Source organism: Leptolyngbya sp. CCY15150, from assembly GCF_016888135.1.
In the GTDB taxonomy this organism is placed as follows: Bacteria; Cyanobacteriota; Cyanobacteriia; order RECH01; family RECH01; genus RECH01.
The window spans coordinates 115,344-173,014 of sequence record NZ_JACSWB010000278.1 but is presented as its reverse complement, the minus strand read 5'-3'; the positions used below and the strand labels follow the sequence as shown (position 1 = coordinate 173,014).

Sequence of the window (57,671 nt, the reverse complement as noted above, 5' to 3'; positions counted from 1 at the left end):
GACAGCCGTCCTACATAAAGAAAATGGGGATTGACCTCAGGCAGGGGCAGGGGTGTAGAAAATTGCCCATTATCCACCACATCATAGCCACGCCAGAGGCGATCGCTGGGTAATCCTAACTGTTCTACATAGGCCGCCGCTCGACTGCCCGCCACCAAGGCCGCATCACAGTGACGACGCAGCCAGGCTCCCTTCAAAGCTTCCACCAGAGGATTGCGAGGGCGATCGCGCCCCTGGGAGTCTGACAGCAGCACCGTCCTAGCCCCCTGCCGCCGCGCCCAAGTGAAAGCGGCCCGCATGGCAGGGTGGTGGTAGCCAGCAATCACCAGGGCGTCAGGTCTGAGGCGATCGAGCTGTTGAACTAAGGATTGGGCGATCGCCCTTGGGGACAGGGACTCTAGGGTACCCGTCGCCACGGTGATCAGATCGGCATCAGCATCCACCGTCCAATCCCGCAGGGCTTCCTGATCGGCCAGTTGGATAGCATAGACCGGGCCGGGGTAGTGGGCCCGCAGCGATCGCAGTCGGGCCAGGTGGTAGGGGCCAAACTGGGTGTGAATCAAGGCCAGGGAATGGGTCATGGGCGGGGCTGCAGACGACGGGTGGGCGAAGCGGCAGGAGAAGGGAGAGGAGGGCGATCGCCCGCGATACCGTAGCGCCACACCAGCCAAGAAGCACCGGACATAAAGAGGAAGCGAAACGCCATGGCCTCCAAGGTTTGCATAATTAAATACACCGACAGCGCCATCATCAAGGTGTAGACCGGAATCCATAAACCGCCGACCGTGACGGCTTTACGCCAAGCTACGCCATACATCCAGCCCAAGCCGAAGAGCACCAGCAGAAAATACCACCAAAACTCCAGCCACATATCGGCAATAATGCCGGGGGCTGCACCCACCGCACCTTGCCAACCCAAGGTTTCCAAAAGCTGCTCACCACCGGTTCCCAAATTTTTCTCTAGGTTAGGAATACCCAGGATACGGCTTGCGTCTTCATACTTATTGGGCCAGAGGGCACGGGGAATCGGACGAATAAAGAATACGGTGAAATATCGTCGTCCCCAAAAGTAGCGGTTCAGAGCATCCGCGTTCAAAATCGTACCGCCGCCGTAGATGAATTCATTACCCGAATAAGCTCCAATATATTGGGTAGGAGCTCGCTGGGACTGGGAGCTAAAAATATCTGAACCCAGGTAAATATTGCCCCGGTTCGACACCAAAAACAGCATCAGAAATCCCAAAATACAGCTTCCCACCAGCATTCGAGATAACCCTGGCCGCTTACCCCGAATTAGATACCAGCCCACCAACAGCGCCACCACCACCATGGCCGTCGGCCCACGCCGCGCCCCCAGCAATCCATGCATCAACAGCGGCGCAGCAAAGATCACCACCACACCCCAATCCAGCTTAGACAGAGGCCGCTGTAAGTGGCTAGCCATGAACCACAGCAGGGCAGGCAGCGTCAGCAAAATCGCTTCGCGCACATAGCCCGAGCGACTGTAGCCGCCCCCATAGGCACGACCGTAGGCGGCGACCAATCCTCCCGTATTGACAATACCCGCCGCAAATCCCAATAGCCCCAGAATGCCCAGGACGATCGCTGCCCGCGCTAGACGTTTTTGGGTACGGGGGGAGAAATTCCACGCTAAGTGCTGAAACGGATTCCAGCGATGGTTGCGGCTGCCCACTAACACTCCCAGACATAGGCTAGACACGCCCAGAAGATTCAGCGTCTGTATATAATCCAACTGGGGCACCGAGAGGTAGGTCTTGAGCGCCTCACCATCGCTGATCAACAGTTCAAAGGGCATATAGCTGTAGAGAAAAAACAGCATCAGCCCTAGATAAATCATGGGATGAAAGGTATCGCGACTGCGACGGTAGGCATAGAGCAACGATCCGAGGGCGATCGCTCCCGTTGCCATGACTAAGATAAGAAAAAAGCCAGTATCCATTGCTAGTTGCCGGAAAGATCTAGGGTTTGCAGCGCAGCAATCAGGCGATCGCCATACTGTTGCCAGGTAAACTCTTGGGCCCGTTGGCGAGCCCGGACAGACATTTGATCCCGCAGCAGGCGATCGCTCACCAGGTGTTCCATGCGATCGGCTAGGGCCTCCGCATCGCGAATGGGCACAATAAACCCTTCTACGCCATCCCGCACCACCGATCCGCAATGGGGCGTGGCAATCACCGGCAAACCACAGGCGATCGCTTCCAGTTGCACTAGGCCAAAACTGTCGCAGAGGGTGGGAAAGACAAGACAATCTGCCTGAAGAAATTCTTGCTGGATCTGACTGCGGGGCACCGGCCCGACATAGGTGGGGCCTTGAAAGGCAGGATGGGCGATCGCCTCCGGTTGATAGCTCCCCACCACCCGCACCTCGCAGGGCACACCTCGCTGCTGCAGCAATCGGGTGGCCGCTGCCAAATAGTGACAGCCTTTGAGCAAGCGCACCGAGCCCACAAACAGGATACGTCCTGGTCTGGGCGTCGGCGTTGCGGTCAACCAGTCCGCCGCCAAGCCGTAGGGCACCAGATGAATGCGATCGCTGCCCACCCCCAACCGTTCCATGGCCTGCTGTACATAGGGCGACGGCACTACAATCACATCCGATAGCTCCCACTTTTGGCGATCGCGTTCAGTGCCAGCCTGCATCTGATCCAGGGACTGGAGCGGCTCTAGCCCCGGAAAGGCCCGCCGTTCTTCCGCCAACAGGTAGGGAATCTCAGGACTGATGATCGCCTCATGCACCGTGCGCAGCCCCTGCTGGCGCGCGGCTTGGAAGGCGGCCAGATCCGCATTGATAAAGTTGCTGTAGAGCACATTGGCTCCATCAAACCGGCGGGCGATCGCTTTCTGAAATAGCGCCCCATGGGGCGATTCTGACACCCTACCCCAGCGAGAGCGCAGTCGATGCCACAGCAGCGATCGCCCACAGGTGGTCACCGAGGTGGGCGCGATCGTATCCGGAAGCGATCGCCCCAGCAGTCGTTGGATCGCGGCAGGTTGCAGAGCAAGAGGCAGGTGATGCAGCAGGCGCAGCCCCGGCCAGGTGCCATGGATATCGGTGTAAAAATGCTGCAAGAGGCCGGCCGATGCCAGCAAGGACGGAACGGCGTAATGCATCCTTGCCCCAGCCTGCAGCACCGTCACCTTCAGAGTTGAACTAGACGCGGAACTATGGGCCATACTGAAACTCCCGTGAACCGTCCCACACCTGCATGAACCGCTGCACCGTGGTGGCCCAGGTCACCTCCGCCACCCGCGCCACTACCTTGCTGCGCCAGGCATGATAGGTCTGGGGCTGATCCACATAGCGTTCTACCACATCCGCCACCGCCGCCGCCGCATCGCTGGGGTCAAACAGGTGCCCCAGCCCCGCAGGCACCGTCTCGGGAATGCCACCAATGCGCCGAGCTAAGACCGGAACGCCTAAGCGGATACATTCCAGATTGGAAATACCAAAGGCCTCCGCCGAGGAAAACAGACAGCCGAAGTGGAACGATCGCACCTGATCCACAAATAGGGGCAACTGCGTGGCTTTATCGATGAACCCTAGGGGCCGCAGACAGGGATGGTCGGGTAAATCTGCCGATCGCGGCCCAATCACCCGGACTTCCACGGCAATGCCCCGCGCCTGCAGGTCATCCGCCACCGCCAGCAAAAAGGGGAGCCCCTTGCGCTGCCAGTCTTTGCCAATGAAGCCCAAACGCACCGGCGACAGAGCCGTCGGCTGTTCCACCAACTCCGTCGCGCTGGGCAGGTGCGCCTCATGTAGATTCGCCCCGCCGGGAATCACATGCACCTTGGCGGGGTCGATACCGTAGTCTTCCACCACCGATCGCGCCCCCGATCGCCCCATACATATGATGGACTGAGCTTGGCGATAGTTCTCCGTTTCCTGCTGCAGGGCCTGCTGCTGCATCCGTTGAGATACCCGCTGACCGATGCCGTAGTCCTCAAAGTTCTGCCGCAGAGTCGCATCCAGGTAGTAGCTCACCCGCCAGTCTGGAGCCCAAGGGCGGGGCGGCAAGAGGGGAAAGTGGCTGATGAACTCCACCGGCCCAGGGGGAAGGGTCACCTGGGAAAACAGCGATCGCAGCGCCGTTGGGGAATATTGAAATCCGCCGTATTCCCCCGTGGTCAACCAATGCCCCGCATTCCACAGCAGCCGCTGCTGCTTCAGGCGATCGCAGTCCAACGGCAGACCATCGGTGAGAAACCCCGCCTGCTGTCCTGCCTGCAAAAAAAAGTAGGGAATATTGCTCCAGGTATTGATGTCATGGGGATCGCCCACCACCGTGAGCAGTCGGGGCAGCGTCGTCATACAACCTCCTGAGTCCATCCAAGTTCCCCATACCAGGTCGCCGCGCAGGTATCCATGGTGTAATGTTCCAGAGCCCGCTGGTAGGCGCGATCGCCCCAGGGTTGACGCAGAGCCGGATCCAGCCAGGTTCCCAGAACTACCGCGAGGGCCGGAGCATCACCCGGGGGCACCAAACACCCCGCCGTTCCCAACACCTCCCGACAGGCCGGCACATCGCTGGCGACCATGGGCAAACCGGCCGCCATGGCTTCAATTAAGGCAATGCCAAACCCCTCATCCGCCGTGGTGGAAAAGGCATAGAGATGCATCTTCCCCAGGAGATCCGGCACATCAGAGCGATCGCCCCAAAAGGTCACCACCTTGGCAAGTCCCAAATCCGCCGCTAGGGCTTCCAAGGGCGATCGCTGATCGCCGTCACCCACGAGCCACAGGGCAATCTCAGGATAATCGGCATGGAGCAGGGCGATCGCCCGCAGCAGCGTAGCCTGATCCTTAATGGCATTCAACCGCGCCACCATGCCAATCACCGTGGGGCGATCGCTGCGGGATTGACGGGTTTGTTGGGAACGACGGGCGATCGCCTGCACATCACAGCCATTGGGGATGGCGCGGGAACCGGCGGGTAGAGGCGTCACGCGGGTAAAGGACTCATGCACTGCCTGGGAACAGCTATAGATGGGAATGCCCAGCAGACGCGACCCTTGAACAATGCGCACCCAGAGCCGCTGTTGCCTCGGATCCTTCGGCAGCGGATTGCCCGCCCGCGCCACCACAGTCGTCACCCCAGCCAGGCGAGCGGCCAATCCCACCAGCAGATGTAAACCAAAGGTGTAGACCACCACCGCTTGGGGGCGCTGCCGTCGGAAATAGGTCGCCACCTGGTACACAAACCGCAGCCGTTGCCGAGGATGGTAGGCACAGTCCACCACCTGGGCCCCAGCGTCGAGAAACTGCGATCGCATTGTTTGACAATCGGGGTTGAGGTTCAACACCCGATGCTGGATCGAGGACGGAGCATGGCGCACCAGTTGTAAACACAGATGTTCATTACCGCCCAAAGCTAGGCCATTGAGCACGTGAACCAGAATCGGCGGCGCGGGAGGATCGGTCATAGGGCACCTGCTCAGGCAAAATGTTCAACACGGTGGCATAGTCGCGGGCCATGGTGGCGATCGCAAACAGGTGTTGGGCCACATCTTGGGCCTTTTTCGCCACCGATTGGGCCTGGTCAGGATGGTTGGCCACATAGCGAATCGTCTCTGCCAAGCGATCGGGATTGCCCGGCGGCACCAGCCAGCCCAGATCGCCATCCTGCAACACTTCGCAGCAGGCCCCCACCTGAGTTGCCACCACCGGCACCCCCATGACCATGGCTTCCACCAAGGCAATCCCAAAGCCTTCATCGGGCTTGGCGGCAAACACAAACAGATCCATCTGCCGCAGCACATCGGGAATATCTCGACGCATACCCAGCAGCGTCACGCAGTCTTCCAGGCCCAGCTCCGCCACCAGCGCCTCATACTCCGCCCGGCGACTCCCCTCACCAATCAACTGCACCTGAATGGGCATCCCCTGCTGCTTCAGCCGTTGGGCAGCCCGGATCAAGGTGGGCTGATCCTTGTGAATTTCTAGCCGAGCCACCATGCCAATGGTGAGCGGTTGATGGACAGAGCGAGGGGGGCGATCGCCCTCCGGTTCCCAGGCACAGGCGTTGTAGACCACCTGGGTTTCCGCCTCAGGCACGCCAAAGTGCTGCACTACTCCCGCCTGAATATAGCCACTACAGCACAGCAGCCGATCGGTGAGCGATCGCCCCCACTGCACCTGCTGGCGAAACTTCGAGAAGCTGGGCGACCCCACCGGCGGATAGTTGCCCACATGGGCCGCCACCCGCCGCACCCCCGCCAGACGCGCCCCCGCCGCCATAAACGTATGCCAGCCAAAGGGCATAGACAGCAACGCCTGGGCTCGATACTGGCGCGCTAGACGATAGATCCCCACCGCTAGCTGACCATAGCGACGATAGCCTTGGGCAGGTAACTGTAAGCTATGGAGCGGTACCCGGAGCGATCGCAACTCTGGTTCTAGATCCCGAGGTTCGTCATAGAGCGTAACCACCACCGGCTGAATGCCCCAGGCCAACCACTGGCGACAGAGATCCAGCACCAGCACCGGCGTTCCCTCGGCACAGAGAGAGGTGAGAGCAATCAACACCGTAGGCTTGGACATCGAAGTCATACTACATTCCCCACAGGCTTAGGATCGGCAGGGCGATCGGACAACTGGAGCCGCGCTAGGACGCGATCGCGATGGCGCTGACTGATAAACCACACATTCCCCCAGGCATCACAAGGATCAAGAATCCAAGCAAACCGATGAGCCGTGGCATCATAGAGCGCAGCGTCGTAACCTAGCTGGAAGAGATAGGACACTAGATCATCCGCCTGGATGCCATAGCGGTATAAGGCTCCGTTAATTTCCACAATCAGCACATCAACGCCCTGGTGAGCGAGCAGCCGAGAGGCCCCGCGCAGCACCGACAGCTCAAACCCCTCCACATCCAGCTTGGCGATCGCATACTGCTGCTGAACATCCACCACATCATCCAAGCGCCGACAAGCTACCGGCATGGACGAAGAGCGAGACTCGGCATCCGCCATCACGTGGTTCACCGTATCCAAATCCGTCGTGAACTGCAGGATTGCTTCCTGTTCACCCAAGGCTACGGGATGCCCCTGCACCCAGGTCAACTGGTTATCCGTCAAAGTTTGAGATAGGCGATCGAACGTCGCAGGACAAGGTTCAAAGGCATGAACCCGACCGCGTTCCCCCACCAGCGAAGCAGACAGCAGACTATAGAGCCCAATATTGGCTCCAATATCTAACACCGCATCCCCCGGCCGCAGATAGCGCTGGAAAAACCGAGTCGTGTCGTATTCCGCCTGGGGCGTGTAGTAGACAATATTGCGAGTCTCATGCCCCTGGGGATCTAGCCGCACGGGATAGCCAAACACCTGACGCTGAACCGAACGCTGGGGCAAGCGATAGGCCAACCACCAATAGAGCGATCGGGCGATCGCACCCAGACGCTGACCTCGGTTCGCTGGATGGATCCAAATCGATCGAAGAATTTTGAAATAACTCAGCATGATAATCTCAGCTTGAGAGCAGCAGCTATTCGTAGGTGGACTCCATGACATGAAGCTAAGTTACCGGGTTTCGACTCCGCTCAACCCTCTGCTCATAAGGGTTTGAGTTGTAGGATGGGCTGTACCGTAGGGTGCTGTTAGGCGAAGCCGTAACGCACCATCTTGCAAGATCGTGATGCGTTCCTAGTCCGAACAAAGAAGGTGAATCGTGGACGGCTGCGTGAGCAAATCGACGGGACGACCCCAGCGATCGCCCACTTGGGCATAGCCAAACGACTCGATTAACTCCACCATGGCCTGACGCGACACGCCCAGACTTTCCCAAGACCCGCAGTGGCATTCGATCAACAGCGCTGGCTTATAGGCTTGGATCGTCGCTTGGGCACCCTGGAGCACCGCCAGTTCATGGCCTTCCACATCAATTTTCATGGCGTTGGGAATGCGATCGTGGTGCAGCATCCATTCATCCAAGGGCACCGCCGAAACGCTGAGGGTGGGAATATCAGCCTGGGCATCGGTCACCCAGAAGTTATTCGCGCCGTTGTCGTAGGCGGAGAGGGTGAGGGTATGCACATGGTCGGAGAGGGCGATCGCTTCAATGTGGGCGGTCACCTGGTTTAAGCTCAACGTTTCCTTCAGCACCTCAATCGTGGAAGGAATTGGCTCAAACGCCTGCACCGTCATATCTCCACCCTTCGCCAGCCAGAGAGCGGTACTGTAGACGCCAATATTGGTGCCAATGTCGAAAAACACGCCTTGAGACGGCAGAGCATCAGCCAGAAACGAGAGCGATCGCTCATCAGCGTGGGGGCCCTGCCAAAACTGACGATGGGCAGCCTTGGGCAAACGCATGGATTGCCCTAGCGCCTGCACCGGCAGGTATTGTCCACCGCCTTGGCCCATAGCTAAGAGCTTATGCCAGCGCAGATGCCAGGCTTGGGGGTTAAACCAGCGGCGGGAAACGTGAGCAGTCCAAGGAGCAGTTGTCATAGGAGTTAAGGTGTTAGTTGACGTTGGGATATCTCTTGCCCTGGGAGGGCGTACAGGCAACCTAGGAGAGCGATCGCATGGCTAGATACACCGGCTCTTGCCCGTGGCCATGACGGGTGAGATGAAATCCATAGGGCTGGAGATAGCTAGCGATGGTCTCCGCCGTGGTATTGGGATGAATTTCTAGGACGATCGCCCGCACCCGCTGCAGCCAGCCGTTGTTCTGGGATAACAGCTCATCCTCGGTGCCCTCGATGTCGATTTTTAGAAGATCGAGGTGATCCCAACCTAGGGCGGTGAGGAGATCGGGCATGGTTTGCACCGTCACAGCCACCTGCTGATCCAGGCGATGCATGGGTGAGGTTTCCAGGGCAGAACAGGCGGGATTTTGACCAAACCGCAGATTCAGCGTGCCGCTGGTGATCCCGATCGCCCCCTCAATCACCTGAGCCGGCACCCGGTTGAGCATCAACGTCTGGTGCAGCAGGGGAAGATTGCGCGGATCCGGCTCCACGCAGACCATCTGCGCTTCGGGAAACTGGCAGTGTAAATAGAGCGCCCCCAAGCCGATATTGGCACCCAAATCCACCACGGTGCGGGGCACAAAGCCTAGGGCATCAGCAAGCTGATATTCTCGATCCAGCAAAATGCCCCTAGCCATACCCGCATAGGCAAACGACAGCGGAAAGGTGACCCGATGCTCTAGTAAACGGGCCGTCACCATTTCCACCGGCGGCGATTGTTGGCGGCGATCGCACCAGCGCCCCCAATAGTGAAAGCGCAGGTACCAACCCCGAGGTAAACCCAGACCCTGGAACTGGCGATCGCTCTCCAGCACCTGTTGTAAAACCGTCCAGCTCGACGCAAGTGTCATAGCAATGTCATCGCTCATAGGAATGATGGTGTGGTTCTCTTTTCAGACCCTAAGGGTGGGTATCAGGGAGAGGCTGAGCTAAATATTCAGCTAAGGTCTGGGGATAGGCCACGGTCTCGCCGGTCAGAGTGGCTAGGGTGTAGCCTGGCAGCAGGTTCATCAAAGCTTGCCCCGCAGCGATCGCATCCTCAAATGCAAAGGGATGGAAGCCTACCAGCACAATCGGTCGATGCTTCTCCAGCGTTTGCTGAGCACCCTGAAGCACCTGCAGCTCCGCCCCTTCCACATCAATCTTGAGGAAACCAGGCGTTAGGGCATAGCGAGCAACGAGAACATCCACAGTGGTGGTTAACACCGGATAGGCATGGGCGGGCAACTGGTGGGGATTGGGCAATTTGGCAGCATCCACCACCGAAAAGCCACTGCCAATGTCGTCGGCATCACTGCCCAAAATATTGAGGGTAATCATCTGATCTGGCTGATCGGTGCAGGCAGCCGCTTCCATCAAAACGCGATCGCCCATGCCATTACCCTGCACATGGCGCTCTAGCAAACGCAGGTTGCCCGGCCCCGGCTCTACAGCAACCACCCGCCCCTGGTCGCCCACTAGATGGGCAAGCTCCAAGGTCATCTGTCCCACATTGGCACCCACATCGATCACATCCATCCCCGGCTGCACCACCCGGCGAAACGCTTGAATCGTCTCCAGTTCCGCTACTTCACCCCGCAGCGCCACTAGGGGATCGAGCCGCCATGATCGCTCATTTTGCACCGCGATCGCCAGACCATCTTGGCCATAGCGCTGGGACAATAGCCACCGATAGAGCGATCGCGCCCCAGCCTGCACCGAGGGCGGTAATCCTGAAAATACTGGACGGAGGGCGGAGTGGGCCCAAATTAATGCATCTGGCATAGTTTTCTTCCATGGACGAACGTCAGAATCGGAGGATGCGGGACTTCTATCTACGAGGGCGTTGAGTCGCGTTTACCCATCCATGACGATGGGGGCGGCAGACATCGTGGATCCTGGACTAAACGGTGATACACCTGTAGATAGCCATCGACCATGCGGTCATGACTGAAGCGGCGATCGCACTCTGAGCGACAGTGAGCCCGATCGATCCGGTCGATCTGCTGCACCGCCTGCACCATGTCCTCCACGTCGTTGCAGAGGAATCCAGTCCTTCCATGGGCGATCACCTCCGGGGCAGAACCCCAGCGGGTCGCAATCACCGGCGTACCGCAGGAGAGCGCCTCCGCCATGACGATGCCAAAGGGTTCATGCCACTGGATGGGAAACAGAAGCGCCTTGGCATTGCCCAAAAACGAAACCTTCTGAGCATCATCCACCACCCCCACCCATTCAATGGTGTCGCTCAGATAGGGCTGCACCTGCGTTTCAAAATACTGCCGTCCACCCGGTTCATCCGAAATATTGCCAGCAATTTTGAGCGGCAGTCCGGTTTTCTGGGCCACCTGAATCGCCAAATGCACGCCCTTGTTGTGGGTGAGGCGTCCAAGAAAGGCCAGGTAGCCGGGGTGGGCCGGACGGGACGTGAAGGGAAAGCGATCGCCCTCCACGCCGTTGTAGACCGTCGTCCAGTTCCCCAAGTGGGAGACATGCCGCCGCTGATCGTCACTAATGCTGATTAGCGCTAGGGCCTGCGATCGCTGCTGTAATAGCCAGCGCAGGTCGGTCTCGCGAATATCATTGGCAAACCGGGCAATCACCGGCACCGACGTCTTCAGCGCCGCCCAGAGATAGTCCACCCGCCCAAAGTTGTACACCACATCAGCCTTGTGAATCGCCGCTAAGCTCAACCCCTGAAACCAAAGCTTGCGATAGGCTCGGGACGCATAGGCTTGGGTGGGCGGTTGGTGAGGAATGAGGCGATCGCCCTCGGTGGAGTCAGGATGGGCCAGGAGAGTGACATGGTGGCCGCGCTGCTGCAGTCCCCGGCAAACCATCGCCACAATCCGCTCCGTTCCCCCGTAGTGTTGAGGCGGCACGGGCAATCGAGCATCAGCAATCACCACGATATTCATATCTTCTTCTCGTTGCCAGACAATTTAACCGCGACATAGCTCAACACAAACATCCTGCAACATCAAACTCTGCTGAATGTTCATGGCATTCCTAATCCTCCAACCAATGCAGCAGCGAACGACCCAGCAACTGACTCAACTGCTCCACATCCGAGTAAAATAAGTTTTGTAGCTTGAGTTTCATAGCCGGATCTAAGGGCGATCGCACCGCCACCTTCTGATTAAAACGGGTGAGCGCTCGGTAGAGAGGATACAAGGTTTTTCCAGAGATACCTAACCGCTTGAGACTCGTCTTCAAAGGCTTAGGCGGCGATTCAACCAGGGCTTGCAGACCTCGACTCCGCCAGGTTGTATTGGGGTTCACCACCTGCAGAGGCGGACGATAGGCTGAATCAACGCCCAAAAACGTCAGCACCTGACCATAGACCCGATCTACATCAGCCCGCAAGTCATCATAAATAACCACATGCAGTTGCTCTGGCGGAAAGCGATCGACATACCGCTGCACCTGGGGATAAAATTTAGCAATTTCTGTATACAAGACCATCTTAGGATCGGGATAGGCCGGGGGCAGGCGCTTTCCCTGGGCGCGATCGCCCTCAGCAGCGATCGCCTCAGCAAAATCCAGAATAGGTTCACTATCAATAGAATTACTCAGCCTTTGGCAATAGAGAGAATACGCCACATCCACAGGATTCCGCAGCATGATGATAATCTTCATGGCTGGGTTAAGGTCGTAGATCTCCTGGGCAGCGGTCTGAGAATACAGATAGTAGGGCGTTCCCTCACCGCAGCACAAGGCATTCTCATCAAATAAAGCGAGATAGTCCTCCAGCCGCTCACAGGTTCGAGGCACGTTTAAGTCGCGACCAAAAAAGTACGGTTTAGCTGGCGTGGAAATAGCCACCTCAGGATGTTCAGATAAATAATGACACAGGGCCGTTGTGCCACATTTTGGTGCCCCTACAATCAAAAAATCTGGTGTTCTCATTGCACGTTCCATCGTCAAGAATAGTACCTCAAGACCGAGCCCTAGGCTGCCAGCGCTGCAAGAGGGTGGTTTGGGTAAGCACGATCACCTGCTGCAGGGTGGCCGGGGTCAATCCCCACCAATCCCTCAGGGTTAAGCCAATGCTGCGATTCAGGTGAACCAGTAGGTAACCGAGTTCCACCGTATTGGCGATCGCCAAGGCCATGAGAATTGTCAGCAGGGTTGGCGATCGCCCCAGCAGCATCCCCTGGCCCAACAGAATCGCCGCGAAACAGACCGAGGTGAGGATCGAACTGAGGGTAATTGGCCGGGGTTGATTCAGACCGTAGAGACTGTTGACAATGATGTGGCGCATCACCTTGGGCAGGTGGGCTACCACCAGAATCATGGCCGGAGCGATCGCTGCCGAAAATTCTGTCCCAAAAAGCAGGGGAATCAACAGGGGAATCAACAGGATCAAAAGCCCGCCCATCACCACGCTGAACAGCATGGCATAGCGCAAGCCTCGCCCCAGCAACTGCCGTTGATCGGTCACTGCCGTTTGGCGGGCCACCTTGGGCAGCAAAATGCTCTGAAAACTGGAGGTGAGCACGCTCAGTCCAGAAGTAGCGGCGGTGAAGGCAACGGCATAGAGACCAATGGTTGCGGTATCCAGCACCGTCACAATCACCAAGCGATCGCTTTCGTGGGATACCGTCGCCGCCAAACTAGCCACCTTAAACCGCGATGCCATCACCATCAGCGCCCTAGCTTCCTGCAGCGAAGGTCGGGTCGTCAACAGCGATCGCCCCTCCACCCACTGCACCACCGCCACCACTGCCGTCCCCAGCCAGTTGAACCATAGAACAGCTTCTACTGTGACCCCCTGGGATAGCCACAGCACGATCAGTCCCACCAGATAGATCAACGCTTGCAGCGATCGCAACACGTTAAACTGGGTAAACTTCTGTTCTGCATGACGAACAGCAATTAAAATTGAACTGCTAAAGTTCAGGGGTAAGAAAGCAATCAGGTAGAGCCGAGTGATCGCTAACCACTGCGATCGCTCCTCACCCAACATCAAGGGCAGGAGCAGCACCGCCACCACCGTCGTGATCAATGCCAAGCCCAGAGAGAGGTAGAGCCCCGTGACCGCCACTCGCCGCACATCCACATCCGGCTGACTGGCCCGTCGGGTGATCGCCGTATTCAGGCTCATGAGCCCCATATTGGCGACAATTTGCGGCCAAAATAAAATCGCCGCCAAGGCTCCCCGCCCCTCTGGCAACAGCAAGCGCGCGGTTAAAATACCCGCTGCTGTATGACAGACCAGGATAAAACTACTGGTGGCAAAGGTGCCGAGCCAAGCTTTGGCGGCATGGTTAGACATAGGCGCTGCTTAGGGAGACTCCGAAGCCGCATCATGGGCGCAGGCGATCGCCATGGAGGTTTGCAGCTCAGCATTAGCCGCTTGATCCGACAAGGGGCAGCCCAGATGCCCGCCAGCTCGCACAATAAAGTCATTAAAGTCTCGATCCTGGCGCACCGGCGGCACTAGCAATGCCCCCGTATCCTCCCACTCCAACAGCGTGCCGCCCCCAGACAACCCCGCCAAGCCTCCAGTAAAGCGCACCAACTGTTCATTATTGGGATTGCGCTCATCAACGGAATAGACCGTGCCAGCCGGCTGACCGTTGTAGGTCGATTCTAGATAAAAGATATAGGGTACATTGGCCTGAAAGCTAAATTCAGTCACGGGTGGCGGTAGTTGACGGCCATCCTCCACAGACACTGCCCGAGATGTCGATCCAGGGCTATCCACTTCGTAAAAAAGCGGTGTTTTGATCCCAGTATCCAGATTTAATACCCCAAACGTGGAGCGATAGGCCGCATCCGATCCTTCAAAGCGAAATTCAACAATCGTATCCACATCAAACTGAATGCCCGTGGGATCAAACACATCCCCATGGGCAGGGAACGCGATCGCCCCCATGGATAAGGCAGCGATCGCCGTTGTGCTGAGCCAGATATGATTCAAATTCATCGTTTACCATCCACAAAACTGCAAGCACGCTCTACCACACCCGAGCCGGCAAGGTCTCAGGCTCCACCCCAAGCTGGGAAAGAAAGGCGCGGGTCTCCGATAGCCGCTGTTCATAGTCCACACAGGCCGCGGTGATACAGGGGGCATTGCTGGGCGGCCCAAGGGCAAACCGGCGCGGCAATGCTTGGGCTTCCTCCACCGATGCTAGACAGTCCGCATAGGCATCATTCAAAGCATCGGATAAGGTACGGGCTTGCTCTAGCGTGGCCGCATCAAACCCATAGTCTTCAAAATCAGGGGCAATGCTGTTAAACACATTGGTGCCAGTAATATCAGACTGGTTGGGGGGATTGGCCTGGCCGGCACCCGCCAGACCGAGCACCAAGCCAACGGTTATCCCAATTATGGTTAAGGAACGTTGTTTCATAAGGCATAGTCTCCGTTTTGCCTAGAGTCTGCATCGAGTTCTATAGACGATCGCTAAAACGATGCACCAATTCCCAATACAAAGCGGGCTCCATCTCCAGCTCCGGTGATGTCCCGCAGGGCAGGGGTAATCACAATGCTGCGATTGGCAAAGGGAGCCACCGATAGACCAATGGCCAGGTCTTGCCCCGTCCATTCCGTCACTAAACTGACAGGTTCGGCCAGCCGTACCGCCATGCTGCCAAACACCCCGATGGTGTCGTTGCCTTCATCCACATCGGTTTCCGAGCGGAACATGCCGCTACCAATGCCGGCGGTGAAGGCAATGCGGCTAAAGGGATCCTCAATGTGATCGCTGAGGGTGACAATCTTGGTGAGCACCCCGTAGACCGAGGATTCGAAGTCATCCGCATCCCCCACCGTCAGAAAGCCATTCCAGCCGATCGCCCCGGCAAAGTCTTCCGAGAAACGGCGGTGAACCCGGAGATTAAACCCCCCATCCCCAAAATCTCGGTTACTCCCAAAGCTGGCTAAGGTGTAGGACAACTCCACCCCCACGGCTTCGCGGGCATCGCCAGCTCCAATGCCAAAAACCATCGCGCCGTCACTGACATCGCTGTAGCGGGTGCGAGACTGGAACGTGGCTCCCACGAAGGGCGTCCAGTTGTCTAGCCCATAGCCCGTAGGATTGACAATCGTCAGCCCCGGTGTCCAGCGATCGCCCCCTCGGCGACCTTCTAACTCCTCTAAACGCTGTTGCTCTTGCTGCACGTCCATCAAGTCGGGAACATAGAGCGTTGACGACGATGGAGTCGCTTGGGCCAAGGTTTGGGCAACCATCTGCGGGGCGATCGCCGCTTCGGGCTGAGACGTGGGGGCAGGAACATTGATCTGGGGCGCGATCGCCCAGGTTAATCCCAACTCCACCTCAGGAGGGGCGATCGCGACAGATACCTCCCCAAGATGGTCCGCCGATCGTTCAACGCCACCGTCATGGCCTCCCTGATCAGCCCAAGCAGGCGCGGATTCAGGCGTGCCTTGCCAAAACTCTAGACGGTCTGTGGGCGAGGGCGATCGCAGATTCTGCGCTGAGTCCAGCACCAAGGCCGTGTCAAGATTGACCTCCGTGATCGGCAAGCTAGGGGCGATCGCTCGATCCTCAATGGCTAACTCATCTGCCCCAGGATTCACAACATCAACGGCGATCGCTCGATCCTCGCTTGCTGGCTCCTCAACCGCCGCATAAGTGATCCAGTCACGATCCTCATCGAGCGCCGCTTCCTCTGCCACCTCAAAATTCACGGGGTCAACGCGATCGCCAATCGCTAGTTCCAGCAGGGCTCGATCCTCCATGACCATGGATCCATTTATCGGATCCTCCCCAAGCATCGGCCGAGCCATGGTCACCACCGAGCTATCTAGAGGAGCGATCGCCACCGAAGGTTTAATCGTCCCGTCGGATTGCGCCGACAGCGACAGCGGCTCACGGGCGATCATTTGCGGCGGCACAGCCTGCACCTTACCCTCCGAGGCCAGCTGGTGGTGATCATCAGCCCTATTCAGATCAGGATCGTCCTTCAGCGGCACCGGATCAGCAGAAGCGATCGCGGGCTGCAGGGCTTCCTTGGCTGCTAACGCCGCGATCGTATAAAGAACAGCGGTTGAGATACGCATAGAAACAAGATCGGTTGAGGGGACAGGTGTCATCATTGACACCACATTCATCACGAGAACGGATCGATCCGCTCGCTCTCTAAATCCAGTTGCAGACGATTGGGGTAAAGCACAATGGTGATGGGAGAGACAACTGCATATCTCTCATCTCAGCCTGAAGCTTGACGTAGGCGATTCCCTGACCGAAGCAGGGTGGGCTATGTCTTGATACACCCTGTAGCGTTTTCTATCAGGACACTCCCTTGAGGGTTCTTGTGCCCAGGCTAGGAGCGGCGGGTAGCAAGTCTCTCCATTAATCCAGCCTTAACCCATAGCCCATGCGCAATCAGGACGGTTGTAGTACACTGAAACTCAACTCCCAATTTCGTGGCTCATCCTGTCTCTATTCGCTAGCATGTAAGGGTGATTAACTTGTACTATCCCTTACGGTCACTGAAGGAAGGACACTGGTTTAAGCTCATTTGTGGCGCAAGCTTCCAACACCTTCCTGCCATCCAAAATTTAGTCCTGGCCTATGCGCTGGCCGGAGCCGACTGTATTGATGTCGCGGCGGATGCGGCAGTGGTGGCGGCGGCCCGAGAAGCGCTTGACCGAGCTGGCAATCTAGTAGACGCCCAGTGGCAACGCGGCGATCGCCCCTGGGTGCGTCCTCTGCTCATGGTCAGCCTCAACGATGGCGATGATCCCCATTTTCGCAAAGCCGTCTTCGACCCCAACACCTGCCCGTCCGACTGTCCTCGTCCCTGTGAATCGATTTGTCCGGCCCAGGCGATCGCCTTCACCCCAGCCCAATCCGGCGTGATCGCCGAGCGCTGCTATGGCTGTGGGCGCTGTGTCCCTATCTGTCCCTTCGATACCATCTCCACCCAGTTCTATCGCTTCTCCCCCACCGATCTCCTTCCCCTCGTTCTCAGCGGCGTCGATGCCATTGAAATCCATACCCAGGTGGGGCGACGGGATGCCTTTGAACGTCTATGGGAGGCGATCGCTCCGGTGATTCCCCATCTCTCCCTAGTGGCCGTGAGCTGTCCCGCCGGCGACGGCATTGAGAACTACCTGCGATCGCTCTATGCGGTGATGCAGCCCCAGCCGCCGGTGGTGATCTGGCAGGCCGATGGTCGGGCGATGAGTGGCGACATTGGCGATGGCACCACCCACGCCACCCTGCGTTTAGGACAAAAACTGCTGGCCGCCGAGCTACCGGGCTATGTGCAGCTTGCCGGCGGCACCAATGGCTACACCGTGGAAAAACTGCGATCGCTCCACCTCTTGCCGCCGTTTTCTCCCACACCTAGCGATCGCGCCACCTCGAAGGCGATCGCTGGCGTTGCCTACGGCAGCTATGCTCGCACCCTTCTATCTCCCGTGTTGGACACTCTCGACGCGATCGTGCAGGAACGGGCCAGTCCTTCCGGCATCCCAGGGTCTGAGGACAGGGAAGCGATCGCCCCCAGCCAGCCGGCAACCCCCGCCGATCTCGAACACTATCCTGCCTTACTGAACCAAGCCATGACCCTCATTGACACCCTGATGTCTCCCCTAAAAGGCCCCGGCGGCCCAGCCCAGCTAGGCAAGCGATCATCCTATGCCGCCAAGCTGTCAGCCAGATAAGATATCAACCCCGTTAGTTACCCCGTGATTCAAGCCGTTGTTCCTAGTAGCCCTAGGTTTTGCCCATGCTTCTCTCAGACCATGACACACCATTCATCCCCTGTCTCAGGTCTCAACCTTGAGATCGTCCGCACTGTCGATTCTCTCAACCTCACCCTATTAGCCACCTATGACATCCCACGGTCGTCCCGCTCCCGGCGCATCTAATCCGCATCCTGCCACCCCCGAGCAGCCCACCCAGCCCTCTGGCATCACCGATGACCTCGAACAACTGCTGGCCGTTCTCCCTCCCAGCATCCGGCAAACCCTCAGCCACCATCCCCAACGCAATTACCTAGTGGAAGTGGTGATGGATCTGGGTCGGCAGCCGGAGGCACGCTTTCCCCAACAAACCGAATACCTCTCCGAGGATGTCATATCCCAAGCTGATTTGGATTACTGCATCGAGCGGGTCGGCAGCTTTAGCGGCGATAACCGAGCTGGCATCGAACGCACCCTGCATCGGATCAGCGCCATCCGCAATCGCCAAGGCACCATCATCGGCCTCACCTGCCGGGTCGGGCGGGCGGTGTTTGGCACCATTGGCATGATCCGCGATCTGGTGGAAACCGGGAAGTCAATTCTGATGCTGGGGCGGCCGGGGGTGGGCAAAACCACGGCACTGCGGGAGATTGCGCGGGTCTTAGCCGATGATCTCAACAAGCGCGTGGTGATCATCGATACGTCTAATGAAATTGCTGGCGACGGCGATATTCCCCACCCGGCCCTAGGTCGCGCCCGACGGATGCAGGTGGCCAAGCCGGAGTTGCAGCACCAGGTGATGATTGAGGCGGTGGAAAACCACATGCCTGAGGTGATTGTGATCGACGAGATTGGCACGGAGCTAGAAGCCTTGGCCGCCCGCACTATTGCCGAACGCGGGGTGCAGCTCGTGGGCACCGCCCACGGCAACCGCATTGAAAACCTCATTAAAAATCCTACCCTTTCCGATCTGGTGGGCGGCATCCAGTCAGTAACCCTGGGTGACGATGAAGCGCGGCGGCGCGGTAGCCAAAAGAGTGTCCTGGAACGCAAAGCACCGCCGACCTTTGATATTGCGGTGGAAATGCTGGAACGCCAGCGTTGGGTGGTGCATGAGCAGGTCTCTGACACAGTGGATAATCTGCTGCGCGGTCGTTTGCCGGTGATGCAGGTGCGGGCAGTGGATGACCAGGGCAAGGTCGAGATCACCGAAGAGGTGCAAAGCCCGAGCAATCCTGAACTTTCCACCTATCGGCGATCGCGCCCCTCCACCAGCCTGGGCAGTGATGTTCCCCAAGTGCGCGGCTGGCGTGCCTCGGGGCAGATGTTGCCCTTGCAAACCCAAGGGCGATCGCGGACGGTGCGATCGGTGCCTGCCGCCGCCCTACCCTCCATGCGTTCGCCTGAGCATCAGCAGTTTGATCAATTGCTGCAAGAGTCCCTCAGCGATCGCACCCTAGAGGATGAGGACGATGCCCTAGCAGGAATGCCCACCGGCCCCAACGGGGAAGATCTGCCCCTGCATGTCTATCCCTACGCGGTCAGTCGCCAACATTTGGATCAGATTATCCACACCCTCAACCTGCCCATCGTCATCACCAAAGACCTCGACCATGCCGATGCCGTGCTGGCGTTGCGATCGCACCTAAAAAATCATTCCAAGCTCAAGCACATGGCCCAAGTGCGGCAACTGGCCGTCTATGCGGTGAAGTCCAACACTATGCCGCAGATCATTCGCGCCCTCAAACGCATGCTCAAACTTGACGACCAAGGCATCAATGAACCCATTAACCTGAATCTCTTTTCTCGCAGCGGCGATGGTGACGAGATTGAGGCGTTGGAAGAAGCCCGCCTAGCCGTGGAGCAAATTGTCATCCCCAAGGGACAGCCGGTGGAACTACTGCCGCGATCGGCCAAGGTGCGCAAAATGCAGCATGAACTGGTGGAACACTACCGCCTCAAATCCTCTAGCTTTGGCGACGAGCCCAACCGCCGCCTGCGCATCTATCCCGCCTAGGGGTTGGGCATATGCCGCACTATGGTTATGGAGGTTCAGAACCTGTCCCTAGAGCATCCCCTAGCTCAGAGCAACTCTTAACTCTTGGAGCCGTTCGCAGAAATGTGGCAGGCATCCATGCGGGAAAACAGCACCCAGCACCACCAATCCACCACTCCGACCAAGACACAGGCCTTGGGCGGCACGCGAGTTCGGCAAGAATTAGAGTGCAAAAGAAAAGGCTGAGGGTTACGCTCACAAAGTATTGAAATATCAAGCACCTCAGCCATGACTCTAAGTTTAGCGCGCCTTGCGTGACCCAAATGTTCTGCGATGTTGATGATGTCTATCGTGAGTTAGAGCAATTCTGTGAGCGAGACGTGGCTCAACTGCCGTGCGATGACTCGCCGAAAAGCTTATCAGTCCCGTTTGAGTATCAGCGAAGTGATGACCATCGTCATTGCCTTCCATAGCTCAGGCTATTGAACGTGCAAGATTTTTTACCAACACTTAGTGTTGGTACATTGGCAGGATGCCTTTCCCATGTTCAGCTATGGGCGATTCATCGAGCTGATGCCTTGGAGCTTTATAGCCTTGGTACATGTCCTCAATAGCCACTGTTTTGGGGTCATGACCGGCATCAGCTTCATTGATTCCACCTCGATTGCAGTCTGTCATGTGAAGCGGGCGAAGGCACACAAGACGTTCAAACATCTAGCGGGCTGGGGCAAATCATCGATGGGATGGCACTTCGGATTCAAGCTCTACCTGATATTAATGAGCGGGGCGAACTGCTGGCAGCGAGCCTGACGCCGGGCAATACCGACGACCGCAAGCCGCCGGTGCCGGAGATGACCCAAGACCTAGTCGGCAAACTGTTTGGCAATTGAGGATACATTTCGCAGGCGCTTGTGCTACTGCTGAATAAGGTGTTGCTGCTCATTGACCGTCTCAATGATGAGGCGGTCAATGAGCAGCTCAAACACTTATGTCAGATCGAGCACTCGCGGCACCGCAGCCCCTTCAATAGCTGCTTTTCAACTGTCGAACTCACGTTGGCACCAATAAGACGTTATCGCTTCTAACCTCAACCAAACTGACTACAGCTAAGCTACACGAAATCTGTGCGATCGATGGTTGCCAGTCGTGTGTTATCAAGAACAAGTAGGGTATTTCGTCCCAACTTGCCGATAACATCGCCCTGTCGTTGTTCAAACGAAAGCTGATTAAACCGGATACCAATCAGCTCAAACTTATCCAGGTTGTTCTGGAAATCAGTAACGCGGGTGCGTCCTTGCCGCCGTACAACAATACGATCGCGTCCACCCCCTGTGGTAATGACGTCGTTTCCTATTCCTCCATCCAAGCGATCATTTCCTGTACCGCCAATTAAGACATCGTTGCCAGATCCACCCTGAAGGAGATCGTTACCAGAACCGCCATCGAGGCGATCGTTACCTGCGTCGCCGTTTAGGATGTCATTGCCTGCATCACCGAATAGCTGGTCATTGCCTGTGCCGCCCAGCAGAGTGTCACGGTCAGCTCCGCCTCGGAGGATATCATCACCGGATGCGCCAACTAAGCGATCGCTTCCGGGGCCACCGAGCAATAGATCATTACCCGTGCCGCCAATCAGAACATCGTTTCCGGCGAGGCCAAAAATGCGATCATTCCCAGCTTGGCCGTTGAGGCGATCGGCGCGGGCTGTCCCTCGAAGAATGTCATCACCGCTGAAGTCGGGAGTTGTAGTTAGTGCTAACGTATAGTGTGTCGAATTAGCCGCTGATGCATTCCGTCCCACGAAGAGAATATAAGTTCCGGCTGACAAATCTTGAGAGTAGGTAGTACCATTAACAACACCAAAGTTGAAGCCCCCAACTGTTTCACCGTTGTCATAAATGCCGTTTCCATTTCGGTCAGAACCGATTAGAACCGTAGTATTGGCGGTCTGCCCACTTGCTTCAAAGGCAAAATTACTTTTCTGAGTCAGGGTGAACGTGTAGTAATCAACTGGGTCTAAGTCACCTACATAATCTCTCAATATCCGTTGTCTAGGGAGCATTCCCAGATCGAATGCTTGGGAGAGGGTATTGCCAGGATCGGGAGAAATATTACTTGGTTTAGGCGTTTCGGCTAGCCGAAGTTCGTAAGAAGTGTCTGATCGCTGTGTAGATACTTCAAGGAAGTAGGTTCCTGCTGGCAAAGGCGCAAAGAAACTGGTAAAGCCACCTGTGCTGCTACCGCTGCTTCTAACAGCAATTTCGTTGTTCTCAACAATACCGTTTTCATTCCGATCGGAAATTATACGCAGACCAGTGAGAGAGATAGCCTCAAATAATCCGGCTAAATCGCTATTTTGGGCAAGCGTAAATCTGTAGTAGTCAAGACGATCGGTACCCTCAAAAGTACTAGAAATTTCGAGTGCACCAGAGAGGATGCCTAGATCATCGGCAGTCGCCAAAGTTGTGTTAGTCAATGGGTTGTACCAATTGAAATTACAGTCTAAATCGTACCATAACAGAAATATCTCTTCGTATGTGAACCGTTAATGAAGCATGATATTTGTATGAAGATGCAGGATTTAGTGCTGACCATTTATAGACAACCTAATAATTGCTCCTTGCATTTAGAGCTGATTTACAAAGCAAATCTTAAGCTGCTTGTATCCTTTGTATATCAAGGGTTCTGGGTTACGAAGCTGCATTAGACAGTTTTTATGAAAGCCTTGCCAGATGGGAGTTTCAGCAACTTAATAAATTAGCTCTTATGAAGGCAAAGATGAGGCAATCCCCATCCTTGTATTTATCCTCAGTCCATCTCAAATCCTCTAGCTTTGGCGACGAGCCCAACCGCCGCCTGCGCATCTATCCCGCCTAGGGGTTGGGCTCGTCGCACTATGGTTATGGAGGTTCAGAACCTGTCCCTAGAGTATCCCCCTAGCTCAGAGCAACTCCTAGCTCTTGGAGCTGTTCGCCGAGATGTGGCAGGCATCCATGCGGGAAAACAGCACCCAGCACCACCAATCCACCACTCCGACCAAGACACAGGCCTTGGCCGGCAGGTGTCCGCGCACGGCCGCTAGATCAAAGACCACATCTTGGTAATAGATCCAGCGATTTTTCACCCGCCAGCCGACGCGATCGCCAAACTTCTCCCAGATTTGGTCACCGGGATAGTCGCCATCCAGCTTCGCACCGCAGTCTAGGTACAGCGATTGCTGAACGCTAAAGCCAAAATGCCCCTGGCTGTAGGTGGTCCACAGTTGATCAATCGTGCGCAGATCGGTGCAGGGAAACCCCCGCAGTTGTTCCACCCGCATCCAGTCTCCCTCTTTCCGTCCCACGCATTTGAGCATGACCCGATAGGTTTCATCATCCGCCGCCTGCCAGTTGCCCGCCTGGAGCAGATCGCGCAGGGGGCGATAGTCTACCCCTTTCTTAGACTGGAGGGGATCCAGGGTGAGGCCGCTTGGCGGCGCAAGGACTTGGATTTGGCTGAGGGGTAGGTTTTGCTGTCCATCTAAGGTCAAGCGCTGCAGGGCATTCAGATCAGCGACGGTCACCCGCAGTAGCCCATCTGCAAATTCCAAGACCGCACATTCCTGGCGTCGCCCTTGCTCTGTCAAATATTCCGATCGCAAAAAACGGCCAATGCCATGGCCTTGGTGAACTACATAATCTCCCGGATGGAGATCCTTGAGATCCATCAAGTCCGTAGGAGCCCCCACAGGGCCACTGGGCCGCTCGGCAGAACTGGCGTGGGCCACCGCTTTGCGCGCAGGTTTTAGCACTTGCATAGACAGCTCCGTCATCACCTGCTGCTCAATAATCGTCACCTCGTCATCCCGTAAACTCAGCGCCGCCTGAATCCGCTTGAGTTTCGTCCGGGCGCGATCGGTGAGCAAATAGCCTTGCTTGAGGGCAATTTTCAAGGCGGTTGCATAATAGCGAGCCCGTTCCCGCTTGCGCAGGCGATAGGGTTCTTGCTGCTCTTTGAGAATGCGCGCCGCTAGCTCGCTAGGGACATTTAAGTTAGCACGTTCTACTTCTAGATAGTGGCGATCGAGATCATCAATTTCGCCGTCATTTTCTTTGAGAACCTGGGCCACCAGTTGGCGGTAGTCTCCAGCTACATCCTTCAGCCTTGCCCGAGCAATGGGGATCCGATAGCCCTCTTTTTCTACCACAATAATTTGGGGCTCGGGTGCCGATGCTAGTTCGGTTTGAAAGCGTTGTCTGGCATAGTCATGAAGATCTTGGGCATAAATCCATTCTGTTTTACCCAATCGGGCTGCTCCTGTTTGGATACCTTCAATTAAGTATCTGGTGTAGAGCGATTGCGCCTGCTTGGTACTGGATTTTTCCTTAGCTTGGTACGATACCTCATAGGCATTACACGAAGCTAACAACACCGTTCCTTTACTTTTAAGCTGCTGGAGGTTAATTGAGTCATCTCCCTTTTGCAGCAAATTCGCCACTGCACCGCTAAAGCAACAGTCTAGAATCACAACTTTTTGATCCGAGCGACTGCTCATCAAATGACGATGTAGCCAAGCTGCCTCAACGGCACTAGATTCTACCAGCCGCTGCCCATCCTTACGTGTTTGGCAGGTAGACAAGTAAAGTTGGCTACCCGTAGAATTATCTAAAGCTCCATGACCAGAAAAGTAAAATAGTAAGACATCATCCCGACGACGACCGCCAAAAAAATGTTCAATGGCTTCCCGTAGCTGTTGCGGATTGGGGTTTTGTAGAACCTCTACCTCAAAACTGCCGCGATGGGGATCCTGTAATACAGCTTGCATCTGCGCCAGATCTGCTAAAGTGCCTGGCAGCGGCTCGTATCCCGCTCCATAATCACTCACCCCAACTAACAGTGCTAAGCGCCGACCAGACATCTCAAAACCCTCATTATTAAGTTGGCTGCACGGATATCGTCCTTGCAGCCTAACGAACCACCGCATTTCCCCCCTCAGCTATCCAGTCACGGATAGCAGGGGGTTCAGTGCCCATGGCTGTGGTTCATTAGGCCTCTATCTGAAGCGCAGGAGAGATCTACTCGGACAGCCGTCCTACAAAAAGTCCTATAGAGGACAAGAGGGCGTTCAGAGACATGGGGGCGCAGCAAAGTCTTGTTCAGACTATCTAACACTTCATGGTTCAGGGCTAAATCATAGAGTGTCAGAGGAAACGTCATGGCTAATTATGCTGTGTGTGAGATGTTCGCTACTAGTGTAGGCGATGCTCTGAAAAGCAGAGAGATGGGCGATCACCCTCCCCCGGGGATCTCAATCACCCTCCGCCAGGAATCCACAGGCCGTAAAACCGCAAACAGGGATGAGCGATCGCCCATCCCTGCATTCATCATCAGTTCATCTAACGCCGTACTGCTCTAGATGGAGACAACCGGTAGAGCCTTCTGAATTTCTTCTCGGTACTGACTCTTCTGCTTCATGCCCTTCAACTGCCCAACCATGGCTTTATCTTTAAAGAACTGCACGGTGGGGGTGCCCATGACGCCGGCAGACTCAGCAATGTCCGGGTCTTCGGTGATGTCAATTTCCACATAGTGGACGCGATCGCCAAATTCATCAATCACCTTGCCGAGAATGGGCTTGAGGGTATGACAAGGGCCGCAGGTGGGTGAGGCGTATTTGACCACAATTAAGCGATCGCTCTCGTGGTAGAGCTTACGGAGGGCATAGCCTCCCTGGTGATACACCGAGGCGAGATCAAACTCCGCTTCGACTGGCTCTGACGTGGTCTCCGAGGCCTCTGGCGCGGCGGCATCTGAGGGTGCATCAGACGAGGTCTGGGCCGGTTCGGCAGCCTGGTGAAACTCGGTGACCAGCCCCTGGCTAGACAACCAGCGTTCAGCCAGCATCGCCGCCATACAGCCCGTGCCAGCAGCGGTGATGGCCTGGCGATACTCGTGATCTTGCACGTCGCCAGCAGCATAGACGCCTTCAACGCTCGTTTCCACCGAGCCAGGCTGTGTGACGATATAGCCCACCTCATCGAGCTGCAACTGTCCCTGAAAAAGCTGGGTGTTGGGGGTGTGGCCAATGGCATAAAAGAGCCCGCGTACCTCTAGGTTGCGCTCCTCTCCCGAGAGGCGATCGCGTAGGCGCACTCCCTGCATTCCCCCAGCTTCCCCGTAAACATCGATGACCTCAGTGTTCCAATGGACGGTGATTTTAGGATTTTGCAGCACCCGATCCTGCATGGCTTTGCTGGCCCGCATGTGATCGCGCCGCACGAGTAAATGGACATGGGAGCCATACTTGGTGAGATAGACCGCTTCCTCTGCCGCCGAGTCGCCCCCACCAATGACCGCTAGGTCTACCCCTTTAAAAATGGGTGTGGCTCCATCGCAAATGGCACAGGCCGAAATACCGCGACTCCAAAAGTCATGCTCACTGGGCAGCCCCAACCGCTTAGCCGTGGCTCCCGTCGCGATCACCACGCTGTGGGCTAAGACCTCTCGCTCGTCAGAACGAATCACAAAGGGACGCTGGCTGAAGTCTACGGCGGTGACATCTTCTGTGACCAGCTCTGTTCCCCAGCGCACCGCCTGAGCTTTCATGTTCTCCATCAGGTGCGGCCCTGTGATGCCGTCGGGAAAGCCAGGAAAGTTTTCCACTTCAGTGGTGGTCATCAACTGTCCGCCCGGCACCCCGCCCACCTGATATCCCTCAAACATCAACGGTTTGAGATTGGCCCTTGCCGCATAAATTGCGGCGGTATAGCCCGCTGGCCCAGAACCGATAATCACTAAGTTTTCAACTGCTGGGTTTGCCATATCTAGGTGAACTCGTAACGACTACGCCTAATATAGCATGGGACTGGGATACAGCGATCGCCTCCCACGAGTGTCCCTGACCCGTTCCCTGGTGTTATGGCTCCAGTAGGGCGGGCAGCACCCAGCCTGACAGAACTGGGATACAGCGATCGCCCCCCAGAAGAATCCGGGAAGCGACTCCTGCGATCACACCCGCTACTCCTCTCTGGTTTTGCGGCGTTCTGCGAGCTGCAGCAGCAGGGCGGCATGTACCTCGCGGGTAATGGGATAGAAATAGGTCAGGACAATCCCACCTAGCAGGCATAGAGCAGGCAGAGGAGCGATCGCCATGCGGATGGCCCACTGGGCCGTCTCCGATTGTTCTGGCGCACCGCCGATATAGCCCGACCACTCCAGCGCCTGCCCCACCACCCAGAGCCCTGCCGCCAGACCAATCTTTTGCAGCAGCACCATAAAGGCATAGAAAATGCCCTCCCGCCGCTGGCCGGTATTCAGCTCATCCAGTTCAATCACATCCGGCAGCAACGACCAGGGAATCAGGTAGGCGGTTGACACCCCAAAGCCTGCCATAATCGCCAGTCCATACATCAAGCCCATCTGCCCCGGCTGTAGAAAAAAGAGGCCGACTTGCGCGATCAACCAAAGACTCATGCCGATGAAATAGACCGCCTGTTTGCCAATCCGTTCGCTGACGGCACTCCAGACAAAGAGCATAATCAGCGCCGTCCCCTGCACCGCCAGGATCACCACATTGGATACCTGATCCGACATGAATAGGCAGCTCACCACAAAAAACTTGAGGATGGATGCCGTCACCTGCACCGCTAGCCAAGAACAGAGGTAGATACCAATGACAAACAGAAAAGGTCGATTGCTGAAGGCAATTTTGACCTGATCAAAAAATGGCGTGGTGGGCATCGCGGTGGTGGCATTGTTGAGCGATCGCAACCCCCGCTCCTTGGTGCCAAAAAAGCACCAGAAAATGGGCAGCACCGCAATCACCGCACAGACACCGCCGATAATTAGATAGCGATATTGCAGGTCATCGGGCGTGACCGCACTAATGGCAATCACCAGCAGCACAGACAGAATGCTACCGCCAATGGAAAAGGCAAAGCGAAAGCTATTGAGATTCGTCCGTTCGTTATAGTCCTGGGTGAGTTCAGGCGTGAGGGCCGTGTAGGGCAAGTTGACGGTGGTATAGGCCAGGTGAAACAAGATGCCGATGGTCACGTAGTAGGCAAACAGCAGCCATTGATTGGTGGCCGGATCGGCACTGAACTGGGGCACGATCCACAGGAGAAAAAAGAACACCCCAAAGGGAATCGCTCCCGCCAGCATCCAAGGATAGCGACGCCCCAAGCGCGATTGGGTGCGATCGCTCATCACGCCGATAATCGGGTCATTGATGGCATCTGAGATTTTGCCAATGGTCAATACCCAGGCCGCCAACCCCGGCGGCAACCCTGCCACCTCAGTAAAGAAAAACAGCAGAAAGAAGATGAGAACATTCGCCGTGATCGCGGTTCCCAAATCACCGGCACCGTAGGCCAGCTTGGTACGAAAGGGTAAGCGATCGGCTAGAGGCGGACTGGGATGCTGCACCATAATCTATGCGCCCTGACGCGGCGATCGCGCCTGTTTTACCATGGCGATCAACGTTTGGTGGGCATCTTCTGAATCCTGCAGCGTATGGTCAAACGTGACCCGCACCGGCACCGTATCCTCGGCCACCTGGGCGGTTAGATCCATACCCGTGGGATCAATGCGCAGGAGTTCTGCTGCCGTCGCATCCGCCACGCCGCCAAAGACCTGGGCGTAGAGTTTCACCGCCTCGCTATGGTCTTCGTTCATGTGTTTACAGATGCGATCGCTCACCTCTGTCGTCAACAAGTCTGCCATGATGGTTAATCTCCTTTAGCCGTGATCATCCATGATTAACGATTCCTTCAGGCATCCAACCTTCATCCGGGCGTCAGACGTTAGCCCGAATGAACCATGGGGCGATCGCCCCCCAATGTCCTGAACTCAACTTTCTGATTGGCTGACCAATCTTTCCCTATCATGCCCCAGCCCCTTTTTCCACAAAGGTTTCAGGTGTTTTCAAAGCCCCTCTACCGTCCTGGGAGAGGGGTTTGGGGTGAGGGTCTTCGAGGGTTTTCTATCAACCCTCTCAACTCTAGACCAGTTGTTGGTTTTGCAGCAAAAATGCCACCATGCGAAAGAGACTGAGGGCAATAAAGGACAGCAAAACTACACTGAGAGCAATATTTAAGGCATTTTTTAACGTATTCATCGTAAAACCTAGAGCATGGGATTTATCCCTCACTCTAGCAGGCTTCACCGAGTTATCCCTACAGGAACTCATCATCCCAGCCGGTGTAGATACCAGGGAGCGATCGCCTAACGATTGCCAGCCTCAGCCAACGCCGTTTGACTATTCTCTTGATAGAGCCGCACCCGACTTTGGGCCGTTTCATAGCGTGGATCGTCCACATCCACTTGGTTCATCAAGTCAGCAGCCCGCTGCCAGCGGGCCGCTAGCTCTAGCCATTCTGCCGCAGACTGAGCTTCACCGCCAGCCTCGGCCGCTTGCTGAGCTAGGTCAACCGCTTGGGCAAAGGGATCGAAGGCTGGAGGCTCAGGGGGCATGGTTGGTTCAGGCTCACTCGCTCCTGTTTCAACCGGCTCAACCTCCGGCTCAACCTCCTCCGGCTCTCCCGTCAACACCGTCTGCACCTGATCGGCCCAGCCTAGCCCTAACCATTTCGACACCGCCCAACCCACAACCAGCAGCAGCAAGCTGAGGCTAATGCCGCCAACAATGCCCCGCCAAAATCCTTGATCGGATTTCTTGGCTGCCTTAGGCAAGGTTGACCGCGTTGAGGAGCGATCGTGCTTCATGTCTTGCAGCCATCGCTGAATAGGATTAGGCGATCGCAGCCGAATTTCCTGAGACCACAGCAGGTTATCCGGCTCCCGGCGAATTTCATCGAGCCACAGCAACTGCTGCTCTTGCACCAAGCGGCTGTGCATACTCACCCGGCGAATACTGCGAGGAGACATCGCCTCCAACATGCTCTTCACCCGTTCAACCAGCACCGTCTGGTCAAGCTGATCGATCGTGGCGGCTTCACACAAGAGCTGTAGCTTATTATCTTCAAACACAGCTCGAACTCTGACGCCAGAGTCCGCCAATTTTTCATTCAAAATTTGGATAATCGCGGCTACGCTGCCCTGTCGAGCTTGGTAGGCGATGTTGTCTATTGGATCTACCATCGTTCGCCCTACATTCAATGGGGAGATGAGCCCTGAATTCAGGTTTGGGTGAAAACCCTCCATAGTCTGACAGGAGACGGCCGCGATCGCAGCAGTAACCTCTCTAAAACCCTTGTGCCTATTCTTGCATCCGTAGTGAAACACCTGTGATGCTTAGAAGCAGATGAGCGCTACTCGCTTAAAAAGCTTAGCCTAGCGCGGCACATTTCTAGACATGCTTCCTATGCAGGGGTGGACACCCTCAGGTGGGAAACGCCGTCCCAGCCTGTGTCATCCCTAGTGTATGCGAGGCTTGAAGTGATAGCACGCCATGATTCTCAGGCAAAACGCTCGCCAGAATCTAGCTACAGTTCCCTTCAAGACCTCTACGATTTCAAGACCTACGCTGGCCGAGCGAAGCCGTTTGTCCTGAGGACAGGCTACGCCAACGTGAAACGTCTATCGAAGGGAGAAAGCCAAAACCCATCCCATGTTCCCTTCAAGACCTACGCTGGCTGAGGGAAGCCAAACCTCCACCGCTCCCTAGCCCCTTTGGGGCGGCTACGCCAACGGCTTCGCTCAGGGAACACTAGTTTAGGGAAGCTTAAGTTTAGACGTGACAGACCATCACCCCAAAGGCCATGACTATCCACCAGGGTTACGACTCTTGCTTCAATTAATGCGGATGGCGAGAATCGAACTCGCAAGGCATTCGCCACACGCCCCTCAAGCGTGCGTGTCTACCAATTCCACCACATCCGCCTATGTTTCTAGCCTACTCTCAACCAGTTAGAATTGACTAGCGGTCAACATAATAACATAGCTACCCCGTCAGTGGTCAGCAAAAATGATCCTGAACCTTCATGGCTGACCCAGAAATTAGGATCTAGGGAGACTTTGGGGCATCTTCACTACCATCTAGGCATTCTGCTCGACTTCTTGGATTTAACGCTCGATGATCTCAGACTCAGCGCTCTCACTGACCCAGATCGAATTTCGCTTGCGGGCGCTCTTGCCTGCAGATCTATATGCCTCGGTGTGGATTGATCCATCCCCCAGCAACCTCATGCGGGTGTTTGAGCATCTGCGTACCCTGCAGCATATTTTGCATGACTACACCCCCCGCCAAGTATCTGAACTGCTGCCCCAGCCGGGTATCATCCGCCATAGCTGGCACCAGGGAACCCTCTTGTTTACCGACTTGGCAGGCTTCACCACCCTCATGGAAGCCAATGTAGCCCAGGGGCGGCAGGGTGCCGTGACCCTCCTGCAGGTACTCAATCAATATTTTTCTGAAATGCTGGAACTGGTCAGCAAGTCCGGGGGGGAGGTCTTAGAATTTACCGGCGATGCCATGCTGGTGCAGTTTTTAAGCGATCGCCACCAAGTAGACACGCAGCAGGCGGTGCGGGCGGGTCTGCGCATGCAGCGGGCGATGGATCACTTTAAGCATATTCAAACCGACCAAGGATGTTTTTCCTTGGGAATGCGGGTGGGCATCCACACCGGTCAATTCCTTACCGCTGATATTGGCACGCCGATGCGGGTCGCCCATGTGCTGCTGGGCAACACGGTGCAGCAGGCTAAGCAGGCCGAGAGTGCTGGTCAGGTGGGGCGTGTATGTTTGACCAAGGAAGCGATCGCCCGCCTAGAAGATGCGTTTCACATCGATCCTCCCCATCACCATGGCTATAGCCTCGTGCGCGACGACCTCAGCCAAACCGAGCTAGGCGACTATGAAATCTCCCTCAATCGGCGACGATTATCGAGTTCGATCTTGTTCGATCGCAGCCCTGAAGGCATCCTCGCGGAAATTCGAGACATTCTGGATCGGGTCGATCGTCTTTCTAGCTATATCCCCACGCCTATCCTACATCTGCTGGTAGAAAGCGCCGCTCAGCGCCGAATTGCGCCCAGATTTGCCGACGCTGTGGTGATGTTCGTCAACCTAGGCGGCTTGCCGGAAGCTGTGGATGCCGCCTCTCCAGAGGAGGTGGCCGCCATCAGCACGACCTTTTCTACCGTGTTTTCCATGATTGATGCAGCGGTGCGATCGCGGGGGGGCATTCTTCAGAAAGTCACCTATCACCTTGTGGGGTCTGATATCCTCATCTACTTTGGGGTGCTCAATTCCCGCACCCAGGACATGGTTCACGCCGCCGACACGGCCCTAACCATTCGCGACCAGATTATTCCCAGCCTCACTAGACCCATGGTGCAGGGACAGCCCGTTGATCTTGATCTGCACATTGGTATCGCCCACGGCCCCGTCTTTGCCGCTGAAATTGGCGAACCTCGGGGCCGTCGAGAATTTAACATCCTCGGCGATGCAGTCAACACGGCTTCTCGGCTCACCAGCCAGGCCCAATCTGGTCAAATCCTCATCGGGCGGCACATCTACCATGCCCTTAAAGACAGCTATCATTGCAAATCCCTAGGGGATGTGACCCTAAAGGGTAAATCACAGCCTACTCCTCTGTTTAGTCTGCTCCAGCAGCACGATAGCTAAACGTTACGATGGTGAGAACGATAGTGAGACTGCCCTTCACCGCCCACCATGAACGCCTACGATCGCATCTACGCCATTGTTCGCCAAATTCCACCCGGACAGGTGGCCACCTACGGACAAGTCGCCGAACTCGCCAACTACCCCCGCCAGGCAAGGCTGGTGGGCTATGCGCTCTATCGGGTGGCGATCGCCTCTGATATTCCATGGCATCGAGTGATCAACGCTAAGGGCGCGGTGTCGGAATCGCCCTTTCGCCAAGGCAGTGACCAACGGCAGCGATCGCTCTTGGAGCAGGAAGGCATTGAATTTAGCAAAGCGGGAATCATCAATCTCCGCCGCTACCGCTGGCAGCCTGAGCCTGGAGATTTGCAGCCTGCAGATTTGAATTGCGACGAGCAGGGGGAACAGTCTGCGTCATAATAATTAAGAAATGCAACGCCCCTTGGATTCCTTCTTCTTCACCGATCCGCGTCCCCGCGCTAGAGGATAGGCAGTTCCAAGACAGGGACGTTGAGCAGGCGATCGATAACACAGGCACCATGGGTAAACAGCGCGTACTATCAGGCATCCAGCCCACCGGCAATCCCCACTTGGGGAACTACCTGGGCGCAATTCGTAACTGGGTTGAGCAGCAGCATAGCTTCGAGAACTTTTTCTGCGTGGTGGATCTACACGCGATTACTGCCCCCCACGACCCCAAAACCCTGGCTCAAGACACCCGCACCATTGCTGCCCTCTACCTCGCCTGTGGCATTGATCTAGAAACCTCCAGCATTTTCGTCCAATCCCACGTGCCGGCCCATAGTGAGCTAGCCTGGCTGCTGAGCTGCATCACTCCCCTCACCTGGCTGGATGACATGGTGCAGTTTAAGGAAAAAGCCATTCGCCAAGGCGAGAATGTGGGCGCAGGTTTGCTGATGTATCCCGTCCTGATGGCGGCGGATATTTTGCTCTACGATGCCGACAAGGTGCCCGTGGGCGAAGACCAAAAGCAGCATTTAGAACTCACCCGCGACATCGCCGCCCGCATGAACTACCAATTTGGCAACGAGGAAGCGCCGGTGCTGAAAATTCCCGAGCCGCTGATCCGCAAGGAAGGCGCAAGGGTGATGAGCCTCACCGATGGCACCCGCAAGATGTCGAAGTCCGACCCTTCCGACCTCAGTCGCATTAACCTGCTGGACTCCCCCGAGGAGATCCAGAAAAAGGTGAAAAAGTGCAAAACCGATCCGGTGCGCGGTCTAGAGTTTGACAACCCCGATCGCCCCGAGTGCCACAACCTGCTAACGCTCTATATGCTGCTCTCCGGGCAAACCAAGGAAGCTGTGGCCGCCGAATGTCGCGACATGGGCTGGGGGCAGTTCAAACCCCTGTTGACCGAGACAGCGATCGCTGCCCTAAAACCCATCCAAGATCGCTATGCTGAGATCATGGACGACCCCAGCTACCTCGACTCCGTTTTAGCCCAAGGGCGAGACCAGGCCAGCGCCATCGCCCATATCACCCTCAACCGCGTGCGCGATGCTATGGGCTACGCTCCATCTCCTCCATTGGGATCATGACCTCACCGCCATCCACCGATATCTTAGACCTGTTGCGGGACGACTACCGTCGCTTTCCCCACGACCAAACCTACTCGATCTACGCCGACGATGTGCGGTTCAAAGACCCGATGAACGAATTTCGCGGGTGCGATCGCTATCGGCAGATGATTGGCTTCATCCAAACCTGGTTTCGGGAGCCCCAGCTCGATCTGCATCAGATCAATCAAGAGGGCGATCGCATTCGTACCGACTGGACGCTGAGCTGGACAACCCCGCTACCCTGGCAACCCCGCATTCACATCAACGGTTGGAGCGAACTCCATCTCAATGCCGACGGCAAGATTTCTGCCCACATCGACTACTGGCACTGCTCGCGGCTGGATGTCTTGGCCCAGCACCTGCCTTGGGCGATCGCTCAGAAAAAACGATAGAGTAGAACTACGTCAACAAATGTAAACGTTTCTCATCCTCAGGAAAGGTTCGGAACTCCATGCGCGTAATTTTGATGACCGGTAAGGGCGGCGTTGGCAAAACCTCGGTTGCGGCTGCCACCGGCCTCCGCTGTGCAGAACTCGGGTACAAAACCCTAGTCTTGAGCACCGATCCCGCCCATTCCCTAGCCGACAGCTTTGACCTAGAGCTATCCCACGATCCCACCCTGGTGCGTCCCAATCTTTGGGGAGCGGAACTGGATGCGTTGATGGAGCTAGAAGGCAACTGGGGAGCTGTGAAGCGCTATATTACCCAAGTCCTACAGGCACGAGGGCTAGAAGGGGTTGAAGCCGAGGAGTTGGCGATCTTACCCGGCATGGATGAAATTTTTAGCCTAGTGCGCATGAAGCGCCACTATGACGAAGGCGAGTTTGATGTGTTGATTATCGACTCAGCCCCCACCGGCACTGCCCTACGGCTCCTGAGCCTACCGGAAGTCGCCGGTTGGTATATGCGTCGCTTCTATAAACCGCTCCAGGCCGTCTCCGTGGCCCTGCGTCCCTTGGTGGAGCCGTTCTTTCGCCCCATCGCTGGCTTCTCCCTACCCAACCAAGAGGTGATGGACGCACCCTACGAATTTTATGAACAGATTGAAGCGCTGGAAAAGGTGCTGACCGACAATACCAAAACCTCGGTACGCTTGGTGACCAATCCCGAAAAAATGGTGATCAAGGAATCTCTGCGCGCCCATGCTTACCTAAGTCTCTATAACGTGGCCACCGATATGGTGGTGGCCAATCGGATCATTCCCGATGAAGTCACCGATCCCTTTTTCAAACGGTGGAAAGAGAATCAAGAGCAGTATCGCCGCGAGATTCACGACAACTTCCATCCCCTGCCAGTCAAGGAAGTACCGCTCTATTCCGAAGAAATGTGTGGTCTAGAAGCCCTCGATCGCCTCAAAGAAACGATCTACGGCTCCGAAGATCCCACCCAGGTCTATTACAAAGAAACTACGCTTCGGGTGGTGCAAGAGGAGAATCAATACAGCCTTGAAGTGTATTTGCCCGGCATTCCCAAAGATAAGGTAGACCTGAGCAAAACCGGCGACGAGCTGAATATTCGCATCGGCAACCATCGCCGTAATCTGGTACTACCTCAAGCCCTAGCTGCCCTGAAGCCCTCCGGAGCTAAGATGGAAGATGATTATCTCAAGATTCGATTTAGCTCTTGAGACGCGGCCAGATGAGCGAGGGTTTGTTCAATATCCTCAAAAGATGGACGGTAGGCGGGCTTGGGATTAACGCAAGCCTGCTGTAGGTGATGCAGATCGTCAATGCAATCTTCGTAGGAAGATAAAGCATCAAGGGTGCATCGGGTTAACAAATCCTCCAACAAACAGCCAAAGGCTCGCACCTCCAGATGTTCTAGAGCATCGCCAAAAACTGCATCTGTCGGATCATAAAAGGAGGCCGCGCCAAAATCGCTCAGCAAACTCTCTCCCTGCTCATTCACTAAGGTGTTGTGGGGATAGAGATCGCCATGGAGAATGCCCCTAGCATGGAGCCGCGCCGCCGCCGAAGCAACTCCCTGCACCGTCGCCAGAATCGCTGGTAGGGAAAATGTTTGCTCCGCAGGATAGGTATCGCGGGTGCAGGTATCCAGATTGGGCGGCCCCGCCAGCACGCCATAGCCAGGGGGAATCAGGTCAAAGACCAGTCCATTTTTCTGCTCGGGATGGTTCACCAACCGCCCCAGCAGCTTCACCAAATGGGGATGATTGCCTGCTGCGATGCAGGCCTGCATTTCATCCGCCGGAAAGCCATCGCTGGTGATCTCGCCCTTAAAGACTTTCACCGCCACCCTCTGGGGTGGATCGCAATGCCAGGTTGCTTGGGAGATGACGCCCGAGGCCCCCTGCCCCAGCACCTCGCCGACAGTGAGATCAGCCCAGTCAATGGCGGGCAGCGATCGCTCTTCCCTTGCCCCAGACGCACAGAAGGGATTGCCTGCATAGGCTAGCCAGGACAGTTTCGGCAAATGCAGCAGCCAGTCGGGCAGGGCATCGAGTTGATTGGCCGCCAAGCGGATCAGCTCTAGGTTGTGACAATGGGCCAGTTCTGGAGGGAGCGATCGCAGTTGGTTGCCCGCCAGCATCAGTTTCTGCAGGTGCTGACATTGACCGATCTCTGCAGGCACCTGGGTGATGTGATTGTCGGTGAGAATCAACCAGCGCAGCCGGGGAGATAGCACCGCCGCTGGTAGGGTATGAATTTGGTTGGACTTGAAGCCCAAGATCATTAGAGACGGACAGCGGGCGACGACTTCCGGCACCGTCTCAAAGTTGTTCTTAAAGCAAAATAATGCCTTGAGACGGGTAAACTGACTGAGCTCATCGGGGAGCGATCGCAGTTGATTATTCGACAGGTCAAGAACCTCTAGGGAATCTTTCAGTTGCAATAGCTCTAGGGGAAATTCCGTCAGACCAGCAGATATATTAATCCGCGTTGCCCCAGCTAGTTGACCCGATCGCAGTGCAGTTAATGTATCCATGGGCTACCTTTCCTCAAGGGTCATGCAAGAGCAAACTGGATAGCGAGTTCCACGTTTTTCACGTTCTCCCGAGGGAGGACATGGAGGGCATCATCGAGGTGTTGCAGCACCCCCGAGTCGATCCCCTGTCCTCGTCAGGAACCATCGCATCGTTCCCCATCATAGCCCTAGAGCCACGGCGGTGTATTCAGCACACATAGACAGGGATCCTGGGCCAGCCATTGTGCTCCCACCTGATGCAGCGCCGCCATCACCGGCTGCAGTTGTTGCCCCTTCGACGTCAGGGAATATTCCACCCGAGGCGGCACCTCAGCATAGATGCGTCGCTCCACCAGCCCATGGGCCTCCAACTCCCGCAGACGCTGGGTCAACGTCTTCGTGCTGACACCGGGCAAGGCGGCTAGAAGCTCATGGGTACGGCGATCGCCCCCAAACAACTCTCGCAGCACCAGAATTGACCACTTGTTGCCCAGCAAATCCACTACAAACTGGATGGGACACTGGGCATCAATGCAAGGGTTATCGTTCGCCATACCATCCAACTGAATTACCACCCAACCAAATACCACCCAACCGATTCAGCCATAGACCAGGGGCACAGCAAGCTGATTGACCCAATTCTGGAATTCTAGAAGCTTTGCCCAGGCTTTTTTAACAACTCATACAAAACTATATATTTCTTAAAACAGACCTCAGACGCAGACAGGACACCAATGCTTTACTCGCGGTTACTAAGAGGTAGCTGCGGTAACTGCCTTGTGAGCGATCGCCACTTCAGGGAAAGATGTTGCTCAACACCGATAAGAACAAACACGGTTCAAGCAAGTTATGGTCAGTTCTACTCCCTCCCCTGAAGCAGCGATCGCCCGTCCAGGCATCAAAGCCCCAGTTCAAGAAACTCTCCTAACACCGCGATTTTATACCACCAATTTTGACGCCGTTGCTCAGATGGACTTGTCTGGGCATGAAGATGAGATGGAGTCGGTTTTGGCGGAGCTGCGGGCCGACTACAACCGCTATCACTTTGTGCGCAACGAGGAATTCAACCAATGCTGGGATAGCATTGATGGCGAAACTCGTCGGGCCTTTATCGATTTTCTCGAACGCTCTTGCACCTCAGAGTTTTCGGGTTTCTTGCTGTTCAAAGAACTCTCTCGCAAGCTCAAGGGACGCAGCCCAGTCTTATCGGAAGCCTTTGAGCTTCTAGCGAGGGATGAAGCGCGCCACGCTGGCTTTTTGAATAAGGCCATGGCCGACTTCGGGCTATCGCTCGACCTCGGCTATCTCACCAAAAACCGTACCTATACATTCTTCCCACCAGAATGGGTCATCTACACCGTTTACCTGTCTGAAAAAATTGGCTACTGGCGCTATATTCTGGTGTTCCGCCATCTTGAACAACATCCTGAGCATCGTATCTATCCTCTATTCAAATATTTTGAAAGCTGGTGTCAGGATGAAAATCGTCACGGTGACTTCTTCAAAGTTTTGCTGCGATCGCAGCCTAAGCTCTGGAAGACCTGGACAGGCCGTCTCTGGGCCCGCTTCTTCCTGCTCACCGTCTTTGTCACCCATACCCTCACGGTACTAGAACGCGCATCGTTCTACGAATCCATTGGTCTCGATGCTGATCAATACAACAAAGACGTGATTCGCAACACCAATGAAACCGCTCGGCGCGCTTTTCCTAGCATTCTAGACACCGATCATCCCCAGTTTTTTCCCCGACTGCAGGCCTGCGCGATCGCCAATCAACACCTTGCAGAGATTGCCAGCGCTAAGCGTCCTGGCATCCTCAAATTCGCCCAAAAACTGCCCTGGATCAGCGTCATTCTTTGGCACATGATCTTTCTTTACCTGCTGCCATCGATCAACACAGAACCATCGAGAGCAACGGTTCATTAATATTCAAAAGTAGTTGGAGTACATCATGACTCAGTTATCTGCTCGCCTCCGGGAAGGCACTCAGCAGTCTCATACCGCTGCTGAAAATACGGCTTTTATGAAATGCTTTTTGAAAGGCATTGTCGAACGGGAACCCTTGCGCAAGCTATTTGCCGATCTTTATTTCGTCTATAGCACCCTAGAAACCGCCTTTCAGCATTACATCGACCATCCCATCGTCGGGGCCATGTATTTTCCCGACCTGAACCGCGCCGATCAGCTGGCCAAGGATCTCGCCTATTACTACGGTGACACCTGGCGCGATCAAATTACGGCAACGCCAGCGGGTGTGATCTATTGCGATCGCATCAAAACTATCGCTGAAACCGATCCAGTGCTGCTCATTGCCCATTCCTATACCCGCTACATGGGCGATCTATCGGGCGGACAAAGTCTGAAAAATATTATTCGCTCGGCGCTCGATCTTCCCAGCGGCATAGGTACGGATATGTACGAGTTTCCTGCCCTAGCCACACCAGCAGCAAAGCGAAACATTAAGGAACAATATCGCCAAGCCCTGGATTCCCTCCCCTTAGACGACGAGACCATTGAACGCATCGTCGCTGAAGCCAATGATGCCTTTACCCTCAACCGCGACGTGATGCATGAGCTAGAAGACGAGGTGAAAGCCGCCATTGGTGACCACACCTTTGACCTGCTGACTCGCCAAGACCGCCCCGGCAGCACCGCCCGCTGTCCTCACCACAGCAGCGATCGCGAGCTAGCTGTAGGTTAAGGGATCCTCGATCTCCCCTGGTCTCGAAAACGAGGGGGGATCCCAAGGGATCGCTCTTACATCATCCAGCTCTTTGACACGGCAACACTGTCGAAGAGCTGGCACGACCCCAGAGCCATGTCGGTGTCTTGGCCACCCCTCTCGTTTTCACCACACCTTAATGCCTGTCCATCATGAAATCCTTATCTCAAACCGTTCAGTTTGACGCCGATCTGCTCAATAAATATAATCAACCCTTACCGCGCTACACCAGCTATCCTCCCGCCACTGAACTATCCTCCGATTTTAATCTCACCGATTTTCGAACCGCGATCGCCCTCGGCAACTATAAGAAAACACCCCTATCGCTCTATTGCCACATTCCCTTTTGTGAAACCGCCTGTTATTTCTGTGGCTGCAACACCATTGTCACCCCACGCAAAGGCATTGCTAGCCCCTACGTAGACTATCTCTCTCGCCATATTCAGCAAATTGCGCCCCTCGTCAGCCGCGATCGCCGCGTGCATCAGCTCCATTGGGGCGGCGGTACGCCCAATTATCTCAGCCTGACTCAGGTTGAAACGCTGTGGGAACAGATAACTAAGAATTTTACCTTTGACGACGCTGCCGAAATTTCCATCGAGATCAATCCACGGGATGGCGATCGCCACTATTTGCATACCCTGCGGCAGCTTGGCTTCAACCGCATTAGCTTTGGCATTCAAGACTTTAACCCCACGGTGCAAGCCGCTATCAATCGGGTACAGCCTGAATCCATGTTGTTTGACGTCATGGACTGGATTCGGGAAGCCAACTTTGAGAGTGTCAACGTCGATCTGATCTACGGTCTACCCTACCAAACCCTCGATACATTCCGAGAAACCGTCGAAAAGACCCTAGAACTCAATCCCGATCGCATCGCCGTCTTCAACTTTGCCTATATTCCCTGGCTGAAGCCGATTCAAAAGCGGATGCCCGAGTCGGAGATGCCCAGCAGTGCCGAAAAGCTGAAAATCCTACAGCAAACCATCGCTCAGCTAACCCAAGCTGGCTATGTGTTTATCGGCATGGATCACTTTGCCAAACCCAATGATGAATTAGCGATCGCTCAGCAGGCCGGCGAACTGCACCGCAACTTCCAAGGCTACACCACCCAGCCCGAATCTGACCTACTAGGCTTTGGCATGACCTCCATCAGCATGTTGCAGGATGTCTATGTACAAAACCATAAGCGCATCGGTGATTTCTACCGTGCCCTAGATGCCGACCAGTTGCCCATCGATAAAGGCGTGCGCCTCACCCAGGATGATCTGATTCGGCGCACCGTGATTATGGAACTGATGTGTCAGTTCCAGTTATCGGTACAAGACCTAGAGGCTAAGTATCACCTAGGGTTTGACCTAGAGTTTAACGACTATTTTGCGCCGGTGCTCCCCCAACTGGATGCCCTAGAAGCCGATGGACTGCTCAAGCGCTGGGGAGATGGCATTGAAGTCACCCCTAGCGGTCGCTTGCTGATTCGCAACATCGCCGCTGTGTTTGATACTTACCTAGGCGCTCGCACAGGCAATACCTTTTCGAAGGCAATTTAAGGAACGACACCTATAGATGGGTCGCGCATATCCCATCTCAATCTTGCCAACTTGGGGCGTTGCTGATCACCCAAAGTGCTGATCATCCAAATCAATAGGGGTCTGCACGTGTTAGCACAACCTTAATCAGGATTCTCATGCCTTGTGCTCGTCAGCAACACCCAAGCTGGACATCCTGGGCCACCGAGCCTCCAGGAAACTCTAAACCCCTAGCTCATTGTGTTGTGTGAGGTTATTCATGTCCGTTAGTTCTCTACCACCCCATCCCAGCCGCTATCCTCTCAACTGGGTTGCCGTTACATTATTCACCGCCGTCCATGCCCTAGCCCTGCTGGCCCCATGGTTTTTCTCATGGTCAGCCCTAGGCGTGATGCTGGCCCTCCACTGGCTCTTTGGCAGCATTGGCATTTGCCTTGGCTACCATCGCCTCCTCAGTCATCGCAGCTTTCAAGTTCCTCGCTGGCTGGAATATGCGATCGCCATTATTGGCGCACTGGCCCTGCAAGGCGGCCCCATTTTCTGGGTGGCGGGCCACCGTCTGCACCACGCCCACACCGAAGACCTAGAGCAAGATCCCTATTCTGCCAAGCGCGGCTTTTGGTGGAGCCATATGCTGTGGATGATCTATCCCCACCCAGATTTCTTCACCTACGATCGCTACCAAAAATTTGCCCCCGACCTAGCCCGCCAAGGCTTTTACCGCTGGCTCAACAGCAACTTTCTGCTGTTGCAAATCCCCCTAGGGTTGCTGCTCTATGCCATCGGCGGCTGGTCGTTCATCATCTACGGTCTGGTCTTGCGCGCCGTCTTGCTCTGGCATAGCACCTGGTTTATCAACTCCGTCACCCACATGTGGGGTTATCGCACCTTCCACGTCAACGATAATTCTCGAAACCTTTGGTGGGCAGCAATCTTGACCTACGGTGAAGGCTGGCACAATAACCATCACGCCTATCCCCACGTGGCCAAAGCAGGCTGGCGCTGGTGGGAAGTTGATGTTACCTGGTGGGCGATCTGGCTACTCAAGTCGGTCGGTCTAGCCCGAGAGGTTGTTATGCCGCCAGAAAAAGCTCTTGCTCTTGCTGTTCAACCGGTGCAGCGATCGCTCTAATCTCGCTGTACCAAAGCCAACTTGCACAGATAACAGTCGGGGTGTAGCCATTACACCCCGTTTTTTTGTCGCTCTCTCGACTAAATCGCTACCAATACTGTGGCTCTTGAGCTGGATGTGACATGGGTACAGATACGCGAATGGGGTGAAGCCGCAACTCCACCCCACCCTATACCTCTGGATAGCAATGCTACAGAGCGATGGCTAAGACTGACTCGACACCGTCAACTCTTCCTGCTTCTTCAAGCGACGCTTGCGGGCATAGAGTTGGATAATTACCGCGATCGCCAACACCGCTGCTCCAGTTCCCCAAGCCGTGGCGCTGGTGGGCAAACTATTCTTAAAGATAGCTAGCAGCACAATCAAGCCCAGCAAAATCGTAGGGATTTCGTTAATCCGCCGCATTTGCATACTGTTAATCGTGCAGGTATCTTCAGCAAGCTGGCGCTGCAGCCGTCCACAGTAGAAGTGGAATCCCAACAGAATCGCGACCAAGAGCAGCTTCACGTGCAGCCATGCTTCCCGCATCACGTGGGGTTCTGTGGCAACGATCGCGATCGCCATGGTGATGGTGAACATCATGGCAGGCATCATGATCAGCTTATAGAGACGCTTCTCCATCCGGCTGTATTCTTCCTTGAGAGCCGAGCGGATGGGTTCGGGTCTTTCTTCTGTTTCGATGTGATAAACAAAGAGGCGTGGTAGATAAAATAATCCGGCGAACCAGGCTACAAAGCCAATGATATGAAATGCTTTAAACCAAAGATATGCCATGATGCGCTATAAACGTTTGCTAAGACGACCATCTTTTATATTACCGAGGATGGCTGGCGGTCTAGACCCAGCCCCCTGGATATAGTGTTGATTCTTAATATTTATAGCGCTTCCGCAGGGGAGGTCTGCAATGGCTTAGCCCGCGCCTTAACGGAGCAACCAACGGAAATCTATCGCTGAGATCCCAGACGTGGCCTTCCGACCTGTCTCAACAAGTGAACAATTAATTGCGGTGATTGTTGCTGTAGGGCACATTGGCCCCAGCCCACTGCAGCTTTTCGCGCAGGGTGCGGTAGTAGGAATAGTTTTCCCGCAGCATGATGAACTGGGCGGGGCGATCGGCCATGCGCACATCCACCCGCTGTCCTGGCCAGATTGAGGTGGCCAGCACACCATCCATCCACAGCTTGGTGTTGAGTTCCCGATCAGCCAAGGGCCAAATACTCACCACCGAGCCGCAGGGGAGAATGATTGGACGGCTGGAGAGACTTAGGGGACAAATGGGGGTGATGGCGATCGCATCCATGCCGGGATGAAGAATCGGGCCATTGGCCGCCACGGTGTAGCAGGTAGATCCCGTGGGCGTGGCCACAATTAGCCCATCACCTTGGTACTGATCCACTACTTCGCCATCGATGGCTAGCTCTAGAATCGACGTGATCATGCGATCGGCGGAGGCGGGCTTCACGCACATCTCATTCAGCGCAAAAAAGCGATCGCTCACCGGCTCCAGATTAGTATGGTTGCCCTCAAAGGTTGCGCCCTGGAGCATCATCCGCTGCTGCACTGCAAAGCGATCGTCCCGCAGGCGATCCCACACTTGGTCTGAATCTTGAAAAATATCGAGGGGTTCGGTCAAAAAACCTAAATGACCGCCCACATTCACCGCCAAGATCGGGATACCGTCCGGCGATAGATGCCGCGCCGCCGCCAAGGTTGTCCCATCGCCCCCCAGCACCAGAGCTAGGTCAATGGGCTGGGAGACCGAGGCTAGAAAAACCGGGTAGGGATTGTCTTTTGGCCCGCTTGGGCCCATTAAAACACGACATCCCCGCGCTTCGAGCTGTCTCGCACAGACTTCAGCAACCCGCTGGCTATTCCGGTCTCCAGCTTTATGGGCAATGATAACTTGCTTTAGATCCACTCCCTTACCACTTGAGGAGATTGAATTGCTCCATATCCACCGTGTTGCGATTCCGGTAGATGGACAGCACAATGGCTAGCCCCACGGCCGCTTCCGCCGCCGCGATCGTAATCACAAACACCCCAAACACCTGCCCCTTAATGCTAGCCGGATCGAGGTAGTTGGCGAAGGCAATCAGGTTGAGGTTCACGGCATTCAACAACAGTTCGATCGACATCAGCACCCGAATGGCATTACGGCTGGTGACCAGACCATAGATGCCGATGCAAAACAGGGCAGCGGCTAGCAGTAGAAAATACTGAAGAGAAATCATGACTATCTACAGAGTACAGATTAAAAACACCACATCAACAGGAAGCGATCGCTGGGGAGCGATCGCTTCTAGATTTCCCTAACTCTCCGAGTCACTGGGGGTTGTTGCCACCCCAGCCAACTCCCGAGGGCGCTCAGGCAAGGTCAAAGCTGGACGTTGAATCGTGTCGGCATCTAGGTCAGGCAGAAACTCTCGCCGTGCCAGCACAATCGCCCCAATCAACGCAATCAGCAACAGCACCGAGGCCAGCTCAAAGGGCAGCAAGAAGTCGCTAAACAAGTGCTGACCAATAATCACCGTTGCGTTGTCTCCCGCCGCAGGCAGCATAGACACTTGCCAGGGGGTGGTTAAGATCATCGCGCCCAGGAGAGCAAACAACCCAATGCAGACCGCTGCCGTCGCCGCTCGCCCCAGCCACACATTTTTCAGGGGCACGAAATCTTCCTGCTTGTTGACCAACATGATGCCGAACAGGATCAAGACATTCACCGCGCCGACATAGACCAACACTTGGGCCGCCGCCACAAAGCCTGCATTCAGCAAAATATAGAGCCCAGAGATGCTAATAAACACCCCCCCAAGCAAAAACGCTGAATAGACGATGCTGGATAGCAACACCACACCGAGGGCTGTGCCGAGCATCATCACGGCTAGCACCCCAAACGAAACGAGCTGAACTCCATCGGCTAAATTCACAACTGATGAATCTCCTTCTTTATCGGCTGTTGACATCCTCTCTACTCAATCGCTAGACGATAGGAGTGGAGAGTCCTTGGATCACTCCAAAGATTTCCTGCTTCTCTGGCTCATGCCTAGATACCCAAGCAAGCCTGGATACCCCCGGTCAGAACGCCTCCACAGGCTGTTTGTTTTACGTCCACTTGGTGCCCCCAAGCAGGACGGATCTAAAGGGTTGTGTTTCGCTTTGCTCTATACAGGTTGTCAGTGTCTTAACCGTTCTCTGAGCCGCCTACTGGATGAGCCATCCGTATTGTTGCGCTTTACCGCTAAAGGAATGGTATCAGTCAGGTGTAGATTTCGGCGCTATTCCTTCTCTCACGATCCCATGGTTCAGGGATGCACCCCAATCCACATGCCCTACACCACCAGCCAAATCAACGATTATGGCTGGTGGACTGGTCGGCTTTTGATAGTTGGGCCCACAAGCAGGATTGGCAGCACAACCTCGTTCAAACTCTGGCTGTGCAACCAACGCCATAGGCTACTTAGAGGGGGTTTCCTGTTCTTGTTCTTCCAGAATTTCATCTGGGGTCTTGCCAGACCGACGGGAACCCGCAGGCAGATCATGGGGATCCAAGACACCCTTGGGCAAATATCCCAATTCCCGTAGAGGCGTCACCATTGGATCTTGGGTCACCTTATAGGGTAGACGGCCCAACGCTACATTATCGTAGTTCAACTCATGGCGATCGTAGGTTGCTAGTTCATATTCTTCCGTCATCGACAAACAGTTGGTGGGGCAATATTCCACACAGTTGCCGCAGAAAATACAAACGCCGAAGTCAATGCTGTAATGCTTCAGCTTTTTCTTCTTGGATTCTTTGTTAAATTCCCAATCCACCACAGGCAGGTTGATCGGGCAAACTCGTACACAGACTTCGCAGGAAATGCACTTATCAAACTCGAAGTGAATGCGTCCGCGATAGCGTTCAGACGGGATCAGCTTCTCGTAGGGATACTGCACCGTGACAGGACGGCGCTGCATGTGGTCGAAGGTCACCGACAGACCCTGACCAATGTACTTGGCGGCCTGCAGCGTCTCCTTGGTATAGTCGCTGACTTGTTTGAGAAACTTCAACATGGTGTTTTGCTCTCTCGGTATGCTCAGATAATCGGCGTCTGCAATGGGTAACGCGAGGGTAGACCGTCGTTAAGGATCGGTCTTAACCGCCAAAGGCGATGGGAAAGGCTAGTTTCAGCCCCGCCGTCACCAATAGGTTAACAAGGGCGATGGGCAGCAGGAACTTCCAGCCCAGGTTCAACAGTTGGTCGATGCGCACCCGAGGCACGGTCCAGCGCACCAACACAGCTAGAAAGACCAGCAGGTAGGCCTTAAAGACCGTCATGACAATCCCTAAGGAAGCGGTGACGACCTGAAGCCACGGCGTCGTTTCACTCACCCCAATCCAACTGGCGATCAGATCGATGGAAATGGGAAATTCCCAGCCCCCGAGGTATAGCACGGCTACCAGCAGGGCAGATAGCACTAGGTTAACGTAGGAGCCTAGGTAGAAGAGGGCAAACTTCATGCCCGAATATTCTGTTTGGTAGCCCGCCACCAGTTCTTCTTCCGCTTCAGGCAAGTCAAAGGGCAAGCGCTCACATTCGGCCAGGGCAGACACCCAGAAAATGAGGAATCCGACCGGCTGCCGCCAGATATTCCATCCGAGGATGCCGTAGCCCGACTGCTGTTCCACAATGTCGATGGTGCTCAGGGAGTTGGACATCATGACGATGGCCAAGACCGCGAGCGCCAAGGGAATTTCATAGCTGATCGACTGGGCAGCGGCCCGTAGACCACCGAGAAGCGCATATTTATTGTTGGAGGCATAGCCTGACATCAGCAGACCGATGGGGGCAATGCTCGACAGGGCAATCCATAGAAAAATGCCGACCCCGAGGTCCGTAATCAGCATGTGTTGGCCGAAGGGCACCACGATGAAGGAGAGGAACACCGGCACCACCACCAACACCGGGCCCAGGGTAAAGAGCCAGCGATCGGCTTTTGCCGGGACAATGTCTTCTTTAAATAAAAGCTTGACGCCATCGGCGACGGGAATCAGCATCCCAAAGGGCCCGGCATATTCGGGGCCAATCCGTTGTTGGGCAGCGGCAGATACTTTTCGTTCTAGCCAGGTGGTGACCAACACGCCAACGGTGGCAGAGACCAGCATCAGGAGCAAGGGTAGGGGAACCCAAACGGCCTTAGCAAGCTCCGCTGGCAGGCCTAGCTGGATCAGGAGTTCAATAAAACTTCGCTGTAAATCAATACCAGATGAGTTCATACGCTCGAAGTTTGGTGGATGGGCTTCAATCAGGCTGAGCGATCGCTGGATAGAACCGAGGATGCTGAGCCAAGCTTGTATAAGCTGAACAACTAGTGGTTTTTCTACTGTTCAGTATATCGTTGCGTGACTTAACAATCGGACAGAGACCCCTAGGAAGTTTAGGACAGTTTGATAAGTTGTGCTTAAGTGAGGGGCGATCGCTCCCGTTGCCATCTTCCCATCGCTGGTTACCAGTAACCCAGCCAGCCTAGGCTGGGTCTAGGTTATACCCCTATACTTTGGCATTTATACCCACATCTATGCCCATCTTGGTACCCATCAGTATCAAGGATGGTCTATGAGTGATCTCGATCAATCCTGAAGCTGCTCCATCAGGGTGTGCCATTCCATCAGCTCCTTGATCAACACGGTGACGTGGCCGCCGCCGCTGGAAGGCGATCGCCCTCCCGACCGACACCTCCCGTGAAATTTTCGTTGGGAACAGCAAGGACTGTTTATAATTCAGAGGACTTGACTCCATGGATAGGGCGTCAGGCTAGGGAGGCTTCAAGTCGGACAAGCGATCGCCCCCTTGTCTCCCAGGTTTTGATTTTGGTTATTGGCTATTGTGCAAGTCCCCAACTTTCCAGAATGTAGTCATCCGCTGATTCGATCGCTGTCTCACTATAGCGATCAAGAGCTGTTGACCCTATTCCAGCGCCATCCTGAAGCGGGGCAATACTTTACTGCGATTTTTTGCCGCTATAGCCCGCTGGTTTACACCCTCATCCGCCATTCAGCGCGATCGCCGGTTCAGGCAGACTATCTCTTTGCCATGACCTGGCGACATATCTATCACGAGCTGGGGGGGCTGGATTTGTATGAACCGGGACGGGAACGGCCGGCAGGAGCCGAAGGGGGAGCCGCCCAGATGACCCTGCAAAGCTGGCTGATTAACATCACGGCGGTGTGCATCAACCGAGCTGAGCTGCCCCCGGTGGAAGACATTCACTATTCCCTAGATCACACCTCACCGCCCCTCTGGTGCTACGTTGACCAAGCCCTTGAGCAACTTCCCCCCACGCGGCGCTTAATTGTCTTGCTCAGCCACACCTTTCACTGGAGCGATACCCGTATCTCCGCCTACCTGCAGGCCGAAGGAGATATGCTCACCCCCACTACCGTGCGCGCCGAATTTCAAAAAGGCTGCCAGCAGCTTGAAGACTTGCTGCCGGTGGATATTCGCACCATTTACCTCGACGGCGGCACCGCCCGGCTCAAGGATGCCCTCGACGCTAGCTCCGCCGCCGCCGACTTGCAGGTTGACTAAGGGCCCAGCCGGTTGCCGGAGGACGGGGCGATCGCCCCCATCTGCCCTTCCAACCTGCCCCCAATCCCTAAGCCAAGCGGTGAAAGCGCTACCGATTGCAGCAAGGGTGATAATCTAATTCAGTACATATCGGTTCCCACTCACCATTGCCGCAGTCGTTGATGGCGTCATGGCCATCACTCTGGGGCATGAGTTGAGGTTGTGTAGAACAGGACACATCCGTGAAGTATTTCTTTTTGTCTGATGGCTGGGTTATTGGTCGAGTCTGGGGGATTGGCGGGCTGTGGGACGAGCTGGCCTGGCGGCGCAATCCTGAACTTCATCGCATGAACCTCTATCTGGTGGAGCAGGGCGAAACCCTATGGCTCTACCGAGTTGAGGATGCGGTGGTGATGGTGGAAGTGAAGCCGGGTGCCTTGAACTCACCTGGGGCCATTGGGCAGGTCGTGCTCAAGCGCTTGATTACGGCGGAACAGGTGTTAGAGCGGCTCTGCTCCGCCGATGCCGTGACCAGCCTATCGGCGGCCAACCAGCCCAAGCTGGGCTAGGTGATCCGCGATCGCTCCCCCAATGGCTTCCCAATCTAGGCTTCGTCAAAATGCTGAAACCCTTGCTGTAGGGAAAGATAGGATGCATCCCTGGGCTGAGACTCACCCGACTGGGAGCGATCGCCCACCACCACCTCAAGCGCTGACGTCGTATAGCCAATGATCGCCGCGCCGGGGCACTGGGCAACGAAGGCTGGGGCGATCGCCTCCGGCAGACATAGCACCAGCTCAAAATCTTCCCCACCATAGAGCGTCCAGGTTAGGGCCTGCTCTGCCGATTGCCACTGGGCCACCTCCGGCGGTGTCGGTAGGCGCGATCGCTCCAGAAGGGCACCGACGCCACTAGCCTGACAGATTTGCAGCACAGCATCGGCTAGACCATCACTGCTATCCATGGCAGCGATCGGCCGATCAAGCTGCCAGACTCCCACGGCCTCCAGCAAGGGCAAGACATCCAGCCGAGGCCGAGGACGCTGATGGGCTTGGATCAACCGCTGTTGCTGGCCCACAGACAGCGGACAGGGATCGTCAGGAGACAGCAACCGCTCTAGCCCAGCCCGCGAAGCGCCATGTTCACCGGTCACCACAATGGCGTCCCCCACCTGAGCCGCCGATCGCCGCAGCACTCGCTGGGGATGCACCTGGCCCAAAGCCGTGATCCCCAAGGTGACCACGGGCGATCGGCAAATATCGCCGCCCACAATCGCCGTTCCATAGGCAGCGGCACAGGCGGCCATACCCTGGTACAGCGCTTCCACCCAAGCCACTGGCACTGTCCCCGGCAGGCTCAGCCCAATGGTCAACCCCACCGGTCTAGCGCCCATGGCGGCCAGGTCAGAGAGATTGGCAGCGATCGCCCGCCAGCCCACATCCGTCGGCGACGTGGTTTGCTGGGGCAGGGCTAGCCCCAAACTGAAGTGAACGCCATCCACCAACACATCGGTGGTGACCACCAAATCCTGATCCGGCGGTAGAGCCAGCACCGCAGCATCATCCCCCACCATCTCCGGCGGACAGTAGCTCTGCAAACGGCGCAGGAGGCCCTGCTCGCCAATCTCTTGCACGACTAACTCAGATTCAGGCTTAGGCTCAGACACCATAGGGGTCGCACTCACACAATCAACGAGCCAGGTGATTCCAGCGATCGCCCCAGCCCAGAGAACTAATGTATCCTAACGGCGGGATGATCGGTCAACACCGGCAGGGGCGCGGGCTGTCCTGCCTTGGTGGAGCGCAGCAGCAGGGCAAAGGCTCCAGCACCTAGGCCATCCTGAGGAAACATGCGATAGCAGGGGCGATCGCTGAGGGTAGATTGGTAGGCCGCCAGATGGGGCACGGTTACCGCGGCAAACTGGGGAAACCGCTGGAGAAACCAATCGCCCACCTGCTCGTTTTCCTCCGGTGAATAGGCACAGGTCATATAGACCAGGTAACCCCCTGGAACCACCACCTGAGCGGCATTGGCCAAGATGCGTTTTTGGCGGTTGGCATTTTTATTAATAGTCACCGGATGGAAACAGCCCGGTGCTTTGCTGCCCTTGGCCAGCAGCGACTGTCCTGAGCAGGGCGCATCCACGATCACCACATCGGCGGTATGGGGCATCAGGTCTGCCAACACCTGGGGATCGACACTGAGGCTGAGGGCCGGCGAGATACGGCAGCGCTTCAGGTTTGACCGCAGGGCCGGCACCCGTTTGCCGATGGTTTCATTGGCAATCAACAGCCTAGGCTGAAGCGATCGCCAAGCAAACACACTCTTGCCCCCCGGCGATGCACAAACATCCACCACCAGCGGCTCCGGTGGGGCGATCGCTTCCAGAACCGAGGCGGCAAACACGGACGAAAAATCCAGACAGTAGCCATAGCCCGCCTCATGGAGCGGATGTTTACCCGGCTGTTCATGGAGAACAAGGCGATCGACAAACTTGGGCTGCCAGGGCAGGGGAGGCAGGGTAGCAAACGGTCGCTCTGGCGGCTCGTGGCACCAAAGAAAACAAGGATGAAACGGCTGGGGCTGGGTCAACGCTGCCATAAAAGCCGCTTGCTCATCTGGATCGCGGCAGATCCGCCGACTGAGTTTTAGCAATAAATTAGAAGGCGAAGACATGGAGATCCTAAAGCAGCGGCTGCAGTCGAGCTAGCCAGGCAGACGGATCCTCCACGGTGAGAATCAGCCGCTTGTAGTAGTCCTGGGACGTCAGATCCAGGGTTAGAATGCGATCGCGTTGGGTGATGTACCAAAATTCGCGCCCCTGCTCAGTGTAGAACGTGCCCGCCACCAGCCAGGGCAAACCCGTTCCTGGCGCACGCAGCACCCGCCAACTGAGGGGCGGCATCGTGCTGCTCACCGATTGAATATGAGCGCGAGGGATGTCAATGCGAGCCCCAAGGTGAAACGCCCAAAAGCGTTCCATAGGCTCCAGCTCAACCGAGAAAGTATCTGCCGTAAGGGTGAGGTTCATGGTGGCACAGCTCTAGCAGTTTGATGGGGAGCACGTGAGTTCGACGGAGGTTATCAGCCTCTTCGTTCATCCTGAGCTAGTTGTAGGGCGCTGTTAGGCGCAACCAGCACCGTCTCGTGGAGCGCTGATACAGGATGCTGCCGCTCATGCATCAACCCATCCATCGGTTTTCTAGCCATAACATCATCGAACTCACGGATGGAGAACGGAGGTGGGGCGATCGCCTTGGAGGCCGCTGGTTAACCCATAGTTAACCCATGGTCAGTTGTCGTTGGGCAACGCCGGCCGCGAGGCGACCCGTTTCCACGGCACCATTCATATAGCCATAATAAGCGTCACTGAGATGTTCGCCCGCAAAGATTAGATTACCAAAAGCAACCTGCTGCCGTTCCTCAGGATCATCCGAGTCAACGTAGAGAAACTGGCTAAACGCTGTATATTGCCCTGGTCGGAAGGTGCTGTATCCGCCCTTGACCAAAGCGTCGTTGTACCAATAGGTGCGAATGGAGCGATCGCCCTGGGCATCCGGCAGATCCGGCAGATAGGAGGCCATGCGTTCCACAAAGCGCTGGGCCAAACTCTGGGCCCCCACCGCCCTCGTTGCCTCTACCTCCTGTCCGCCCATAAAGAACGTGATTGCTCCATCCGAGCGTTGGGATTGCCGCTGGGTAGCATCCCAGGCTGACACAAACCCTAGATCAGTCCAAGCCGTGCCAGCAAAACCTTCCGCCTGTCGCCACACGCGATCCGTCACGCCCATAATCAGCTTTTCATTCAGGCCAAGCTGGGCCTGGTTAATAAATCGCCGAAACCGAGCTGGAAGATTCACATTCAGCTCCACATCCCGCAGCACCGGGAAGGGAATCGCCACAATTACCACCTGAGCTTCCACCTCCGTAGCATCGGCGAAGGTAAGGCGGTATTGATCGCCCACACTTCGTAGCTGCACCAGGCGTTTCTGGAGCTGAAGCTGTCCCGGCAAGCGATCGCGTAAGGCCGTAATGATCCGATCGCTACCGCCCTCCACCGTATAGGCTTCATCACTGGTGCTCAGGAGTTCTAGTTGATCATCATCGGTGATCAAGGGCAGGCTAAAGATCAACTGCAGCATGGAGGACTCCTCCGGCTCCACGCCATATTCACTGCGAATGGTGGATGCTAGCAACTTGTAGACAACCGGTTCCGGGAGGCGATCGCGATGGCGTTCGCAATAGTCTGCCACCGATAGACGATCAAGGATGGGGGCATAGCGATCCCAAGCCTCATCGAGACGATTGGCATCTTCTAGCAACTGTGCCGCCATGGGACGAAAGGCCTCCACCAGAGTTTCCTCCGTCCAGGCTGTGCCCTCAAAATAGTAAGCAGACTCCGGCCAAGCAGACTGGGTCAGTTCGTCTAAGCGACTGTAGAGCGTCAACCCCAGATCATCCACCAAGGCCAGCAGATCAGCATGATCGGTGTTGATCAACTCAGCCCCTAACTCAACCGTGAGATTGGGCCCTACCGCGTGGGTCACCGATCGCACCCTCCCTCCCGGTCGAGACTTGGCCTCATACACCGTCGCCAGAATGCCCGCTTTTTGCAAGTGGTAGGCCGCCGTCAGCCCCGCCAAACCACCGCCAATGATCGCCACCGTGGGCGGAGTATCGCCCCACACAGCCTGCACCCTAGGCCAAACCGTTGCCGCGATCGCCCCACCCCCAGCTAGGGCAGCATAGTTGAGAAAGCGCCGCCGACCGAAACGAGGCGAGCGCCGCCCAGAACCATGCCCCCCATTGGCAACACAAGCTTGACGAAAAATCCGCACAAAAGAACGATAGAGAGGAGAGCGAGCCATAAAAGTTGTCGTTAAAAGGGATACAACACAACCGCGATCTAGAAGATGGACACCCATCCCTCACCCCTCTCGATCCTCACCATGAAGACCCGAGAGTAAGGCAAGGGTGCCGCACCTCTTTATCTCTTACAACAGCTAAAGCCAGCACCAGCACAGGATACTGTCCGGCTCAAGAACTCCATGATCTGTCCCTCACCCTAACTGCCTTCCAAGCCTGGGAGACAGCACTAGATATCGGCTCTTCTTAACCCCTGATTTGGAGATTGAAGGGTTAGGGGCTTCGGCGTCAGCTCAGCCGAGCGCTGGATGTCTACAGTCTCGATGTGCGACCTGCAGGTGGGCACCCATGCTAACCATCTCTAGCCCGCGTTAACCTTATCTAGGTGAGGGCGATCGCTCCTGTCCAACTCGATGCAATACCACTCTTACAGTATCGCTTATCGGTTCACCTCAGCTATTTTTATCTAACTTTAAAGACTAGGGTTCCTCGCCTGTCTTGGCACCCGAGATACACCAAGGCATCTATAAGCACAAACACTCACGGACAACAGCACCGATCTGCCAACGTCAGCCATGATGATCCCAACCCTCGACCCAATCCCCCTTGCATTCGCTGTCCATCAGAAAACCATGACATCGCTACGTCTCACAAAAATTCAAGATTTTATTGCGTAACTTTATACATTTCTAAAGGCGATCGCCTAGGGGTTGTGATTAAGATGGAGTGGCATTAAGCAATATGCAGGGTGTAAGGCCGTGGATGGGCTAGGTTCAAGGTTGCTCAAGGATGGCGATCGCATCGTTCTTCATCTCTGAGTCCAGATCTCTACCATCATTCCACCGGTCTGCATTGTCGTCCCGCCTAGAAATTTATCAACACCTAGATAGATTTACGCAGCGCATTGATCCGTCAAGATGGATGTCACACTCCCTCAATGGAGGTGACCCATAGGGAATTGCCTTGCCGTTGTCGTCCCTCAATGGACTGAGGGCATCGTTTAGCTTGTCCACTAGCTAGCGCTGCTGCCCTCGTCGTCATCGCCCGTCCACCCCCGACCGCTGGGCATCACCGCGCAGCCCGTCCCCCATCTTCAGGGACGACGTCATAGGGACTCCAACACACAACCGACCCATGGGTTGAGGAATCCTCTCCAGCTAGAGAGATCCTAGGGCGATCGCCCCATACCCATCCTGTCGATCCGTGCCTGATCATAACGTCAGTGCCTGCTCTCATCCTCAACGACTCAGCTCGCTGAGGAACGCCAAACGTCTGCCAGACTGTAGCCTAGGTGGCTACAGTCGCACCTAAACGCAGTCCGGCTCTGGCCTATCACCCAACCATCTTGGGACTTCTGACCGCATCTCTCCTCAGATCTCAACGATCCACCGGGAGATTCTTCACCACATGTACTTTAAATTCACAGCATTTTAAGGGGAATCGCCAATGTCCGAATTGATCCAAGCCGTCCTAGACAGCAACGAACGTACCGACCTACGTCAGTTTGCCAGCGAACTGCGGAAACGAGACCAGCGCTACCTGCTGCGCAACGATATTCTCACCGCCTTCTCAGACTATTGCAACACCTACGACAGGTCAGAGGACTTTCGTCAGCAGTCTCACCTCAGCAAACTCATCTACTATGTCCAGGAAATCATCCTAGAGCAGGAGAGCCTTTGTTTAATCATCCGCCCCAAAATTGCCAACGAGCAGGCCTATTGGGTCTTTGAAGACCTAACGATTGAACCGATGACGCCCCAGGACTTGCTAGACCTACGCGATCGCTTCGTCAACCGCCACCATCCCCAAGAGGGAGACGTCCTAGAAATCGACTTCGAACCTTTCTACGACTACTCCCCCGCCATCCGCGACTCAAAAAATATCGGCAAGGGCGTAGACTACCTGAACCGGTTTATGTCGAGTAAGCTCTTCCAGGATCCCACCCAGTGGCTAGAGGCGCTGTATAAATTCCTCAGCCTGCACCGCCATAACGGCACCCAACTGCTGATTAATGGTCGCATCCAATCCCAGCAGCAGCTTTCCAGCCAAATTAAGCGCGCCATTAACTTTGTCAGTCGCTATGACACCAACGAACCCTACAACAAATTCCGATTTGAGCTGCAGGAACTAGGGTTTGAACCCGGCTGGGGCAACACCGCAGGACGGGTGCGCGAAACCTTAGACATGCTGGACAGCCTGATCGACTCCCCCGACCACCAAGCCCTAGAAACCTTCATCTCGCGGATTCCCATGATCTTCCGCGTGGTGTTGCTGTCTCCCCATGGCTGGTTTGGCCAAGAAGGGGTGCTGGGCCGCCCCGATACCGGCGGACAGGTGGTCTATGTGCTGGATCAAGTGCGCAGTATCGAGCAGCAGCTTCAGGAAGAGATTAGCCTGGCGGGTCTGGATGTGCAATCGGCCTATCCCAAGGTGATTGTGCTGACGCGCCTGCTGCCCAACTGCGAAGATACGCTGTGTAACCAACGGCTGGAGAAAATCCACGCCACCCACAACGCCTGGATTCTGCGGGTTCCGTTCCGGGAATTTAATCCCAAGTACACCCAAAACTGGATCTCGCGCTTTGAGATTTGGCCCTATTTAGAAACCTTTGCCATTGATGCCGAACGGGAGCTGCTGGCGGAGTTTCAAGGCAAGCCCGATTTGATTATCGGCAACTACTCAGATGGCAACCTCGTCAGCTTCCTGCTGGCCCGACGGCTCAAGGTAACTCAGTGCATCATTGCCCATGCCCTCGAAAAGTCGAAATATCTGTTCAGCAACCTCTATTGGCAGGATCTAGAAGAGCAGTATCACTTCTCCATCCAGTTCACGGCCGATCTGATTGCCATGAACTCCGCCAACTTTGTGGTTAGCAGTACCTACCAAGAAATTGTAGGCACGAAGGAAAGTGTGGGTCAATACGAGTCCTACCATCGCTTCACCATGCCGGAGCTGTACCACGTGGTGAATGGCATTGATCTGTTTAGCCCCAAATTTAACGTGGTGCCGCCGGGCGTCAATGAAACCGTCTATTTCCCCTATCACCGCAGCGAAGATCGAGTGCCGGGCGATCGCGATCGCCTCGACAAGCTCCTGTTTACCGACAACGATCCAGCCGCCATCTTCGGCACCCTAGATGACCCTAACAAGCGTCCTCTGTTCTCCATGGCCCGGCTGGATCGGATCAAAAATCTCACCGGCTTAGCAGAATGTTTTGGCAAAAGCGAAGCCCTCCAAGAACAGTGCAATTTGATCCTGATTGCCGGTAAGCTGCGCACCGAGGATTCCACCGATCGCGAAGAAATCAGCGAAATTGAGAAGCTGTATCACATCATTGATCAGTACAATCTGCAGGGGAAAATACGCTGGCTAGGGGTGCGGCTACCTAAGACCGATTCGGGGGAAGTCTATCGCGTCATTGCCGATCGCCAAGGCATCTTCGTGCAGCCTGCCCTGTTTGAAGCCTTTGGTCTCACCATTTTGGAAGCGATGATCTCCGGATTACCCACCTTCGGCACCCGGTTTGGTGGGCCGCTGGAAATTATCCAAGACAAGCACAACGGGTTTTACATTAACCCCACCCACCACGAAGACATGGCGGAGGTCATTCTCGACTTCCTATCGAAGTGTGAGCATAAACCCGACTATTGGAAAGAGATCTCCC

Annotated in this window: 48 protein-coding genes, 1 tRNA gene and 1 pseudogene (2 of these 50 cut by a window edge); 15 read left to right on the top strand and 35 right to left on the bottom strand. The window is 55.6% G+C overall.

Going from position 1 to position 57,671, the window contains the following annotated elements; all coding sequences use genetic code 11:
* The 16 genes from JUJ53_RS21300 to JUJ53_RS21225 all read right to left on the bottom strand — a co-directional run.
* Nucleotides 1–581: the 5' portion of a glycosyltransferase family 4 protein gene (locus tag JUJ53_RS21300; protein WP_204154034.1), read on the bottom strand. 535 nt of this gene lie to the left of the window's left edge; 581 of the gene's 1,116 nt are visible here — the first part of the coding sequence; the start codon lies at nt 579–581; the stop codon falls past the left edge of the window.
* The gene (locus JUJ53_RS21295; RefSeq protein ID WP_204154033.1) at nt 578–1,960 is read right to left on the bottom strand and encodes a hypothetical protein; all 1,383 of its coding nucleotides are present in this window, start codon (nt 1,958–1,960) and stop codon (nt 578–580) included. The genes JUJ53_RS21300 and JUJ53_RS21295 overlap by 4 nt, the downstream gene beginning before the upstream one ends.
* A gap of 2 nt (nt 1,961–1,962) precedes the next feature.
* The gene (locus JUJ53_RS21290) at nt 1,963–3,195 is read right to left on the bottom strand and encodes a glycosyltransferase family 4 protein (protein WP_204154032.1); all 1,233 of its coding nucleotides are present in this window, start codon (nt 3,193–3,195) and stop codon (nt 1,963–1,965) included.
* Nucleotides 3,185–4,333: a glycosyltransferase family 4 protein gene (locus JUJ53_RS21285; RefSeq protein ID WP_204154031.1), complete on the bottom strand. Its 1,149-nt coding sequence runs from the start codon at nt 4,331–4,333 to the stop codon at nt 3,185–3,187. The genes JUJ53_RS21290 and JUJ53_RS21285 overlap by 11 nt, the downstream gene beginning before the upstream one ends.
* Nucleotides 4,330–5,445, bottom strand: coding sequence for a glycosyltransferase (locus tag JUJ53_RS21280; RefSeq protein WP_204154030.1), 1,116 nt, complete (start codon nt 5,443–5,445; stop codon nt 4,330–4,332). The genes JUJ53_RS21285 and JUJ53_RS21280 overlap by 4 nt, the downstream gene beginning before the upstream one ends.
* Nucleotides 5,381–6,571 carry a glycosyltransferase gene (locus JUJ53_RS21275; protein WP_239125260.1) on the bottom strand — a complete coding sequence of 397 codons (1,191 nt, stop codon included), beginning with the start codon at nt 6,569–6,571 and terminating at the stop codon, nt 5,381–5,383. The genes JUJ53_RS21280 and JUJ53_RS21275 overlap by 65 nt, the downstream gene beginning before the upstream one ends.
* Entirely contained in the window at nt 6,568–7,482 is a 915-nt protein-coding gene (locus JUJ53_RS21270; protein ID WP_204154029.1) for an FkbM family methyltransferase, read from the bottom strand. The genes JUJ53_RS21275 and JUJ53_RS21270 overlap by 4 nt, the downstream gene beginning before the upstream one ends.
* 183 nt (nt 7,483–7,665) lie before the next feature.
* Nucleotides 7,666–8,472 (bottom strand): FkbM family methyltransferase, encoded by an 807-nt coding sequence (locus JUJ53_RS21265; RefSeq protein WP_204154028.1) that lies wholly within the window; start codon nt 8,470–8,472, stop codon nt 7,666–7,668.
* A gap of 61 nt (nt 8,473–8,533) precedes the next feature.
* Nucleotides 8,534–9,346, bottom strand: coding sequence for an FkbM family methyltransferase (locus JUJ53_RS21260; RefSeq protein ID WP_204154027.1), 813 nt, complete (start codon nt 9,344–9,346; stop codon nt 8,534–8,536).
* 49 nt (nt 9,347–9,395) lie between these two features.
* Nucleotides 9,396–10,259, bottom strand: a complete 864-nt coding sequence (locus JUJ53_RS21255) for an FkbM family methyltransferase (RefSeq protein WP_204154026.1) — start codon at nt 10,257–10,259, stop codon at nt 9,396–9,398.
* A 50-nt stretch (nt 10,260–10,309) separates the two neighbouring features.
* Nucleotides 10,310–11,392 (bottom strand): glycosyltransferase family 4 protein, encoded by a 1,083-nt coding sequence (locus JUJ53_RS21250; protein WP_204154025.1) that lies wholly within the window; start codon nt 11,390–11,392, stop codon nt 10,310–10,312.
* A gap of 91 nt (nt 11,393–11,483) precedes the next feature.
* Entirely contained in the window at nt 11,484–12,383 is a 900-nt protein-coding gene (locus JUJ53_RS21245) for a sulfotransferase (protein WP_204154024.1), read from the bottom strand.
* A gap of 28 nt (nt 12,384–12,411) precedes the next feature.
* The gene (locus JUJ53_RS21240; protein WP_204154023.1) at nt 12,412–13,752 is read right to left on the bottom strand and encodes an oligosaccharide flippase family protein; all 1,341 of its coding nucleotides are present in this window, start codon (nt 13,750–13,752) and stop codon (nt 12,412–12,414) included.
* A 9-nt stretch (nt 13,753–13,761) separates the two neighbouring features.
* Nucleotides 13,762–14,406 carry a hypothetical protein gene (locus JUJ53_RS21235; RefSeq protein WP_204154022.1) on the bottom strand — a complete coding sequence of 215 codons (645 nt, stop codon included), beginning with the start codon at nt 14,404–14,406 and terminating at the stop codon, nt 13,762–13,764.
* A 31-nt stretch (nt 14,407–14,437) separates the two neighbouring features.
* On the bottom strand, nt 14,438–14,833 hold the full coding sequence (locus JUJ53_RS21230; RefSeq protein ID WP_204154021.1) for a hypothetical protein: 396 nt from the start codon (nt 14,831–14,833) through the stop codon (nt 14,438–14,440).
* Between the two features lie 53 nt (nt 14,834–14,886).
* The gene (locus JUJ53_RS21225; protein ID WP_204154020.1) at nt 14,887–16,506 is read right to left on the bottom strand and encodes a hypothetical protein; all 1,620 of its coding nucleotides are present in this window, start codon (nt 16,504–16,506) and stop codon (nt 14,887–14,889) included.
* Between the two features lie 402 nt (nt 16,507–16,908).
* Between JUJ53_RS21225 and JUJ53_RS21220 the strand changes: the two genes are divergently transcribed.
* The 3 genes and pseudogenes from JUJ53_RS21220 (at nt 16,909) to JUJ53_RS24870 (ending at nt 21,219) form a co-directional block, all read left to right on the top strand.
* A complete protein-coding gene (locus tag JUJ53_RS21220; protein WP_343328007.1) occupies nt 16,909–18,117 on the top strand; it encodes an LdpA C-terminal domain-containing domain in 1,209 nt (402 codons plus the stop codon).
* A gap of 169 nt (nt 18,118–18,286) precedes the next feature.
* A complete protein-coding gene (locus tag JUJ53_RS21215; RefSeq protein ID WP_204154018.1) occupies nt 18,287–20,155 on the top strand; it encodes a R3H domain-containing nucleic acid-binding protein in 1,869 nt (622 codons plus the stop codon).
* A 722-nt stretch (nt 20,156–20,877) separates the two neighbouring features.
* Nucleotides 20,878–21,219: pseudogene (locus JUJ53_RS24870) on the top strand (transposase).
* 26 nt (nt 21,220–21,245) lie between these two features.
* Here JUJ53_RS24870 and JUJ53_RS25255 read toward each other — a convergent pair.
* From JUJ53_RS25255 to JUJ53_RS21165, 7 genes are all read right to left on the bottom strand, one after another.
* Nucleotides 21,246–22,610, bottom strand: coding sequence for a calcium-binding protein (locus JUJ53_RS25255; RefSeq protein ID WP_275415822.1), 1,365 nt, complete (start codon nt 22,608–22,610; stop codon nt 21,246–21,248).
* A 477-nt stretch (nt 22,611–23,087) separates the two neighbouring features.
* Entirely contained in the window at nt 23,088–25,031 is a 1,944-nt protein-coding gene (locus tag JUJ53_RS21190) for a GUN4 domain-containing protein (protein ID WP_204154014.1), read from the bottom strand.
* Nucleotides 25,032–25,525: 494 nt separating this feature from the next.
* Nucleotides 25,526–26,935 (bottom strand): thioredoxin-disulfide reductase, encoded by a 1,410-nt coding sequence (gene trxB, locus JUJ53_RS21185; RefSeq protein WP_204154013.1) that lies wholly within the window; start codon nt 26,933–26,935, stop codon nt 25,526–25,528.
* 195 nt (nt 26,936–27,130) lie between these two features.
* Nucleotides 27,131–28,543, bottom strand: a complete 1,413-nt coding sequence (locus JUJ53_RS21180; RefSeq protein WP_204154012.1) for an MFS transporter — start codon at nt 28,541–28,543, stop codon at nt 27,131–27,133.
* A 3-nt stretch (nt 28,544–28,546) separates the two neighbouring features.
* A complete protein-coding gene (locus JUJ53_RS21175) occupies nt 28,547–28,837 on the bottom strand; it encodes a DUF2470 domain-containing protein (protein WP_204154011.1) in 291 nt (96 codons plus the stop codon).
* 501 nt (nt 28,838–29,338) lie between these two features.
* A complete protein-coding gene (locus JUJ53_RS21170; protein WP_204154010.1) occupies nt 29,339–30,214 on the bottom strand; it encodes a hypothetical protein in 876 nt (291 codons plus the stop codon).
* Nucleotides 30,215–30,873: 659 nt separating this feature from the next.
* Nucleotides 30,874–30,955: transfer RNA gene (locus JUJ53_RS21165), tRNA-Leu, on the bottom strand.
* Nucleotides 30,956–31,148: 193 nt separating this feature from the next.
* Between JUJ53_RS21165 and JUJ53_RS21160 the strand changes: the two genes are divergently transcribed.
* From JUJ53_RS21160 to JUJ53_RS21140, 5 genes are all read left to right on the top strand, one after another.
* Nucleotides 31,149–32,702: an adenylate/guanylate cyclase domain-containing protein gene (locus JUJ53_RS21160; protein ID WP_204154009.1), complete on the top strand. Its 1,554-nt coding sequence runs from the start codon at nt 31,149–31,151 to the stop codon at nt 32,700–32,702.
* A 48-nt stretch (nt 32,703–32,750) separates the two neighbouring features.
* Nucleotides 32,751–33,122, top strand: a complete 372-nt coding sequence (locus JUJ53_RS21155) for a methylated-DNA--[protein]-cysteine S-methyltransferase (RefSeq protein ID WP_204154008.1) — start codon at nt 32,751–32,753, stop codon at nt 33,120–33,122.
* A gap of 119 nt (nt 33,123–33,241) precedes the next feature.
* On the top strand, nt 33,242–34,264 hold the full coding sequence (gene trpS, locus JUJ53_RS21150) for a tryptophan--tRNA ligase (protein ID WP_204154007.1): 1,023 nt from the start codon (nt 33,242–33,244) through the stop codon (nt 34,262–34,264).
* On the top strand, nt 34,261–34,677 hold the full coding sequence (locus tag JUJ53_RS21145; RefSeq protein ID WP_204154006.1) for a DUF2358 domain-containing protein: 417 nt from the start codon (nt 34,261–34,263) through the stop codon (nt 34,675–34,677). The genes trpS and JUJ53_RS21145 overlap by 4 nt, the downstream gene beginning before the upstream one ends.
* Before the next feature lie 59 nt (nt 34,678–34,736).
* Nucleotides 34,737–35,912: a TRC40/GET3/ArsA family transport-energizing ATPase gene (locus JUJ53_RS21140; protein WP_204154005.1), complete on the top strand. Its 1,176-nt coding sequence runs from the start codon at nt 34,737–34,739 to the stop codon at nt 35,910–35,912.
* Here the strand turns inward: JUJ53_RS21140 and JUJ53_RS21135 are convergent.
* The gene (locus JUJ53_RS21135; RefSeq protein WP_204154004.1) at nt 35,885–37,231 is read right to left on the bottom strand and encodes a leucine-rich repeat-containing protein kinase family protein; all 1,347 of its coding nucleotides are present in this window, start codon (nt 37,229–37,231) and stop codon (nt 35,885–35,887) included. The genes JUJ53_RS21140 and JUJ53_RS21135 overlap by 28 nt on opposite strands.
* A 167-nt stretch (nt 37,232–37,398) precedes the next feature.
* Nucleotides 37,399–37,764 carry a helix-turn-helix domain-containing protein gene (locus JUJ53_RS21130; RefSeq protein WP_204154003.1) on the bottom strand — a complete coding sequence of 122 codons (366 nt, stop codon included), beginning with the start codon at nt 37,762–37,764 and terminating at the stop codon, nt 37,399–37,401.
* A 295-nt stretch (nt 37,765–38,059) separates the two neighbouring features.
* On the opposite strand from JUJ53_RS21130, the gene acsF reads away from it, so the two are divergent.
* The 4 genes from acsF (at nt 38,060) to JUJ53_RS21110 (ending at nt 42,593) form a co-directional block, all read left to right on the top strand.
* Nucleotides 38,060–39,136 (top strand): magnesium-protoporphyrin IX monomethyl ester (oxidative) cyclase, encoded by a 1,077-nt coding sequence (gene acsF / locus JUJ53_RS21125; RefSeq protein ID WP_204154002.1) that lies wholly within the window; start codon nt 38,060–38,062, stop codon nt 39,134–39,136.
* 25 nt (nt 39,137–39,161) lie between these two features.
* Nucleotides 39,162–39,911, top strand: a complete 750-nt coding sequence (locus JUJ53_RS21120) for a heme oxygenase (biliverdin-producing) (protein ID WP_204154001.1) — start codon at nt 39,162–39,164, stop codon at nt 39,909–39,911.
* Nucleotides 39,912–40,084: 173 nt separating this feature from the next.
* Nucleotides 40,085–41,482: an oxygen-independent coproporphyrinogen III oxidase gene (gene hemN / locus JUJ53_RS21115; protein WP_204154000.1), complete on the top strand. Its 1,398-nt coding sequence runs from the start codon at nt 40,085–40,087 to the stop codon at nt 41,480–41,482.
* Between the two features lie 238 nt (nt 41,483–41,720).
* Nucleotides 41,721–42,593, top strand: coding sequence for a fatty acid desaturase (locus JUJ53_RS21110; RefSeq protein ID WP_204153999.1), 873 nt, complete (start codon nt 41,721–41,723; stop codon nt 42,591–42,593).
* 204 nt (nt 42,594–42,797) lie between these two features.
* Here JUJ53_RS21110 and hemJ read toward each other — a convergent pair whose 3' ends face one another.
* From hemJ to nuoH, 6 genes are all read right to left on the bottom strand, one after another.
* Entirely contained in the window at nt 42,798–43,367 is a 570-nt protein-coding gene (gene hemJ / locus JUJ53_RS21105; protein WP_204153998.1) for a protoporphyrinogen oxidase HemJ, read from the bottom strand.
* 223 nt (nt 43,368–43,590) lie between these two features.
* A complete protein-coding gene (locus tag JUJ53_RS21100) occupies nt 43,591–44,511 on the bottom strand; it encodes an NAD(+) kinase (RefSeq protein ID WP_204153997.1) in 921 nt (306 codons plus the stop codon).
* 4 nt (nt 44,512–44,515) lie between these two features.
* A complete protein-coding gene (gene nuoK, locus JUJ53_RS21095) occupies nt 44,516–44,821 on the bottom strand; it encodes an NADH-quinone oxidoreductase subunit NuoK (protein WP_204154171.1) in 306 nt (101 codons plus the stop codon).
* An 81-nt stretch (nt 44,822–44,902) separates the two neighbouring features.
* A complete protein-coding gene (locus tag JUJ53_RS21090) occupies nt 44,903–45,520 on the bottom strand; it encodes an NADH-quinone oxidoreductase subunit J (RefSeq protein ID WP_204154170.1) in 618 nt (205 codons plus the stop codon).
* Nucleotides 45,521–46,046: 526 nt separating this feature from the next.
* Nucleotides 46,047–46,646, bottom strand: a complete 600-nt coding sequence (gene ndhI, locus JUJ53_RS21085; protein ID WP_343328006.1) for a photosynthetic/respiratory NAD(P)H-quinone oxidoreductase subunit I — start codon at nt 46,644–46,646, stop codon at nt 46,047–46,049.
* Nucleotides 46,647–46,728: 82 nt separating this feature from the next.
* A complete protein-coding gene (gene nuoH, locus JUJ53_RS21080) occupies nt 46,729–47,850 on the bottom strand; it encodes an NADH-quinone oxidoreductase subunit NuoH (protein ID WP_204153996.1) in 1,122 nt (373 codons plus the stop codon).
* A gap of 610 nt (nt 47,851–48,460) precedes the next feature.
* On the opposite strand from nuoH, the gene JUJ53_RS21075 reads away from it, so the two are divergent.
* Both JUJ53_RS21075 and JUJ53_RS21070 read left to right on the top strand, forming a co-directional pair.
* Nucleotides 48,461–49,162, top strand: coding sequence for a sigma-70 region 4 domain-containing protein (locus tag JUJ53_RS21075; RefSeq protein WP_204154168.1), 702 nt, complete (start codon nt 48,461–48,463; stop codon nt 49,160–49,162).
* Between the two features lie 221 nt (nt 49,163–49,383).
* Entirely contained in the window at nt 49,384–49,710 is a 327-nt protein-coding gene (locus tag JUJ53_RS21070) for a hypothetical protein (protein ID WP_204153995.1), read from the top strand.
* Nucleotides 49,711–49,745: 35 nt separating this feature from the next.
* On the opposite strand, the gene thiL is transcribed toward JUJ53_RS21070, so the two are convergent.
* The 4 genes from thiL to JUJ53_RS21050 all read right to left on the bottom strand — a co-directional run bounded on the left by thiL (nt 49,746) and on the right by JUJ53_RS21050 (nt 54,009).
* Nucleotides 49,746–50,810, bottom strand: a complete 1,065-nt coding sequence (gene thiL / locus JUJ53_RS21065) for a thiamine-phosphate kinase (RefSeq protein ID WP_204153994.1) — start codon at nt 50,808–50,810, stop codon at nt 49,746–49,748.
* 62 nt (nt 50,811–50,872) lie between these two features.
* Complete coding sequence (locus JUJ53_RS21060) at nt 50,873–51,817, bottom strand: RsmB/NOP family class I SAM-dependent RNA methyltransferase (protein ID WP_204153993.1); 945 nt, start codon at nt 51,815–51,817, stop codon at nt 50,873–50,875.
* Between the two features lie 7 nt (nt 51,818–51,824).
* Nucleotides 51,825–52,172 carry a hypothetical protein gene (locus JUJ53_RS21055; protein WP_204153992.1) on the bottom strand — a complete coding sequence of 116 codons (348 nt, stop codon included), beginning with the start codon at nt 52,170–52,172 and terminating at the stop codon, nt 51,825–51,827.
* 250 nt (nt 52,173–52,422) lie between these two features.
* Nucleotides 52,423–54,009: an NAD(P)/FAD-dependent oxidoreductase gene (locus JUJ53_RS21050; protein WP_204153991.1), complete on the bottom strand. Its 1,587-nt coding sequence runs from the start codon at nt 54,007–54,009 to the stop codon at nt 52,423–52,425.
* Nucleotides 54,010–55,453: 1,444 nt separating this feature from the next.
* On the opposite strand from JUJ53_RS21050, the gene JUJ53_RS21045 reads away from it, so the two are divergent.
* Nucleotides 55,454–57,671 carry the 5' portion of a sucrose synthase gene (locus tag JUJ53_RS21045; protein WP_204153990.1) on the top strand. Its footprint extends 203 nt past the window's final position, so only the first 2,218 of its 2,421 coding nucleotides appear in the window; the start codon lies at nt 55,454–55,456; its stop codon lies beyond the right edge, outside the window.

Excerpts from the sequence above, each read along its gene's own strand:
- JUJ53_RS21050 (WP_204153991.1), bottom strand. The coding sequence starts at position 54,009 with ATGGCTCGCTCTCCTCTCTATCGTTCTTTTGTGCGGATTTTTCGTCAA.
- JUJ53_RS21270 (WP_204154029.1), bottom strand. The coding sequence starts at position 7,482 with ATGCTGAGTTATTTCAAAATTCTTCGATCGATTTGGATCCATCCAGCG.
- trxB (WP_204154013.1), bottom strand. The coding sequence starts at position 26,935 with ATGGCAAACCCAGCAGTTGAAAACTTAGTGATTATCGGTTCTGGGCCA.
- JUJ53_RS21235 (WP_204154022.1), bottom strand. The coding sequence starts at position 14,406 with ATGAATTTGAATCATATCTGGCTCAGCACAACGGCGATCGCTGCCTTA.
- JUJ53_RS21255 (WP_204154026.1), bottom strand. The coding sequence starts at position 10,259 with ATGCCAGATGCATTAATTTGGGCCCACTCCGCCCTCCGTCCAGTATTT.
- JUJ53_RS21055 (WP_204153992.1), bottom strand. The coding sequence starts at position 52,172 with ATGAACCTCACCCTTACGGCAGATACTTTCTCGGTTGAGCTGGAGCCT.
- thiL (WP_204153994.1), bottom strand. The coding sequence starts at position 50,810 with ATGGTGTCTGAGCCTAAGCCTGAATCTGAGTTAGTCGTGCAAGAGATT.
- JUJ53_RS21060 (WP_204153993.1), bottom strand. The coding sequence starts at position 51,817 with ATGTCTTCGCCTTCTAATTTATTGCTAAAACTCAGTCGGCGGATCTGC.
- JUJ53_RS21110 (WP_204153999.1), top strand. The coding sequence starts at position 41,721 with ATGTCCGTTAGTTCTCTACCACCCCATCCCAGCCGCTATCCTCTCAAC.
- JUJ53_RS21275 (WP_239125260.1), bottom strand. The coding sequence starts at position 6,571 with ATGACTTCGATGTCCAAGCCTACGGTGTTGATTGCTCTCACCTCTCTC.
- JUJ53_RS21140 (WP_204154005.1), top strand. The coding sequence starts at position 34,737 with ATGCGCGTAATTTTGATGACCGGTAAGGGCGGCGTTGGCAAAACCTCG.
- hemN (WP_204154000.1), top strand. The coding sequence starts at position 40,085 with ATGAAATCCTTATCTCAAACCGTTCAGTTTGACGCCGATCTGCTCAAT.
- JUJ53_RS21120 (WP_204154001.1), top strand. The coding sequence starts at position 39,162 with ATGACTCAGTTATCTGCTCGCCTCCGGGAAGGCACTCAGCAGTCTCAT.
- JUJ53_RS21160 (WP_204154009.1), top strand. The coding sequence starts at position 31,149 with ATGATCTCAGACTCAGCGCTCTCACTGACCCAGATCGAATTTCGCTTG.
- JUJ53_RS21230 (WP_204154021.1), bottom strand. The coding sequence starts at position 14,833 with ATGAAACAACGTTCCTTAACCATAATTGGGATAACCGTTGGCTTGGTG.
- JUJ53_RS21290 (WP_204154032.1), bottom strand. The coding sequence starts at position 3,195 with ATGGCCCATAGTTCCGCGTCTAGTTCAACTCTGAAGGTGACGGTGCTG.
- hemJ (WP_204153998.1), bottom strand. The coding sequence starts at position 43,367 with ATGGCATATCTTTGGTTTAAAGCATTTCATATCATTGGCTTTGTAGCC.
- JUJ53_RS21175 (WP_204154011.1), bottom strand. The coding sequence starts at position 28,837 with ATGGCAGACTTGTTGACGACAGAGGTGAGCGATCGCATCTGTAAACAC.
- JUJ53_RS21285 (WP_204154031.1), bottom strand. The coding sequence starts at position 4,333 with ATGACGACGCTGCCCCGACTGCTCACGGTGGTGGGCGATCCCCATGAC.
- JUJ53_RS21145 (WP_204154006.1), top strand. The coding sequence starts at position 34,261 with ATGACCTCACCGCCATCCACCGATATCTTAGACCTGTTGCGGGACGAC.
- JUJ53_RS21240 (WP_204154023.1), bottom strand. The coding sequence starts at position 13,752 with ATGTCTAACCATGCCGCCAAAGCTTGGCTCGGCACCTTTGCCACCAGT.
- ndhI (WP_343328006.1), bottom strand. The coding sequence starts at position 46,646 with ATGTTGAAGTTTCTCAAACAAGTCAGCGACTATACCAAGGAGACGCTG.
- JUJ53_RS21225 (WP_204154020.1), bottom strand. The coding sequence starts at position 16,506 with ATGCGTATCTCAACCGCTGTTCTTTATACGATCGCGGCGTTAGCAGCC.
- JUJ53_RS21170 (WP_204154010.1), bottom strand. The coding sequence starts at position 30,214 with ATGGTAGATCCAATAGACAACATCGCCTACCAAGCTCGACAGGGCAGC.
- JUJ53_RS21155 (WP_204154008.1), top strand. The coding sequence starts at position 32,751 with ATGAACGCCTACGATCGCATCTACGCCATTGTTCGCCAAATTCCACCC.
- JUJ53_RS21190 (WP_204154014.1), bottom strand. The coding sequence starts at position 25,031 with ATGTCTGGTCGGCGCTTAGCACTGTTAGTTGGGGTGAGTGATTATGGA.
- trpS (WP_204154007.1), top strand. The coding sequence starts at position 33,242 with ATGGGTAAACAGCGCGTACTATCAGGCATCCAGCCCACCGGCAATCCC.
- JUJ53_RS21260 (WP_204154027.1), bottom strand. The coding sequence starts at position 9,346 with ATGACACTTGCGTCGAGCTGGACGGTTTTACAACAGGTGCTGGAGAGC.
- nuoH (WP_204153996.1), bottom strand. The coding sequence starts at position 47,850 with ATGAACTCATCTGGTATTGATTTACAGCGAAGTTTTATTGAACTCCTG.
- JUJ53_RS21180 (WP_204154012.1), bottom strand. The coding sequence starts at position 28,543 with ATGGTGCAGCATCCCAGTCCGCCTCTAGCCGATCGCTTACCCTTTCGT.
- JUJ53_RS21265 (WP_204154028.1), bottom strand. The coding sequence starts at position 8,472 with ATGACAACTGCTCCTTGGACTGCTCACGTTTCCCGCCGCTGGTTTAAC.
- JUJ53_RS21250 (WP_204154025.1), bottom strand. The coding sequence starts at position 11,392 with ATGAATATCGTGGTGATTGCTGATGCTCGATTGCCCGTGCCGCCTCAA.
- JUJ53_RS21280 (WP_204154030.1), bottom strand. The coding sequence starts at position 5,445 with ATGACCGATCCTCCCGCGCCGCCGATTCTGGTTCACGTGCTCAATGGC.
- JUJ53_RS21295 (WP_204154033.1), bottom strand. The coding sequence starts at position 1,960 with ATGGATACTGGCTTTTTTCTTATCTTAGTCATGGCAACGGGAGCGATC.
- JUJ53_RS21135 (WP_204154004.1), bottom strand. The coding sequence starts at position 37,231 with ATGGATACATTAACTGCACTGCGATCGGGTCAACTAGCTGGGGCAACG.
- JUJ53_RS21215 (WP_204154018.1), top strand. The coding sequence starts at position 18,287 with ATGACATCCCACGGTCGTCCCGCTCCCGGCGCATCTAATCCGCATCCT.
- JUJ53_RS21130 (WP_204154003.1), bottom strand. The coding sequence starts at position 37,764 with ATGGCGAACGATAACCCTTGCATTGATGCCCAGTGTCCCATCCAGTTT.
- JUJ53_RS21245 (WP_204154024.1), bottom strand. The coding sequence starts at position 12,383 with ATGAGAACACCAGATTTTTTGATTGTAGGGGCACCAAAATGTGGCACA.
- acsF (WP_204154002.1), top strand. The coding sequence starts at position 38,060 with ATGGTCAGTTCTACTCCCTCCCCTGAAGCAGCGATCGCCCGTCCAGGC.